Below are 57,145 nucleotides of genomic sequence, written 5' to 3'. Positions count from 1 at the left end.
GGTGTTGTCTCCGGCCGGGGGTTCCACCTTGATCACATCGGCGCCCATATCGGCCATGATCTGGGTGCAGTAGGGACCCATCACCATCGCGGTCAGATCGACGACCCGGACCCCGGCCAGCGGCCCTGTGTGCTGCATATGCCCTACCTTCACCGGGCCGCGCGAAGAAATCGACGGCTATCTGATGAATCTTTGTAAGGATAGTGATATCAAGTACAGGTGCCCATTTTCAATGGCGAGAACGTCGCTTCCGGCGGTGGAGACCCCGAGACCGGCCGCGTGGCGCAGCTGCCGGCGTCCATCGCGGCGCTACTGGAGCCGGCTCTCACCGTGCGTCCGGACGCCCCAGCGATCGAGGCGGCGTCGGGCGTCTGGAGCTACCGCGAACTCGATGAGCACGCCGATGCCGCTGCGGCGGCACTGTGGTCCTTCGGCGTACGCCCCGGCGACCGGGTGGCGGCCTGCCTGCCCAACGACCTCGATATCGTCGCCGCATTCCACGGCGCTCAGCGGATCGGAGCGATCTGGGCGGGTATCGGCGAGGCGATGGCCGGGGCCGAACAACAGTATCTGCACGATCTGATCGAACCGCGGGTCGTTCTGGCGGGCCCCCGCTGCCTACTCGACACACCGGCCCGGGTGGATACCACCCGGTGGGCAGCAGCTCAGGATGCGCCCACCGCACCGCCGGTCGAGACCGTATTCGACGCACCCGCCGGTATCGCATTCACCAGCGGAACCTCCGGGCGACCGAAGGCGGTGGTCCACAGTCAGCGCAATATGCTGCTGCCCGGCGCAGTTCTGGTCGCGACCCGCGACTGGGGCCCGGATCTGCGCAAAGGCGACAGCTTCCCGCTGACCATCCTCAACATGATCGTGTTGTCCACACTGCTCACCGCCCAGGCAGGCGGCTGCGCAGTCATCATGGATCGCCGGGATGCGGCCGGGGTCGCCGAATGGATCGCCGGCCGGAGGGTGACCGTCTGGAACGGGGCGCCCGCCCAGCTCCACGATCTGGCCGCCCGCCCGGAACTGGATCTCGGTTCGCTGCGTGAGGTGTGGAGCGGCGGTAGCGACACCCCGGATCGACTCCGCGAGGCATTCGCCGCCGCGCACGGCCTGGTGCCGCGGGTGACCTACGGCCTCACCGAGGCGCCGACCGTGGTGTCGATCGACCCACCCGGTGCGGAATGGCGACCGCGAACGAGCGGCACGGTGCTGCCGCACTACGACGTCGCGGCCTACGACGACCGCGGAAAACGGCTTGCACCGGGCGAAATAGGCGAACTGCGACTATCGGCCCGAACCGACGGCGCGTGGGCGAACCTGTGGCGCCCGCTGCTCGGGCACTGGGCCGGCGGCAAGATCGAACCACCACCGGCGGGCCCGGTCGCCACCGGCGATATCGGTACGGTCGATTCGGACGGCCGGCTCACCCTGCTGGACCGGAAGAAAATGGTGATCATCCGCGGGAGTGCGAATATCTACCCGCTCGAGGTCGAGCGAGTGCTCGACACTCATCCCGCGGTCGGCAGATCCGCGGTCTGCGGGATACCGCACGAACGACTCGGTCAGCAGGTCGCGGCAGTGATCCAGACGAACGGAGCGGCCGTGGATTTCACCGAACTCGCCGAACACTGCCGGCGCGAACTCGCCGGCTACAAGGTGCCCGAGGTATGGGCCGCGGTCGAGGCCCTGCCCACCAACGCCATGGGCAAGGTGGTGCGGGCACAGCTACCCGACCTGATCTCCCGCGCGGACACGGCATGAGCGGGCCGGACCCGGCGGCGCCACAGCGCCCGACAGCATTTTCGTCCGCGCTCGGCAATCCCGGAATGGGCGAAACAGGGAAGGAGACGACAGCGCGGCGGCGCGAGGCACGGCCCTCACGCAGACCCGGGATACACGGGCAGCCGCAGCCGGGACCGGAAACAGCAGAGCCGGCCGGAGGCACGGGGCCCGCGCCGATACCCGGCGAGCACACCGTGGCCGGCGCGCGAACGGCGGCATTGCGATCCTTCGACCTGAGCGGACGTGTCGCGATCGTCACGGGTGCTTCGTCCGGGCTCGGAGCGGCAGTGAGCCGGGCACTGGCGGCGCTCGGCGCGCGGGTCGCGGTCGTGGCGCGGCGGCGCGATCGGCTCGACGCGCTGGCCGCAGACATCGGAGGGCTCGCGCTGAGCGCAGACCTTTCGGACCCGTCCGCGATCGCCGAGTTCGTCCCGGAGATCGCCGAGAAGCTGGGCCCGCCGGAGATCCTGGTCAACGCCGCGGGCAACCGGTTCGGCACCGAACGTGCCGAATCCGAGCCGCTCGACGATATCCGGCGCACCCTCGACCTCAACCTGGTGGCGCCGCTGCTGCTGGCGCAGCAGGTTTTCCCGTATATGCGGGATCTGGGCCGTGGATCGATAGTGAACATCTCCTCGATCAGCGGCCGGGTGGGTGTGCCGGGTATTCCGCAGGCTTCCTACGCCGCGAGCAAAGCCGGATTATCCGGCCTCACTTCGGAACTCGCCGTCCAGTGGGCACGCCATTCGATCCGGGTGAACACGGTGGCGCCGGGGTTCTTCCGCAGTGAGATCACCGGCAGTTTGTACGACAGCGAGCGGGGCGCCGAGTACCTGCGGCGCAATATTCCGCTGCCCACCGAAGGTACCGCCGAGGACATGGTCGGTGCGGTTGCCTGGCTGGCCGGCGATGCGGGCCGTTATGTCACCGGGCAGACCATCGTCGTCGACGGCGGGTGGACGGCGCGCTGACCCCGCGGGCCGGGTGTTGACAGCGATAATCGCGGCTGGAAATATAATTCTTGAAATTAGAGAATTGAATTCTCAACTGCGAACGGACCGGCACCCGTCCACCGAGCTGTTGCCGTTCGAGATGCTGGAACGGCACGGTATCCCGAACGAATCGAGGAAGGACCACATCACCGATGTTCTCCGCAGTTGTCATCGACAAGGGCGAAAACGGCCCGCAGGTCGAACTCACCGACGTCGACGAGGCCCAGTTGCCCGAGGGCGATGTCGAGATCGAGGTGGGCTATTCCACCCTCAACTACAAGGACGCCCTCGCGATCACCGGCGCCTCCCCCGTGGTGCGCAAATTCCCGATGGTTCCCGGTATCGACCTGGCCGGCACGGTGACCGCGAGCAGCCACGCCCGCTGGTCCGCCGGTGACAAGGTGGTTCTGAACGGCTGGGGCGTCGGCGAAACCCACTGGGGCGGCCTCGCCCAGCGCGCCCGGCTCGACGGCGACTGGCTGATCCCGCTGCCCGCCGAATTCAGCGAGCGTCAGGCCATGGCGATCGGCACCGCCGGCTACACCGCCGCGCTCTGCGTGGACGCGCTGCACAACCACGGCCTCACCCCGGACGCCGGCGAAATCCTGGTCACCGGCGCGACCGGCGGGGTCGGCAGTGTCGCCATCGCCCTGCTCACCAAGGCCGGATTCACCGTCGCCGCCGCCACCGGCAAGGCCGGCGAGCACGCCTACCTGAAGCAGCTCGGCGCCACCACGGTCGTGGACCGCGCCGAACTCGCCGAAAAGGGCAAACCGCTGCAGAAAGAACGCTGGGCCGGTGTCGTCGACACCGCCGGCAGCCACACCCTGGCCAATGCCGCCGCGCAGACCCGCTACGGCGGCGCGGTGGCCGCCTGCGGGCTGGCCCAGGGCATGGATTTCCCGGCGTCCGTCGCCCCGTTCATCCTGCGCGGCGTCTCGCTGCTGGGCGTGGACAGTGTGATGGCGCCCCTCCAGAAACGTCTCGACGCCTGGGGTCGCCTGGCCCGCGATCTGGACCCCGCCGTACTCGACTCGATCGCCCGGGAGATCTCCCTCGGCGAGGCGATCGAGGCGGCCGGTGGTTTCCTCGCGGGTACCGTCCGCGGCCGCATAGTTGTCGATGTGAACCGCTGAGCAGGAGTTTCTCGTGACCGAAAAGGCGACCGAACCGACCGTCGAACTCGACCTGAGCGATGTCGACCATCGTGTCGGCAAACCCATCGGCGGCGGCCAGCTGTGGGATCCGTGCAGCACCTCCGATATCCGCCGCTGGGTGATGGCCATGGACTACCCGAACCCGCTGCACTGGGATCAGGAGTTCGCCCGCGAATCCCGCTACGGCGGACTCGTGGCACCACAGTCGATCGCGGTCGCCCTCGATTACGGTCACGGTGCGGCACCGGCCTGCGTGGGGCGTATCCCGAACAGCCACCTGATCTTCGGCGGGGAGGAATGGTGGTTCTACGGCTGCCCCGTGCGGCCCGGTGACCAGTTGTTCCAGGAACGGCGGTTCCACGACTACAAGGTGGCCGAAACCAAATTCGCCGGGCCCACCATGTTCTCCCGCGGCGATACCGTCCACCGCAACCAGCACGGGGCACTCGTCGCCAAGGAACGGTCCACCGCCATCCGCTACCTCGCCGAGGAAGCCAACAAGCGCGGAATGTACGAGAACCAGCTCGGCGAGATCAAGAAATGGACGGCCGCCGAACTCGCCGAGGTCGACGCGTTGCGTACGGAATGGCTCATGTCGAACCGGCTCGGTGTATCACCGCATTTCGACGAGGTGAAGGTCGGCGACAAACTCCCGCGGCGGGTGATCGGGCCGCACAGTATCGCCGGCTTCACCACCGAGTACCGGGCGTTCCTGTTCAATATCTGGGGTACCTTCCGGTGGACGGCGCCCGCAGGTATCGAGGATCCGTGGGTCTACCAGGATCCGGGCTGGACCGAGGGATTCGGATTCGACGAAGAGGGCGCGAAAATCGACCCCCGGTTACGCGACGGCCTGTATGTCGGGCCCTCCCGCGGCCATATCGACGCCGACAAGGCCAGTGATGTCGGAATGGCCCGGGCCTACGGATACGGGGCCACGATGGGTGCGTGGTGCACGGACTACCTGGCCTACTGGGCCGGTAACGACGGTATGGTCCGGCACACCAAGGCCGATTTCCGCGGGCCGGCGTTCGAGGGCGATGTCACCTATTTCGACGCCGAGATCGTCGACAAGACACCGGAATCGAGCTGGGGTGTGCCGCTCGTCCAGGTGAAGCTGAAACTCACCAACCAGGACGGCGGTGTGCTGGTCTCCTGCACCGCCGAGGTCGAGCTACCGCTGTAGGCGCCGATCCCTCCACAGCACCATCCGTGCGCCGCATGCGGAGCACCATCAGAGAGGACACCGGCATGAGCACCGGGACCCAGCACACTCCCGCCCCGGCGATCGTCGCGGGCCCGCCCCTGGCCGAAGAAGCCGGTCTGGGCACGCTCACCCTGCCGGGATTCCTCCGGGAGGTCACCGGCTCCTACACCGATCGGACCGCGCTGATCTCCCCCGCCGACGGCGTGGAATGGACCTACACGGACCTGTGGGAGCGAGCGAACGAGGTGGCGCGGGCGCTGCGGGCATGCGGGGTCGGCAAGGACAGCCGCGTCGGTGTGCTGATGACCAACCGCGCCGAATGGCTCGCGGCGGTGTTCGGTACCTCTCTCGCGGGCGGGGTCGCGGTGGCGCTGAGTACCTTCTCCACCCGGCCCGAGCTCGACCATCTGCTCCGGATCTCCGGGGTGTCGGTGCTGCTGTTCGAACGCCGGGTCGCGAAAACGGATTTCGGCGAGGTGCTCACCGGACTGGAACCGCAACTCGATACCGCCGAGCCCGGTACCGTGGCCTCGACCGCCTATCCGTTCCTCCGGTACGCCGCGGTCGTGGGTGATCCGCTTCCCGGAACGGCGATCGAGAGCTGGGGTGATTTCCTGGCCCGCGGCGCGGACACCGATCCCGCGCTGATCACCGCGGCGGCCGCGACCGTGCAACCCAGCGATACCGCTGTGCTGTTCTTCTCCTCCGGCACCACCAGCAAGCCGAAGGGTATCCGCAGCGCGCACCGCGGGGTCACGATCCAGCTGTGGCGGTTCCGCCGCATGTTCGGTTTCGGCCCGGACGACGAGGTCCGCTGCTGGACCGCCAACGGCTTCTTCTGGTCCGGCAATTTCGGCCAGGCGCTGGGCGCCACCCTCGCCGCCGGCGGCACGCTGATCCTGCAATCGACATTCGACGCCGAGGAAGCCCTCGAACTGATGCAGTCGCACCGGGTCACGTTCCCGGTGTCCTGGCCGCACCAGCATGCCCAGCTCCGGGGCGCCCCCAACTGGGACACCGTGGACCTGAGCAGCCTGCGTTTCGTCGACCGCGACCTCCCGCTGGCCACCCACCCCACCATCGACACCGACTGGACCGAACCCGGCCACGCCTACGGCAATACCGAAACCTTCACCATCACCACCTGTTTCCCGGCCTGCACGCCCGAGGAGACGATCGCCGGGAGCAGCGGGGTTCCCCTGCCCGGAGTGACCGTGAAGATCACCGATCCGCTGACCGGCACGATCCTGAACAGGGGCGAGAACGGCGAGATCTGCGTCAAGGGTCCCACGCTCATGCTGGGCTACGTCGGCACACCCCTCGACGAAACCCTCGACGAGGACGGCTATTTCCACACCGGCGACGGCGGATACCTCGACGACGCAGGCCGGCTGTACTGGAAGGGCCGGCTCACCGACATCATCAAAACCGGCGGCGCGAACGTCTCCCCGCTCGAGGTCGACGAGGTACTCGCCCAGTACCCCGGTGTGAAGATCGGCCGCACGGTCGGCGTCCCCCACGAGACCCTGGGTGAAATGGTCGTGGCCTGCGTCGTCCCGCACACCGGCCACAACCTGGACGCCGCCGCGATCCGCGACCATCTACGCGTCCAGCTCGCCGGCTACAAGGTCCCCCGCGAAGTCCTGTTCTTCACCGAGGCCGATCTGTCCCTCACCGGCAGCTCGAAGATCAAATCCAGCGATCTCCGTACGCTGGCGGCTCGACGCCTCGGCGACGAGTAGACCGGCCAGGCCGCGCCCTGGGGCGAGCACCCCGGGATGCAGGCAGGCGCCGGGTGGCATCGATATCGCGTCCGGTACCGAGGATGCCATCCAGCGGGAAAGGATCTTGGGATCCGTTCACGCTGCGCCTAGCGTCCCGGTTGTGGCCGCGATCACGTTCCAGCGTGGCCCGTATCCACCCGGAGGAGTCCCTGTGTATCTGATGAAATCCCGCCTGTCCGCGATGATCGGAGCGATCATCGCGGCGGTGGCGATCCTCGTAGCCGGCAGCGGTAGCGCGGTCGCCGCGCCGCAAACCGGTGAAATGTTCCTCACCTTCATCCGCCACGGCGAATCGGCCGGTAACGCTTCCGGCCTGATCGACACATCGACCCCGGGCCCCGGCCTGACCGACAAGGGCTGGGCACAGGCCGCCGCAGCGGCCGAGCTCCTGGCGGACTGCAAATTCGACGGTATCTACGCGTCGAAGATGGTCCGCACCCAGCAGACGGCCGAGCCGACTTCGGACCGGTGTGATCGTCCGGTCACCGTCGAGCCGGGTCTCCACGAGATCGAGGCCGGCATCTACGAGGGCCGGCCGGAGCACGAGGCCGGCCAGGGCTACTTCGAAGCACCGGTCCAGTGGATACAGGGCAACCTGGATGCCCGCATCCCCGGCTCGATCGACGGCCACGAGTTCAAGAAGCGGATGGACGATTCCATCCAGGACATCCAGAACCGCGGCAGCAAGCGTGCGATGATCTTCTCCCACGGCGGTGCCATCATGATCTGGACACTCCTCTCCGTCGCCGACCCGGACCCGAGCAAGCTGCGCAGCGATCCGTTGCAGAACACCGGCCGGGTGGTGGTGAAGGGCACGCCGGAGAAGGGCTGGCGGCTGGTCTCCTGGGACGGCACCCCGGCCGGCTGACCAGAACACCGGTCGACCCCCGGCCGTCTGTGCGCAGTCGCTCGGGGGCCATGGCCGGTAGTCGGCGTGATCCGGGGACCGATGAGCAGAGCACCCGATCCGCCCGGCAGGCGTGACTTCGGCGCGCCGCGTTGTCGTGTCCCGGCCGGGTCACCGATAACGCGCGGCGAGCATGCGGCGGTGGTCGGCGGGTGAGCCGTAGAGGGTGCGGTCGAGAGTGGCACGTTTGAGGTAGCGGTGGATTCCGCTTTCCCAGGTGTAACCGATTCCGCCGTGCAACTGCATCGCCTTACCGGCGATCCGGACCGCTGCCTCGCCGGTGAACGATTTCGCCATGCTCACCGACCGGCTGCTGTCAGGGGACCCGGTGGCCAGGGCGGTCAGGGCGGCGGCGATCAGTCGCCGGCCGACGGCCAGGTCCACGAGCATATCGGCGCAGGCGTGTTTCACGGCTTGGAAGGAACCGATGGGGCGGCCGAATTGTTCGCGGACCCGGGTGTAGTCGACGGTCGCGTCCAGCGCGGCGGCCGCGAGGCCCAGGCTGTCGCAGGCGACCGCGAGGGCGGCACGGTCGTAGAGGTGACGCAGGGGGTCGGCGATGCCGGGCGCGAACCGGATGAAGGACTGCGGTGCCAGAACCACACGGTCGGTGGTGACCTCACCGAGTGAGCGGGTCTCGTCGACGACCGGCCGTCCGGTGATCTCCAGCCCGGCGGTACCGGGTGCCACGAGGGCGGTGCCGAGGGTCCCGTCGGCCGCCCGGGCTGGGATGAGCAGAACCGTGGCCGCGGCGGCGTCGAGCACGAAATCCGCCGATCCCGACAACAGGAGCGCCTTACCGGTTTGGACCAGTTCGAAGGTGGGTACTATGCCTCCGGTGCCGGCACAAGCCGTTTCGCCGCCGGCCGCCGGCACCATATTTCCAGCGAGTACCGCCACGGGGCGCGCAGTTCCTGCGACGGTTTCGCGCAGTACGACGTCGCGGCGGGTATTCGGCTCCAGCAAGCGCAGGGCGCCGATACCCGCCGCGGCGACCGCGGGATACGGGGTGCGGGCCGCGGCGCGGCCGATCTCTTCGAGCAGGATCGCCGTCTCGGTGAATGTTGCGGCGGTCCCGTCGAATTCGGTCGTGACCTCGAGCCCGGTCCACCCGGCACCGGCCAGGACAGACCAATCGACCGCCGCGGCGCCGGCCTTGCCGAGCAGGTCGCGCGCCACAGTGCGCAGGTCGTCGTGGAACTCGCCGAAATCGTCGCTCATCATGCTCTCGCCGGTTCTCTGGGCAGGCCCAGGCCGCGTTCACCGATGATCGTGCGCTGGATCTCGCTGCTGCCGCCGGGGATCGTCCATTCCCAGGAGCCGACGAAATCCAGCACCCAGGCGCCGGACTCCCAGCCACCCGACATCGGTTTGCGCAGCACCGTCTGGCCGGGCAGCCCACTGATTTCGGCACCGAAATCGGTCATCCGCTGCAGGAGTTCGCTGTAGTACAGCTTGACGACGGAGGCGTCGGCGGGTCCGACGGTGCCGGCGTCGTGGCGTTCGACCAGGTCGCGGCAGAGGGCGCGTAGGCCGGTCAGCTCGGTTTCGAGCCGGGCCAGCCGGTCGGTCGTCCGGGGATCGTCGAGGGCGGACCGGCCGAGGGCATCGGTTTTCCGGCATTCATCGATCAGCCGGCGGAACCCCGCGTTACCGAGACGCTCCGCGAGTTCCAGCATGGTGAGGCCACGTTCGGCGCCGAGGGTCTGTTGCGCCAGCTGCCAGCCGCGGTTCTCGGCGCCGAGCAGGTTCACGGCGGGGATCCGCACTTCGTCGAGGAAGATCTCGCAGAAATGCGATTCACCGGTGGCCTGCCGGATGGGCTTTACCTCGATTCCGCGGCTGCGCATATCCATCAGGAAATACGAGATGCCCTGACGTTCGGGGGCCTCCGGATCGGTGCGGGCGAGCAGCAGGCACCAGTCGGCGTATTGGGCGCCGCTGGCCCACACTTTCTGGCCGGTGACCACGTAGTCGTCGCCGTCGCGGCGGGCGGCGGTGCGCAGCGCGGCCAGATCGGAGCCCGCGCCCGGCTCGGAGAACCCCTGCACCCACAGTTCGCCGTCGAGGATCGCGGGCAGATGCCGCTGCCGCTGTTCCGCGGTCCCACCGGCCAGCAGGGTGGCGGCCGCGTGGTGGATGGCGACGAACGCCAGTACCAGCCGGGGCGCGTCGTGCGCGGCGAGTTCCTGGTACAGCACGATCTGTTCGGGGATCGGCATCCCGCCGCCGTATTCGCGTGGCCAGTGCGGGACGGCGTACCCGGCGGCACGCAGCTCCTGGAACCAGCTCTGCTGGAAGCTCACGAACTCGGCGTCGGTGGCACCGGTCTGGGTGGTGCGCCACTCGGCAGGGACGTGCGTGCGGCACCATTCCCGCACTGTCGCACGGAACTCCGCGAGATCGGTCGAACCCTGGACGCCCACGTTATCGCCGCGTCCGTTCGCGCAGGGCTTCGAGGCGTTCCCGGTGTTCCGGGGATTGCATGGTGACCACTTCGGCCGCGAATCCGGCTTGCAGCGGACCGGCCAGGGCCTGCGAAAGGTACATGTTCACCACTTGTTTGGTACTGCTCAGCGCGTTCTGCGGTTGTTTCGCCAAGCGCTCGGCCAGGGCGTGCGCGGCCGTGCGCAGATCGTCGGCGGGCACCATCCGGCTGGCCAGCCCGAATTCCACCGCCGTGGCGGCGTCGATCCGGTCGCCGGTGTAGAGGTATTCGCGGGTGCGCAGGATCGGTGTGAGCAGCGGCCAGAACGCGGCACCGCCGTCGCCGGCCACCAACCCGACCGCCACATGTGGGTCGGCGAGATGGGCGTGATCGGAGATGAGGACGATATCGCAGAGGATCGCGATACTGGCGCCCAACCCGACCGCCGGGCCGTTGACCGCGGCGATCACCGGCAGCGGGCAGCGCAGCAGTTCCTCGATGATTTCCGCGCCCTCGCGGATGCTCTCGTCGCGGGCCACCGGATCGTCGAGGAACGAGGTGATCCATTCCAGGTCGCCACCGGCACTGAAGGCCCGGCCCGCACCGGTCAGGATCACCACCCGCGCTTCGGTATCGGCCGCCAGCTGCCGCCACACCTGGGCCAGCGCCCGATGCAGGTCGGCGTTCACCGCGTTCAGCTCGCCGGGGCGGTTGATGGTGACGGTGCGGATCGGCCCCGCACCGGTGACGGTGAGGACGTCCGGCAGGTCGTATCGCATATACCTCATACCCCCATCGGGTCGGAGAACAGGCCCACCAGCCCGCGTCGGCCGATCCGGCCGGTCAACGCCTGCTCGGTACCGACGGCGGCGAACGGCAGGCGACGCAGCGGAAGACTGTAGCGGGACAGCCACGACAGCGTGGTCTCATCGCAGAACCCGGCCGCCCCATGCAGCTGGTGCGCCACCCGGAACACGATATCGGCTGCCTCGATGGCCGCGAGGCGCAGCGCGAGGGCATCGTCGAGCGCTTCGGGACGCCCGGTTTGAATGCTCCACAGCGCGTACCGGGCCAGCAGGTCGACTCCCCTCCGCTCGACCTCGGCATCGGTGAGCTGGAACTGCACACCCTGGAATTCGGCCAGCGGGCGCCCGAACTGCTCCCGGATCCGCACGTGGGCGCGGGTCAGCTCGAGGGCTCGATCCAGCATGCCCAGCAGAGTCCAGCACGGCAGTGTCAGCGCGAGCGCCAGGTCCGCGGTGCCGTCGCCGTCCGCCGGCCGGATGGTCAACGGGACGACGAATGCCGATTCCCGCGCGGACTGCGCGGACCCGGACGGGGTCGCGGTCCCGCGTGCACCCGCCATGGATACGGTCGCCCAGCGCAGGGCGATACCCGCCACCGCGCCCGCGGGTTCCGGCCCGGCGACGACGATCAGCCCGTCGTAACCCCGGTCGTCCGGCCGGGCCAGCCGCTCCGCCACCGGGTACGGAGCCGCCCAGTACCCGCTGGCGCGGCATACCGCCGCGGCCGCCTCGAGCTCCACCGGGTCACGCCGCGGCGCCAGTTCCCAGGCGCCGAGTTCGGCGAGCACCGGCTCCACCATCTGCCCCCGGCTGTCCGGCGAACGCTCCGCCCGCTGCACGAGTTCATCGCCCCCGGCCGCGGCGAGCGCCCGCACCACCTCGTGCCCGAATTCCTGGGTCTCCGGGGCCGGTTCGAGACGCAGCTCGTGAACGTCCCCGCCTGTGATCACTCCGGACCAGGGGGCGCCGGAGCGCGTATCCCGCTGACTGGGTGTGCTCACGCTGTCCTCCTCCGCCGCACGCGGTACCCCTGCCGGTTGTGGGCAGCACGCATATCATCCTGCGTTGTTCGCATCCGACCGGCCCGTGAACGTTCGTCCGTCCCACCGCGAGCCCGGACCCGGTGCCGACTCGATCGCCCGGATCCGGACCCCGGGTCTCGATCGGCCCTCGCACCGGGTGCCGCCTGCTTGTCGCGACGGGGTGAACCGCTCACGACCGGGCCTGCCCGGTCACCGGCCCGCGGTTGTTCGCGCGGCCGGCCGCCGTCCGGCCGGATCGCCCGGTCTCCGGGCCCGTGAGCAGTTCCCGGGCCAGCAGGATGCGCTGTACCTCGATACTTCCGGAGGCCACGGTGGCGGCATTGGCGTAGCGCCAGTGATCGTGAACGGCGCGCTGGAAACGGCGCCGGCCGTCCGTGTCCGCGGGTACGACGGCGGCCAGTTCCACCAGCACTTCGGCACTTTCCTGATCGAGCCGGGTCACCGCGATCCGATAGGCCGCCGCGTCTCCCGGGGCGACCGTGCCCGAACTCTGCAGCGAGAGCACTTGATAGGCCAGCAGCCGGGCCCGCCGGCAGCGCATCAGCATGCGGGCCCAGCGGCCGCGCAACGTCTCCGGGATATCGTCCCAGAGTTCACCGAGGACGTCGGGCGCGGTGTGCAGCAGCCGTTCGCAGCGGGCGTAGCGGGCGATACCGACCCGCTCGAAGGCCAGCACCTCCTGCACGACCGACCAGCCGTTGTCCACTTCGCCGAGCACATCGGCCTCGGTGGCCCGGACGCCGTCGAAGAATACTTCGTTGAGGTGATGCGGCCCGAGCATCGCGTCGATGGGCCGGACGGTTATTCCCGGATCGGACATCGGCAGCAGAAAAACCGTGAGCCCCTGCTGTTTACGTCCTTCGCTGGAGGTCCGGGCCAATAGAAAACACCATTGCGCCATGGTGGCGTAGGACGTCCAGATCTTCTGCCCAGAGATGGACCAGCCGTCACCGTCGCGCCGAGCGGTGGTGCGTAGCGATGCGAGATCGGATCCGGCCTCGGGCTCACTGAACCCCTGGCACCAGATGACCTCCCCGCGAGCGATCGGCGGCAGGTGTTTGCGCTGTTGTTCGGGCGTTCCGTGCCGCATAATGGTCGGCCCGACCCAGTTGACGCCCATATATTGCGCGCCGCGCGGTTCGTGCTGTGCCCACATCTCCTCACGCACCACGGTCTGTTCCCAGATCGAGGCGCCGCGGCCGCCGAACTCCTCCGGCCAGGCCAGGCACAGTAGACCGCGTTCGGCCAGCATCGCGCAGAACCGCTGAGCGACAGCGAGATCCGCAGGATCTTCGGTGAAGGCACCCAGGTAGCCGGCCGGGACCTCGTCGGCGATCAACCGGCGTAGCTCGCCGCGGAGCTCCCCGGCGGTCGCACCCATCGTGAAGTCCATGGGCGTACATTACGTCAATCCTAACAAGGATTGCAATGTTTACCGGGTTGGGGTCGCACCCTATCGCGACGGGGCCCTCCCGGCCTCAGCGGCGGCCGCGGAGAGGCAGAACGCGGCCGATCGCTCGACCTCCTCCGGCATCGGCTCGGTATTCGACCAGAGGTACTCCGACAACTTGCCGACGATCGCGTAGGCAACCAACCCCGCACAGTGTTCCGGATCCCGCACCCCGAGCTCCACGAACGGCTCGTGCAGCAGGACCGCGAGCCGTTGCGGCGCCGAACCGGCCTGTCCCGACACCAGATCCACGCCGAGCGCACCGGTCTGGCACAGCACCGCCCGGGTATCGGCCGCACTGGCCGGCTCGGCCTGCGCCAGGATCGCCGCCACCCAGCTCCGCACCCGCTGCTCCGGCCCGGACTCCTTCGACATCCGGTGCGCGACATAGTCGGCGAGCCGTTCCGCCCCGTCCGCCAGCACGGCCGCCATCAGCGCGTCCTTCGACCGGAAATGGCGATAGAAGGCGTCGTTGGACAACCCGGCGGCGGCCACGATATCGGCGACTCGCGGGCGCGTATTCGGACCGCCCCGCCGCACCTGCTCGAGCGCGGCATCCAGGAGCCGGCGGATCTCGCCGGCATATTCGGCCTCACGTTCGGCCACCGCCTTCCGGGCGATCCGCCCGACCAGCCCCGACTCCGGAAGAATTGCATTCTTGTCCACAAGAAGGATATTCTCACTCAACGAGAGGAGGCGCAAATGGCATGGGATTTCGAGACCGAACCCGACTTCCAGGCGAAGCTGGACTGGGCCGATACCTTCGTCCGGGACGAGGTGGAGCCACTGGACCTGATCTGGCCGCATCAACAGTTCGTACCGCTCGAGGGGGCCCGCCGAGCAGCGATAGATCCGCTCAAGGAACGTGTGCGGGAACAAGGCCTGTGGGCTACCCATCTGGGTCCGGAACTGGGGGGTCAGGGTTACGGGCAGCTGAAACTGGCGCTGCTCAACGAGATCCTGGGCCGCAGTTCCTGGGCGCCCATCGTTTTCGGCTGCCAGGCCCCCGATACCGGCAACGCCGAGATCATCGCCCACTACGGCACCGAAGCCCAGAAGCAGGAGTATCTGCAGCCGCTGCTCGACGGCGAACTGTTCTCCTGCTATTCGATGACCGAACCGCACGCCGGCGCGGATCCCACACTGTTCCGTACCCGGGCCGAACGCGACGGTGACGGTTGGGTGATCAACGGCCGGAAGTTCTTCTCTTCCAATGCCCGGACTGCCGCGTTCCTGATCGTCATGGCCGTGACGAATCCCGACGTCAGCCCCTACAAGGGAATGTCGATGTTCCTGGTGCCGGCAGACACCCCCGGTATCGAGATCGAACGCAATATCGGTCTGGCCGGTGAACCGATCGACGACGGCTCCCACGCACTCATCCACTACGACAATGTCCGGGTGCCCGCCGAATCCCTGCTCGGCGGCGAAGGCCAGGCGTTCGTGATCGCCCAGACCCGGCTCGGCGGTGGCCGGATCCACCATGCCATGCGCACGATCGGACTCGCGCAGAAGGCCGTCGACATGATGTGCGAACGGGCCCTGAGCCGGGAAACCGCCGGAAGCCGGCTCTCGGACAAACAATTCGTCCAGGGCTATATCGCCGACTCCTACGCCCAGCTGAAACAGTTCCGGTTGCTGGTGCTCCACACAGCCTGGGAGATCGACAAATACAACGACTACAAGAAGGTTCGCAAGGATATCGCCGCGGTGAAGGTCGTGATGCCGGCCGTTCTGCACGATATCGCCTGGCGGGCCATGCAGGTGCACGGCGCCCTGGGCACCACCAACGAGATGCCGTTCTTCACCATGATCCACGGCGCCGGGGTGATGGGACTGGCCGACGGGCCCACCGAGGTCCACAAGATGACCGTCGCCAAACAAGTGCTACGCGACTACCGGCCCAGCGACGACGACTGGCCGACCGAATGGATACCCCGGCGGCTCGAGGCAGCCCGTGCCAAGTACGCCGAATACCTGAACAACGAGGCGGACAATCTGTGATCGACTTCGCGCCACTGGCGAACTGGATGGACGAGTCCGGGCTTCCGGGCAAGGGCGAACCGCTACAGACCCGGTTTCTGTCGGGCGGGACGCAGAACGAGATCTACGAGATCACCCGCGGGGAACACCGGTGCGTACTGCGCATTCCGCCCGGGCACGCACCCGCCGACCGGGACAAGGGGATTCTGCGGGAATGGCGGATCATCGAGGCTCTCGACGGTACCGATGTGCCGCACACACCCGCCGTCGCCGTCTGCACCGATACCGCCGTACTCGGCCGCACCTTCTATCTGATGGGTTTCGTGGACGGCTGGTCCCCGATGGACCATCGCCGGGTCTGGCCGGCGCCCTTCGATACCGATCCCGCCGCCCGCGCGGGCCTGGCGTACCAGCTCGCCGAGGGTATCGCCCTGTTGTCCAATGTGGACTGGCGCGACCGCGGTCTGCACGATCTGGGCCGGCCGGACGGATTCCACGAACGCCAGGTCGCTCGGTGGACCGGCTTCTTCGACCGGATCAAGGGCCGCGAACTCGACGGGATGGGCACCGCGACCCGCTGGCTGCGCGAACACCGCCCGCTGGATTACCGCCCGGGTCTCATGCACGGCGACTATCAGTTCGCCAATGTCATGTACCGCGACGGCGCGCCCGCCCGGCTGGCGGCGATCGTGGACTGGGAGATGGGCACGGTCGGCGATCCGAAACTGGATCTGGCGTGGATGGTGCAGGGCTGGCCCGCGGACACCTCCGCACCGGACGACTCCGGGTATGTGGATATGCGCGATATGCCCTCGCGCGATCAGGTCGTGGCGCATTATGCGGAAGTGTCCGGACGCCAGGTCGATGATCTCGACTACTACCTGGTACTCGCCAAATGGAAGCTCGCCATCGTGCTGGAACAGGGTTTCCAGCGCGCGGGCGATGATGTGAAACTGCAATCCTTCGGCCCGATCGTGCCCGAACTCATGCGGTCGGCCGCCGAACTCGCCGAAACAACGGAGTACAGGTCTTAACTCTTCCCCATGGCTGAAGCCGGGGGATTTCCGGCTCGGACCGCACCACTGACCGCCCCGGAAGGAGGCTCGCAATGTCTCACGTCGTCAGCACTGGCACGGTCGAGTTCTACCGTGGCCGCCGGAATTACAGCAGCGGCGTTCCGGTCGCGGTCTGCGCAGGTCATGGTCGTGTACGCGGGCGCAACCAACACCACCTTTCGCCCCGCCCGCGTGGCATGTTCGATCAGCTCTTGTTTCGCGGCACCGATCGCAGCGTCGGCCGCTTTCCGTGCCATGGTGGAACGGGCGAGGAACTTCGGCTTGAAGTCCTCAACTGCGATGGTCTGATGATCAGCGACGACGCGCCGCGCCCACTGCCGGGCCTCATGCGTGTTCTGCCGAGCGGTTTTCTTGTGCAGCCGTGCGGCCTGGAGTTTCGCCCGCTGGTAGCCCTTCGACGGGGCCTGTCCATAATCGAGCGCCTGCGCAAAGGTACGCAACATTTGCTGCTGTACCACCTGCGAACCGGCCCGCAACCAGGCATTACGGCCGCGTGCTTCGGTGAGCATATTCGACAGTCGCACGAACGTCGGTCTGCCCCCGCTGCACTGCTGATGTACCGCTTCGTTCCCCAGGAACCGGCAGCGATGCCATTCGGTTTCGAGGGCGCGCACCGCTTGCGCGCCGGGGCGCAGCCGGTAGGTGTAGCGAACACAACTTCCCCCATGACCGGCAAGATACAGCATGGACGTATCCCATTCGGGTGCCGATGTCATCAGCGTCGAACAACGTCTCATGCGACCCGCAGTTCGGGATTCACCGTCTGGTCGAGCAGATCAAGGGCCGCACTTCCCGTGTCCTGCGAGCCGAGTGCCCTTCCCTCGAGTCTCGCTTATCCACGCTGTGGACCAACTCGTACTTCGTCGCCACCTTCGGCGGCGCGACCTTGGAGGTAGTGAAACGCTATGTCGAGAACCAGAAGAACGCTGAACTCCGATTCCTCCCCACGGCTGAAGCCGGGGGTTTCCTCGGAGCTCTTTCGATGAACGAGTCAGGCTCGGAAGCGGCTGCAGAGCGTAACCACGGAGGGCCCTCGGTCATGACCGATCGACACAGCATGAGCGATGACGAATTCCTGGTCGAATCCCGCGGTGCGGTAACCGTCCTCACCTTGAACCGGCCGCAGGCCCGTAATGCGCTGAACGGAAACCTCATCGCCGGTATCGGCGCCACCGTGCTGGCCGCCGAGAAGGATCCCGAGATCCGGGCGCTGGTACTCACCGCGGCCGGCGAGAAGGCGTTCTGCTCGGGTATGGATCTGCGGGCGTTCTCCGGCGGTGAAGACATCGGATTCGGTGACACCCCCGAGAACCGCGCCTTCCAGCGCCTCACCCGCGGCAAAGTGGAGGTCCCGGTGATCGGCGCCGCCAACGGCACCGCGGTGGGCGGCGGCCTGGAATTACTGCTGGGCTGCGATCTGATCGTGGCCGCCGAGACCGCGAAATTCGGGCTGCCGGAGGTGCAGCGCGGCTTGTTCCCCGGCGGTGGCGGCACCTATATCGCCGAGCGGATACCCCTCGGAATCGCCCTGCAGCTCACCTTGACCGGCGACTACTTCACCGCTGCCCGCGGATACGAGATCGGCCTGTTCAACGCGGTGACACCGGCGGACCGGGTACTCGACACCGCGATCGGGTTCGCCGAGCGGATCGCCGCCAACGGTCCGTTGGGTGTCGCGGCCTGTAAGGAACTGGTGCGGTTGTCGGTCACCGACCCGGACAAGGCGGCCGACCGGCTGCGGTACTGGCAGGGCGTGGTGTTCGCCAGCGCCGACGCCAAAGAAGGCGCCACCGCCTTCATGGAGAAGCGAGAGCCGGTGTGGCAGGGGAAGTGACCGTCCGGGCGGTGGTCTGTCCCGAATACGGGGCACCCGACGTCCTGCGCATCGAGCAGCGGCCCGTGCCCGTACCCGAGAACGGGCAGGCACGGGTCCGGGTGCGCGCCGCGGCCGTCAATTTCCCGGATGTGCTGTTGATCGGCGGCAAATACCAGATCACCGTGCCGCCACCGTTCGTGCCCGGCAGTGAGTTCGCCGGGGAGATCGTCGAATTGGGTCCCGGTTGTGCGGGCTGCGCCATCGGGGACCGTGTCACCGGTACCGGGCTGTACGGCGCTTTCGCCGACCAGATCGTCTCGCCCGCAGCGAATCTCACACCTGTCCCGGAAGGCGTGGACGATCGCACGGCGGCCGCGTTCGGTGTCGCCTACCGCACCGCCTATCACTGCCTGCGTTCGGTGGCCCGGGTCCGCCCGGGTGAAACTGTGATCGTGCTCGGCGCGGGCGGCGGGGTGGGGCTGGCGGCCGTGCAGCTCGCGGTCGCGCTCGGCGCGGAAGTGGTCGCGGTGGCGTCCTCGGCCGCCAAACTGGCCACCGCCCACTCCTACGGAGCCACCCGCCTGATCGACCACCGCGACGGCAGACTGCGCGAACAGCTCCGTACCGCCGTACCGGAAGGTGCCGCCGCGGTCCTCGACCCGGTCGGCGGCGACCTGTCCGAACCCGCCCTGCGTTCGCTGCGCCGGGGCGGACGATTCGTCACCATCGGCTACGCATCCGGTACCGTCCCCCGAATCCCACTGAATCTGGTGCTGGTCAAAGGGTTACAGGTCCTGGGGTTCCAATTCCAGGACATCGAGCCCGACGAGTTCGGTAGAAACGAAAAGGAACTCACCGACCTGCTCGTCTCCGGCCACGTTTCCCCCCATATCGGCGCCGTTTTCCCCCTCGAACAGGCGGCCGCGGCCCTCGACGAGGTCGCGGCCGGCCGCGCGGTCGGCAAGATCCTCCTCGACCTGACATGACCACCTGCCTGCAGAGGAAGCCCGGGCAGCGGCGGAATTCGAAGCTGTGTTCGGCCGCGGCGGAAAGATCGGCCCTGAACAAGTCCGATGTCGTGGGTGTCGCCGGGGACCGATGAGTTCGGCTTCGTCGTATCGTCCGTACGAGAGGAGGGCCGACCTTCCGAACCGGCGCCACGCAGGCCTCGGCGTCCGCCGGACCGATGGTGCGGGGCGCTGGAGTGGAGATGGGCAAGGTCGCCTGGGGATTCACCTGTTCGATCGATGGTTTCATCGCCGGACCCGGACACGATATGAGCTGGTTCTCGACAGCGGAACCGTCCGCCGCCGGTACCACAGAACAACTGGCCGCCCAGGTCGGCGTGATCATCTCCGGGCGAGCCGGCTACGACGCCGCGATCGCCCAGCGCGACGAACGCGACGAGCTGACCTCCTCGGCCTACGGCGGCGCATGGTCCGGGACCGAGTTCATCCTCACCCACCGGCCGGACGAGCTCGCCGGCGATCCGTCCGTCGTGGCACTGAACTGCGATATCGAGGAAGCCATCCGCCGCGCTCGGGAAATCGCCGGCGACCGGGATATCCAGATCATCAGCGCCGATATCGCCCGCCAGGCTCTCGAACACGATCTCATCGACGAGTTGCAGGTTTTCGTCGCCCCGGTGTTCCTCGGCGACGGCATCCGGATCTTCGATGTCCCCGGCGGGCGGCGGCTCGACTGGGAACTGGTCGAAATCTACGACCACAGCCCACGCAGCTTCGGCCGCGCCTACCGCCCGAAACGGCGCTGATCCGCCGCGGGAATCAGATCAGCTCGGCCAGGCGATCGAGGCGGCGCAGGCTTTCGGGTTCGGGTTCGGTGGGCAGGTTGAACAGTGCCTCGTCCACCCCGGCCTCCGCCAGTTCGGCGACAATATCCGGTTCGGGTGGGACGCCGAACATCGTGACCTGCAGGGGCCGGTTCGCGCGCTCGCGCAGCTCGGTGATCCGGGCCGGCAGTTCGTCGGTGCCGCGGCCGTAGAGCGGCATCCAGCCGTCGCCGAAGTCCAGGACACGGTCGAAGGTGGTCGGGCCGGCTCCACCGATGAGCACCGGCGGATGGGGTGCGCGGACCGGTTTGGGGTAGCAGAACACGGGGTCGAAATCGACGAACTCGCCGTGGAATTCCGCTTCGTCCTGGGTCCAGAGTGCCTTCATCGCCAGGACACGCTCCCGCAGCAGCCGCATCCGGGTTTTCGGGTCGGTGCCGTGGTTGCGCATTTCCTCGCGATTCCAGCCGGCGCCGACACCGAGGACGGCCCGCCCGTTCGAAACCCGGTCCAGGGTGGCGACCTCTTTGGCCAGGTGGATCGGGTCACGTTGAACGACGAGCGCGATACCGGTCCCGACGCGCAGCCGTTCGGTGACCGCCGCGGCCGCGGCCAGCGCGACGAACGGGTCGAAGGTCCGGTAATAGTGGCGGGGCAGTTCCGCGCCACCGGGCCACGGGGAGGTCCGCTCCACCGGGATATGCGAATGCTCGGCCAGGAAAAGCGAACCCAGTCCACGTTCTTCCAGCGCCCGGCCCAGCGCGGCAGGCCCGATGCCGTCGTCGGTCACGAAAGTCGAAACGCCGTATTCCACGACCTGCCTCCTCTACCGGGCCGGGCACAGTGCCTCGGTGCCGGCTGTCCATCTCGTCGATTCCGGTCACCCGGCGCCGGTATCGCGCACCGGGCAACCGTGCACGACCCTATCGTTGCGGCAGGGCTCCGGAGGACCCCGAGGTGCGGTCGGCGCGCCCGGATCCGGCGAACAGGACAGCGGCGATCGACGCGGGAATGTTCATGAGGAACCCGTACAGGGCGGCCGGGACTGCCATCGCTTCGTTGTCCAGGACGGTGGTCGCGACGGTGATCGCCAGCGCGGCATTGTGCACGCCGATCTCCATCCCGGCGGCAATGGCGTCGGCTCGTTGGACACCGAGGGCCCGGGGCACCAGATAGCCGATGAGCAGGCTGCAGGTACTGAGCAGGAGAGCTATCAGGCCCAGTTCGCCGAGGTGTCCGGCGACGGTGTCGAGTTCGGAGAACAAGGCGGCGAGTACCACGAAGACCAGCACCACCGCCGCGGCGGCCTTCACCTTGGGCTGCATGCGCCGGGACCAGTCCGGGTAGCGCCGACGCACCCACATACCCACCGTCACCGGAACCAGGACCAGCACGAACACCTGAACGAACTTCGCGGGGTGGAAGACGACCGCCGCGCTGTCGTCCAGGAATACCGCGTAGGAGACGGCGACGACCACCGGCAGGGTGAACACCGCCAGCACCGAATTGATTGCCGTCAGCGTGATGTTGAGGGCCACGTTTCCGCCGGCGATATGGCTGAACAGATTCGCCGATGTTCCGCCGGGCGAGGCGACCAGCAGCATCATCCCGACCGCGAGCACTCCGTCCAATCCGAACAAGTGCACCAGGCCGAAACAGATCAGCGGCAGCACGACCACTTGGCAGAGCAGCGCGATCACCGCGGTCCTCGGATGTTTCACCACCCGGGTGAAATCATCGATCGTCAGTGTCAGCCCGAGGCCGAACATCACGATCCCGAGTGCGAGCGGCAATGCTACCGCGAAAAGCGTCGAACCCATCTGCCATCCTTCCGGCGGCCGAATCATCCCGGCTCCGCCGGCAGTGTCCGACCTGCGCTGTGCGCCGAGCCGATACCCCGGGGTCGAGGGTTCATCCGCTGGGCGCCTTACATCTTGGTGCCGACTTGAATCTTGTCCCTGTCGTTCTCCCGTGCAAGCCGGGGAACCGGGGCCGACAGGAATCGGCGGGGCGCTGTCGTCGTGACGGCGCGGCGTTGTTAGAGTCCGCCCTGTACACGTTCTCAGGGCGGGGTGGAATTCCCCACCGGCGGTAATGGCATCCGGGCCGATCCGGAGGCACGAGCCCGCGAGCGCCACCCTCCGGGGTGGGTCGAGCAGATTCCGGTGCGATCCCGGAGCCGACGGTCACAGTCCGGATGAAAGAGAACGCGGCAGCGGAGTGCCCCCGCGCGGGCCGCTCCTGTTCGCGTTGCCATGCCCTGGGTGACATAGCGAAGAGGAGTAAATATGTCGCCCACCTCGAACCGCATCGCTCTCGTCGCCGCCCGCTGGCACGCCGATATCGTCGACCGGGCGGTGGAGTCCTGCCGGGACCGGCTCGCGGAGCACGGGTTCACCGACGTCGACGTGATCGAGGTTCCCGGGGCGTTCGAGATTCCGCTGCGCATCAAACGACTGGCCGCCACCGGCCGGTACGCCGCGCTCGCCGGTTGCGCGCTGGTGGTCGACGGCGGTATCTACCGGCACGATTTCGTGGCCTCGACCGTGGTGGACGCGCTCATGCGGATCCAGCTCGAGGCCGATGTCCCAGTGTTCTCGGCGGTGCTCACTCCGCACCACTTCCACGAGCACAGTGAGCATCTGACGTACTTCACGCGGCATTTCGAAACCAAGGGCACAGAACTGGCCGACGCCATCGCGGCCACGGTTCAGCTCGCGGTGCCGGCGCCGTCGAAGTAGGCCGCGGTCAGCTTCTCCCGGTCGGTGAGCAGCTGTCCGGCGGGACCGGACAGCACCACCCGGCCGTGGTTGAGCACGACCGCGCGGTCGGATACGGCGAGCGCAAGATCCACATGCTGTTCCACCAGCAGGACCGCGATACCTTCCGCGCGGGCCATCTCGCGGAGCGCGGGCAGGATGTTCTGGACGACCATCGGCGCCAACCCGAGACTCATCTCGTCGACCAGAAGAGCCTTCGGACGCGCGACCAGCGCCGCGGCGATGGCCAGCATCTGTTGTTCGCCGCCGGACAGCAGCCCGGCCTTCCGCCCCCGCAGATCCTGCAGAGCGGGGAAGCGGGCGAGTACCGTCTTCTCCCGGTCCGGGTCGAGTTTCGGGGTGGCGAGGCGCAGATGCTCCTGGACGGTCAACGGCGGGAAGAGTCCGCGGTCGTCGGGGACGAGGCGCATTCCTCGCCGGGCCGTCCGATACGGCCGCCGATGGTCGACCGGAGCATCGAGGACCGATGCCCGGCCGCCCATCAGGGGTAGCAGTCCGGCGAGCGCGAGCAGTGTCGTGGTCTTCCCGGCGCCGTTCGGGCCGAGCAGGGTCAGCACCTCACCGGCGGATACCCTGAGATCGACTCCGTCGACCGCGGGGATTCCGTTGTAGCCGGCGACGAGTCCATCGGCGACCAGCACAGTCTCAGACATCCGCCTGCTCCTTCGGCGCGCCCAGATAGGCGGCGATCACGGCCGGATCCACTCGCGCCTCGGCCGGTGTTCCCGAGAAGATGATGCGGCCGAATTCCATCACGTAGAGCCGGTCGCATACTCCGAGCACCAGCGATATGTCGTGGTCGATCAGCAGCACTCCCGGGCCACTCTCGGCGACGCCGCGGATCCGTTCCGCGAAATCGCGACTCTCCTGGCTGTCGAGTCCGGCGGCGGGTTCGTCCAGCAGCAGGATGCGGCAGTTGCCCACGAGGGCCCGAGCGACCCCGGCCAGCTTCTGCCGGCCCAGCGTCAGGTCGCGGGCCGGGGTGGCGCCCGCATCCGCCAGCCCGACCGCGTGGAGCGCCTCGGTGACGGCGGGGTCGGCCCGGTGGCGGCGCCGCCCGAACAGGTCTGTGAGCACGGTCGAGAAGCCGCCGGGGCGCAATGCGGCCGTGACATTTTCGGCGACGCTGAGGTTGCCGAACAGCTCCCCCGATTGCCAGGTCCGGGCCAGTCCCACACGACGTCTCCGATGCGGGGCGAGGTGGGTGATATCGGCTCCGTCGAGAGTCACGCTGCCGGCGGACGCGGTGAATCCCGTGATCGCATCGACGAACGAGGTCTTGCCGGCACCGTTGGGCCCGATGAGCCCGACGATCTCCCGGGGTTGCACTGTCAGGGAGACATTGTGGTTCGCCACCACTCCCCCGTACCGAACGGTCAAGTTCTCCGTCGACAGTCCCGCCCCGCTCCGATCCGTCATGCTCGAGCCACCGCCTCTCCGGCCTTCTCCGCGGTCTGCTGGCCGGCCGTCCCCTGGACAGGTCTGCGGCGAGCCCGCAACCGATCGGCGATCCGACCGGCTTCGCCGGCCATTCCGACCGGGTTGAGCACGGCGGTCACGATCAGCGCGATACCGGAGATCAGCGCGTAGTAGTCACCGAGCTCGAGCACCTCGTGCACGAGCACGTAGAGAATTCCGAGTGGTCCGAGCACACCGGCGATGGCGGCTCCGCTGAACGATGTGATGCCACCGAGGTAGGCGACCGCGAGCACCTGGAGACCGACGAACACCGTGAACGATTCGGCGGACAGTTGGCCGGCGCTGTAGCCGATCAGGCATCCGGCGAGGCCGGCGATGAATGCCGACAGTCCGAACCCGAGCAGTTTCGTCCGCCGCACATCGATACCCACCGACGCGGCGGCACGCTCGTTCGCCCGCACCGCGAGGAATGTACGGCCGGTATCGCCGGAAGCGATCCGGAGGAACGCCCAGACGACCAGGGCCGCGATCGCGAGCACCATCAGGGAGAAGGGCAGCCGGGCGATCTCGCTCCCCTCGCGGACACCGAGATTCAGCCCGAACAGGGCCGGGTTCGCGATCGGATTGCCCGAGGCCGGCGTCAAACTGTAGTTGTTGAACACGAATCGCTCGATGGCCAGCGCCGCGGCGATGGTCACGATGGCGAGTTGCGCGCCGCGGATCCGGAACGCGGGCAACGCGACCAGCATCCCGAGCAGCGCCGCGACCAGGGCGCTGAACAGCACCGCGAGCACCATGGGCATATTCCAGTCGGTGGTGAGTTTCGACAGGGTGAAGCCCGCCGCGCCGGCGAATGCGGTCTGTGCCAGTGAGATCTGGCCGAGATAGCCGGTGATCACCACGTACGACAGGGCGAGCAGCATCAGGATCATGGAGTAGGTGAGACCGAAGCGGTAGGTGCTCGAGGCCACCGCCAGCAGGCCCCCCGTCACCACGAGCAGGACGAGGGCCGGAATCGGCCGGAACGCGGAAATTGCGACGTCCGGCAACTTGATCGTCTGCAGTGCGCCACGGGACGGCAACCGACGTCCGAAAACGAGCAGGATCACGATGACCACCACGAACGGCACCACTTGGTCCAACCCCGAGGCCGCCCACACCGGCCACCATTCCTTGCCGGTGAACAGATTCACCAACGACTGGAAAGCGCCGAGAACCAGTGCGGCGACCGCGATCACCCCGACCGATTCCATCCGGGCGACGAGCAGCACCGCCAGCGCCGGCACGACGAGGAGGGTGTAGTTCAGCGGGTTGAGGCCGGTCAGACTCGAGCCGAGCATCACCCCCAGCGTGCCGACCACCGCGGCCCCGACCGTCGCGAGCGCGGCCAGCCTGTCCGGTGCGAAGCCGAGCAGGGTCGCACCGCGTTCGTTCGCGGCGGCCGCGCGGGTCGCGGCACCCAGCCGGGTGAACCGGAAATATGCCCAGATCAGCACCGACGTCAGCACCATCAGCGCCGCCATGATCAGCTCGGCGGAGGAGAGCCGGGTTCCGAAGAGCTGCACCGAACCCGAGGGGACCAGTTCGTCGACGGGAATATTGTTCGGCCCGAACCGGATCACCACCAGCGCCTGCATGGTGAGCATCAACGCGACGGAGACGACCACCTGCGCCAGCGCCGGGGCGTGCCGTACCGGGCGGAAGACCAGATAGTGCGTGATCAACCCGACCGCGACGGCCGAGACCAGTCCGAGCGATACGGCCACCCACGTCGCCGGTGGTTCCGGGAATCGCACGCTGCCGATCGGCAGCACCAATGTGCCGTCCGCGCAGAGTTGAGCGAACACATACGCACCCCACATCGCGGTGGCGCCCTGCGCGAAGTTGATGATGCCGGTCGCCCGGTAGACCAGCAGCAGGCCGTTCGCCAGGCCGATGTAGACGGCACCGAGACCGAGACCGAGCACTACGAACTGCAGATAGGTATCCATCGCCGATGCTCCGTTACCGCCGGTGATCAGGGTTGCGGTAAGGCGGACAGGTCCAGATCGACATAGCCGCCCTCGTGCACCGGGGCGAGGCTGCCGTCGTCCTGGACCTCGAAGAAGATCGCCTGGGCGTTGCAGGTGGTCGCGACATCGGGCCACTGTTCACCGTCGCAGGTGACGGTCGGCCCCGCGAACGATTCGAAATCGGTGACCTTCGTCAACGCCGCCGTGACCGATTGTGCCGTGATCTCGCCGGCCGGAGCCGCGTTCAGGATATCCGCGATGTTCACCAGCGCGGCGAAGGTGTACAGCGAGCGGGACGAGAGTTCGTCACCGTGCCCGACGGCCTGCATGGATTTCTCGAAAACGTCCAACTGTTCCTGGACCCTCGGCGGCGCGGAGTCCTTCGCGAGCGGCACCCACAGACGCGGCTGGGTCACGATACCCGCGCCCTGCGCACCCATGCGCTCGATGAACTGGGAGCACGACCCCGCCAGGATCATGCCTTCGAATCCCTGCCGCCGCAGGGCGGTGAACAGATCGGTGCAGGCATCCTCGGGCAGCGCGATCACTCCGGCGACGTCGGGCTTGTCCGAGATCTGGGTGGCGGCGATGACATTGAGGTTCGCGCCCGCGGCGGGCGGGTACTGCACCTTGACGTCGATCCCCAGGTTGTCGGCGATGGGCCTGATCAGGTCGTCCACATACGCATGACTGGTCGGTGATTCGTTGACCGCCAGCGACGCCGATTTCTTACCCTTCGAATCGAACAGCGTCATACTGCTCAACGAGGCGAACGATACCGGGCCGGTGAAATAGAAGGCCTTGCCGTAACCGGCCTGGTCGGCCAGGAAGGACCCGGCCAGGGTGCCGACGATCGGGATATCCGCGGACCCGAGGATCGGTACCGCCGCCCCCATACTCTGGTCCACCGCGTCGATGACCAGCGGAACCTGCTTCGAGACGAACCCGTTCGCGCAGTTGATCGAAGTCTCCGGGCTACCGTCGCCGCTGCACACATCCACCTCGAGGGGACGGCCGTGCACGCCGCCCAGTACCTCGTTGATGTAGTACTCGGCCGCCTCGATGCCGAATCCGGTCTGCGGATACGCCGTGGCACCCTTCAGCGGCGCCTGCGCACCGACAACGATCGGGTCACCGGTGGCCTTCGTCCCACTGAGCCCGGTCCCGCCACCGGAGCCACCGCATGCCGAAAGAACGAGTACCGCGGCAATTCCCAGCGCGCCCATCGGAAAGATCTTCTTCACGTCTGCCATCCATCATCGACATTGCCGCGTTTCCGATTACCGGACGTTGCCCAGTGCGTGAACCTACCTCCCGATCGCCGCCGGACCGGCCGAATCACGAACCGAAAGACAGACCGATCCTCTCGGGGAACGACAGCGGAAAACACCTGGCCGGCAAGCCTTTCCGCCTACGACAGGCCCGGCTTCCAGCGTGACCCACATTACATCAATCCTAACAAGGATAACAAGGATTGCTGGCCGGTTTCTCGCGCGACGACGACAGACACCGCCCTGATCGATCCACCGTCGGCGCGATTTCTCCCGGAGGGGATCGGACCCGTGGTGGACAGGCGGGCGGAGCCGGGCGAGCTGCGGGGCCGGCCTGCGGTACCCCGGCACCGGCAACGCGGCACCCCACTCACCTCACCGTCGATCGTGCTCGGCGCGCGTAGGGTCGCGCCATGGCGACTGTTGCTCAACATATGATCTCTGCGTTGCAGGTCAGCGGGGTCAGCCGCGTGTACGGGCTGCCGGTGACAGCCTGAACGGGTTCACCGATGCCATCCGGCGATCGAAGGGCATCACCTGGGAGCATGTGCGGCACGAGGAAGCCGCCGCGTTCGCCGCGACAGCCGATGCCGCGCTGACCGGCCGGCTCGCCGTATGCGCCGGTAGCTGCGGGCCCGGCAATCTCCACCTCGTCAACGGCCTCTACGACGCGCAGCGGACCCGGGTTCCGGTACTGGCCGTCGCCGCGCATATCCCGATCGCCGAGATCGGGTCCGGATACTTCCAGGAGACCCATCCCGAGGAGTTGTTCCGCGAGTGCAGCGTGTACTGCGAGCTCGTCAGCAATCCGCACTCGGCCGCGCGGATCGTGGAGATGGCGATGCGGGCGGCCGTGGAAGAACAGGGCGTCGCCGTCGTGGTTATCCCGGGTGAGGTGTTCCAGAGCCGGCTGCCCGACCAGCGGTGGGGCGCCAGCGCGATCCTGCCGTCCCGGTCGGTGCGACGGCCGGACGACACCACACTGCGCCGGGCGGCCGACGTCCTGAACGCCGGCTCGCGGGTGACGATCCTCGGTGGGGCCGGCACGAGCGGCGCCCACGCCGAGGTCATGCGGTTGGCCGCTACTCTGCAGTCCCCGATCGTGCACGCGTTCCGCGGTAAGGAATACCTGGAATACGACAACCCGTACGACGTCGGCATGACCGGATTGCTCGGATACGCCTCGGGATACAAGGCGATCGAAGAAGCCGATGTACTGCTGATGCTGGGTACCGATTTCCCGTATACACAGTTCTATCCGGAGGACGCCGCGGTCATCCAGGTCGATATCCGCGGCAGCCATCTCGGGCGGCGCACTCCGATCGATGTGGGCATGGTGGGCAGCGTGCGGGATACGGCCGAAGCGCTGCTGCCACTCCTCGCGCAGAAAGCCGACCGAACGCACCTGGACCGGTCGCTGCGCCACTACCGGCGCACCCGCAGATCACTCGACGAACTCGCGGTCAACGATCGGGACCGCACCCCCATCCGGCCGGAATACGTTGCCGGGGCGGTGAACCGGTCGGCCGCCGACGACGCGGTGTTCACCTTCGACGTGGGGTCGCCGACGATCTGGGCGGCGCGCTATCTGACCATGAACGGCCGGCGGCGGCTGACCGGTTCGTTCACCCACGGCACGATGGCCTGTGCCCTGCCGCATGCGATCGGCGCGCAGACGGCCTACCCCGGACGCCAAGTGGTCGCCCTCGCCGGAGACGGCGGTTTGACCATGCTGTTCGGCGAGCTGCTCACCCTGGTGCAGAACAACCTGCCGGTCAAGGTGATCGTGTTCAACAACTCCTCACTGAACTTCGTGGAGCTCGAGATGAAGGCGGCCGGAGTGGTGAACTTCGGTACCGGCCTGCACAATCCCGACTTCGGTGCCGTCGCCCGGGCAATGGGGATCTGGGGCCGCCGCGTGGAGCAGCCCGGCGATGTGGAGCCGACGATCGCGGACGCCTTGGCCCACGACGGCCCCGCCCTCGTCGACGTCGTCGTGGCACGGCAGGAGTTGACGATTCCGCCGGCCGTCTCGGCGGAGCAGGCCAAGGGCTTCACCCTCTACGCCATTCGCACCATCCTCGCCGGACGGGGCGACGAACTGCTCGACCTGGTCACCACCAACGTTGCCCGGCGAATTCTGGACTAGGCGGGCACATCGGCAGGTCGGCGAGGGGCCGGCCTGCCGGACGCCGGGATCGTGCCGATACGTGCTCCGGGAATTTCTGCCCGCCGACCCGGTTGATCCCGGAGTCGGTCGGATGCCGGATACCCGCGGACCGACCGGCCCGATCGGAAGGCACAGAATGCCCGAGCACCTGGTGCTGCATCCCGGTGCACAGCTGCACGGCTTCGAGGTGCCGCCCACGCTGCCGTTCCTCGACCCGCTCGAAACGCTCGCTTACGTAGCGGCGGCGACCGATCGTCTACTGCTGGGGACCGGCGTCCTGCTAGTGCCCTACCGGAACCCTGTCGTACTGGCCAAACAGCTGGCGACCATCGACGTCCTGTCCAAGGGGCGGATGCGTCTGCTGACCGTGGGACTGGGCGCTGTCCCGGCCGAGGCCGCGGCCACCGGGGTCGACTTCCGGACCCGGGGCCGCCGGGCCGACGAGGCCATCGATATTCTGCGGCTGCTGTGGTCCGGCGACGAGAACGGTGTGTCCTTCCACGGTGAGTTCTTCGCCTTCGACAACCTCGTCCAGTTCCCGAAGCCGTACAGCGACACCACCCTTCCGATTCATATCGGCGGCTCCAGCAAGCCGGCCGCCCGCCGCGCCGGACAGCGCGGCGACGGATACTTCGCCGGCGGTGCCCTGCTCCCGGACGAGCGCATGGCCCAATGGGAGCTGGCGCGGAAAACCGCCACCGATACCGGCCGGGATCCGGACCACCTCGAGTACACCCGCTGGAGCGGATTCGATATGACCGACGAGCGACTCGCGGCCTTCACCGCGCAGGGTGTGGACCGGGTGGTGATGAGCGCCGGCTCCGCCGACCCGGCCGAACAGCGCGACGAACTGTCACAGTTCGCCGAACGGTTCATCACTGCCGAACGGTGAGCGGCCGCGCCGAGCCCCGGCCGGAACCAGTCCGGGAACCTCGGCGCACTACCGCTCGGCGCGACAACTGTCGCCTCGGCACTCCACCCGGTCAGACCGCGCGGACGAGAGCCTGGCGCCCGCGCAGGTCGGCGAGCAGGATCTCGCCGCTGTGGAAGATCTCGAGGTCTTCGTCCGCCTGCTCCGGAATCCCCGCCGCGCCGAGCGCGCAGCGTTTGAACGCCCGGGCGGCGGTGCTCAGCCGGTGATGTGCCGAGAACACCCGGCAGGCGAGTTCGCCGGGCAGGTCGTCACCCCAGACCGCCAGTTCGGACAGCCCCTTGTCGAGACAGTCGATGGCCCCTTTGCGGACCCATTCGTTGGAGGCGAACACGTCGGGGGCCAGCAGCACGCTCTCCGGCCAGGTGGCGTGTACCGGCGAGGCGAGGGCGGTGGTCAGGTCCAGGACGGTGGCGCCGAGGATCTCCAGGGGGCGGACGTCGTCGTGTTCGGTGAGTACGGCGACCACTTCCCAGCCGCCCATCATCCGGTCGAAGATGAAACCGCCCGCGTACCGCACCGCGTCCACGGTGTTCGGTGCGACGATCGCCAGCCGGTGCCGCAGCGGGTGGCGGCGGGCGTGCGCCCGTACGAGGTCTACCGGATGTAGGCCCGCGCGGATGCCGCACTCGGTGTCGAAGAGGCAATCAGCCTGCTCATCCCGTGAACCGATCACCGGGTACTCCGTTCGATAAACCAACTGCTGAAACAGTAGGGTCGAACGCTGGCCTGTGACGTGCATCTCACCGAAATACCCAGTGTGCTATACATCACAAACCGAGGTCTTTGGCAATGATAACTTTCATGACCTCGCTGGTACCCGCGTAGATACGGGCCACCCGGGCATCGGTGTAGAGCCGGGCGATCGGATATTCCATCATGTAGCCGTAGCCGCCGAACAATTGCAGGCAGCGATCCACGACACGGGCCTGCGTTTCGGTGGCGAACAGTTTCACGCGGGCGGCGTCCGCACCGGAGAGCTGTCCGTCCACCAGATCCAGCACGGCCCGGTCCACCATGGTCTGCGCGGCCTCGACCTCCGCCGACATGGCGGCGAGCTCGAACTTGGTGTTCTGGAACGAGGCCACGGGTGTTCCGAAAGCCTTGCGTTCTTGCACATATTCGATCGTCGCGGTCACCGCGGCCCGGGCCTGCGCCACCGAACCCACCGCCACCGTCATCCGCTCCTGCGGCAGATTGTGGCCCAGATACCCGAAGGCGACGCCTTCCTCTCCCAGCCGGTTGGCCACCGGCACCCGCACATCGGTGAACGACAGTTCCACCGTGTCCTGGACTTTGCAGCCCATTTTGTCCAGCACCCGGCCGCGGGTGAAACCGGGCATCCCGCCCTCGACGACGAGCAGGGTGAGCCCGGCGCGCCGGTTGGCGGGGTCGGTTCCGGTCCGCGCGACCACGATCACCAGATCGGCGAGCAGCCCGCCGGTGATGAAGGTTTTCGCGCCGTTGAGGATGTAGTCGTCGCCGTCGCGGACCGCGGTGGTGCGGATACCGGCCAGATCGGAGCCGGTACCGGGTTCGGTCATGGCGATGGCGGTGAGCAGGCTGCCGTCGGCCAGGCCGGGGAACCAGCGGGCCCGCTGCTCGCGGTCGGCGTACTCGAGGAAGTACGGCAGGATCACATCCAGCTGCGTGCGGACGGTACTGAGGGTGACCAGCGCGCGCTGGGCCTCCTCTTGTAGTACCACGTTGTACCGGTAGTCCCGGGTGCCCATACCGCCGTATTCTTCGGGTATCGCGGTGCCGAGCAGCCCGAGCCCGCCGAGCCGGCGGAACACCTCGCGCGGCATCTGCCCCTGCTTCTCCCAGTCGGGATAGTTCGGGACGACTTCCTTTTCGATGAACTCCCGGGCGAGGTCGCGGAAGGCCTCGTGGTCGGGGGTGAACAGATCGCGGCGCATTGTCTTCCTAAGAGATCAGTTCGACGACGGTGGCATTGGCGGTGCCGCCGCCTTCGCACATGGTTTGCAGTCCGTAGCGAATTCCGTTGTCGCACATGTGGTGCAGCATCCGGGTCATCAGCACGGCACCCGAGGCGCCGAGCGGATGGCCCAGTGCGATCGCGCCGCCCAGCGGATTGACCAGCTTCGGATCGGCCCCCGTTTCGGCGAGCCAGGCCAGCGGAACAGGTGCGAAAGCTTCGTTCACTTCGAAAACCCCGATATCGGCGAGCGACAGGCCTGCCTTGCGCAGCACCTTCTCGGTGGCCGGAATGGGGCCGGTGAGCATGAGCACCGGATCGGAACCGGCCACCGCGCCGGCCCGGTAGCGGGCCAGCGGGCGCAGGCCCAACTGGGCGGCCAGATCGGCGGTGGTGATCAGCAGAGCGGCGGCGCCGTCGGAGATCTGGGAGGAGTTGCCGGCGTGGATCACACCGTCGTCCTGGAAGGCCGGTTTCAGGTTCGCCAGTTTCTCCACGCTGGTGCCGCGCCGGATCCCTTCGTCGGCGGTGACCACACCGCCCTCGGTGAATTCACCGGCCGGGGCCGTGACCTCGACGATCTGTTCGTCGAATGCCGAACGGTCCTGAGCCGTGGCGGCCAGTTCGTGCGATCGCGCCGAGTATTCGTCGAGAACAGACCGGCCGAAACCCCATTTCGCGGAGATCAGTTCGGCCGATATGCCCTGGTTGAAGGAGAAATCGTTGTAACGCGACAGGACGGCCGGGCCGTACGGCTGCCCGGTGGCGCGAGCGGCGCCGAGCGGGACCCGGCTCATCACCTCGACTCCCCCGGCCACGACCACATCCTGCTGACCCGACATCACCGCCTGCGCCGCGAAGTCCAATGCCTGCTGACTCGACCCGCAGGCCCGGTTCACCGTCGTGCCGGGAATGGATTCGGGCCACCCTGCCGCCAGAACGGCGTACCGGCCGATATTGCTGGACTGGTCACCGACCTGGGACACACAACCCCACACCACATCGTCGATGAGCTGCGGACTCACACCGGTGCGCTCGATCAGTTCACGCAACACCACCGCGGACAGGTCCGCGGCATGCATCGCGGAGAGACCGCCCTTCCGTTTACCGACAGGCGTACGCACCGCACCGGCAATCACTACTTCCCGCATGTACCCACTCCGTTCCGAGACGTCCCCGCCGTTGCTGTCCGTACCGGCGCGCCTGCGCGGCGCCCCTTGTCGATCGGCTCGTTCACCGTTGCCCCACATCATCGCGATCCGGCGGCCCCCACACCCGCGCCCTTCTCCGGCGGGACAGGTCACCTGCCATTCGCGGATCCCGCGCTCTTCTGAGTGCTGGTGCCGACGCCCCTTCCCGGGTGCCGCAACACGGGCACCTACCCCAACCGAGCACCCGATACGAGACTCGGTCCCGCAACGATTGCGCGGCAACCCGCGGCTCACCCTCCGAACCGGCGCGCGCGGGCCACGGCACAACCGGGTCACTGCTCATTCTTTCGGCCCCTGACTGCCTGCGTTGCCGCCGCGGGTGCGCTGTTCCCCGGCGGGCGGCAGGGACCATTCGCCGGTGAAACGGGGGGCGCGTTTCGTGGCGAAGGCCGCATAGGCTTCGGGGGCGTCGGCGGTGGCGAAATTGACGCCCTGAGCCCGGGCTTCACCGGCCAGGGCTTCGCGGAGCGTCGCATCGGCACCTTCGTTGAGCAGTGCCTTGGTCTGGGCGAGCGCCACCGGGGGCCCGGCCGCCAGCCGGGCGGCGAGATCATCGGTGAACTCGTCGATCTCGTCGGCGGCGACGACCCAGGTGACCAGCCCGAGCGCTTCGGCGCCCGCTGCGTCGAGAGTTTCGGCCAGCAGGGCGAGCCGTTTCGCCTGCTGTAACCCGACCAGTTTCGGCAGCAGCCAGGAGCCACCCAGGTCGAGCGAGAGGCCCCGCCGGGCGAAGATCTGCGCGAAGGTCGCGTCCGGAGTGGCCACCACGAGATCGCAGCCCAGCGCCAGATTCCAGCCGGCCCCGACCGCCACCCCGGTCACCTTGGCGACGGCCGGGACCGGCAATTCGTGCAGTTGCAAGGCCAGATCGCTGAAGATCCGCATCTTGTCCATCGGGTGCCGGGCGTCGGGCACCGAGATATCCGCACCGGAGCAGAAGGCACCCCCGGCGCCGGTGAGCACCACGGCACGCACCGATCGGTCCGTGCCGGTATCGCGCAGAACATCCGCCAGATCGCGCCACAGTGCCCAGGTCATCGCGTTCTTACGGTGCGGACGGTTGAGGGTGATGGTCCGTACGCCGGCGTTGTCGGCGACGAGTAGTTCCGCCGCCGCACCGTTGCCCGCGGCGTTCACGGCCGGTTCCGTTCGGCTACCGGTGCGGTGTATTCGGGGCCGATCACCTTCGCCGCCCGCAGATCGGCGATTTCCGACGGCGTCCGGCCCAATTCCCGCAGTACCGAGTCGGTGTGTTCGCCGAGTCCCGGTACCGCGCCCATCGGCGGTTCGAAACCGTCGATCACCGCCGGTGGCAGCAACGCCGGGATCGGTCCGCTGGGGCTGTCGATATCGCGCCAGCGATCGCGGGCCGCGAGTTGGGGGTGGCCGAGGACGTCGGTGGTGGTGTTGTACCGGGAGTTGCCGATTCCGGCGTCGTCGGCAGCTTTCTGAACCTCGGCGAGAGTGTGTCCGGCGCACCAGGCGCCGATCGCTTCGTCGAGGTCCCGGCGATTGCGCACCCGGTCGGAATTCGTGCCGAACCGCGGATCCTCGGCCAGATCGGCCCGGCCGAGTATCTCCCGCGCCAGGCGCTGCCATTCGCGGTCGTTGGTGGTGCCCAGGACGACAGTCTGCCCGTCGCCGGTGGCGTAGGCGCCGTAGGGCGCGACCGCGGGCGAGCTCATACCGAGCGGCTGCTGTTCGACACCGGAATGCCGGGTGTAGTTCAGGTGATAGCCCATCATTTCGGCCATGGTGTCGAAAAGGCTGAGACCGATGGCGCCACCGGCCGGCCCGGTGTCCCGGTAGCGACCGCACAGGGTGGCCAGGATCGACAGTGCCGCGTACAGTCCCGTGGTCACATCGGCCACCGCCGGACCCGGTTTCGCCGGTTCCCCGGGCCGGCCGGTCACCGCGCACACCCCGGACTCGGCCTGGACGAGCAGATCGTAGGCGCGTTTGTGCGAGAGCGGTCCACCGGCGCCGAAACCATCGATTTCCAGGGCGATCAGCCGGGGATACCGCTCGGCGAGCGCGGCCGGGGACAGTCCGAGGCGCGCGGAGGCACCGGGGGCGAGATTCGATACCAGCACATCGGCGCGGGCGAGCAACTCGTGCAGGATCTGCAGGCCGCGTTCGGATTTGAGGTCCAGGGTCACCGATTCCTTGCCCCGGTTCACCCAGACGAAATGCGCGGCCTGCCCGGCCACCACATCGTCGTAGTGCCGGGCGAAATCGCCGCCCACCGGGTTCTCCACCTTGATCACCCGGGCCCCGAAGTCGGCGAGGGTCCGGGTACACATGGGCGCCGAAACGGCCTGTTCCAGCGCCACCACCAGCACCCCGGCCAGCGGACCGGCGGCCGGCATCACATCACCATGCCGCCGTCGACCGGCAGCACCTGGCCGGTGACGAAGGAGGCGGCGTCGGAGGCCAGGAACACGAACGCCCCGGCCACTTCGTCGGGTTCGGCCCAGCGGCGCAGCGGGATCCGGTTGATCATCTGCTCCGCAAATTTCTCGTCGGTGCGGATGGTTTCGGTCATCGGGGTGGCCGCCAGCGGGGCCAGCGCGTTCACCAGAATGTTCTTGCGGGCGAGTTCGCGGGCCAGCGATTTGGTGACCCCGATGATCCCGGCTTTGGCGGCGGAATAGTTCACCTGCCCCAGCGTTCCGGTGAGACCCGCCGACGAGGTGACATTGATGATGCGCCCGGTGCCGTCCGTCGCGAGATACGGCAGTGCGGCCTGGCTGCAGTTGAAGGTTCCCAGTACATGGACATCGAAGATCTTGCGCATCGATTCCGGGGTGGTTTTCGGGAACATGGCCGGTGCGGTGATCCCGGCATTGTTCACCACGATATGGATTTTCCCGCCGCCCAGTCCGGCCGCCTGCTCGGCGGCCGCCACCGCTGATTCCGGGTCCGCGACATTCAGCGCGCAGGCCCGGGCGGTACCACCGTCCGCGGTGATCTTCTCCGCGACTGTCCCCGCCGCAGCACCGTCGAGATCGGTGACCAGCACCGCCGCGCCGTGCGCGGCCAGCGCCCGCGCCACGGCCGAACCGATACCGCCGGCGGCACCGGTGACCAGGGCCGCGCGGCCGGTCAGATCGAATAGTCCGTTCTTCGCTGCCATCAGTAACTCCTCGGCATTCCCAACACGTGTGACCCCAGATAGTTGAGGATCATTTCCTGACTGATCGGCGCGATCCGCATCACGCGTGACTCCCGGAAATACCGGGAGATGTGATACTCCTCCGAATACCCCATTCCGCCGTGTGTCTGCATCGCCCGGTCGGCGGCTTCGAAACCGGCTTCCGCGCACAGATATTTGGCGGTATTGGCCTCCCGGCCACAGGGCTTGCCCTGGTCGTACAACCAGGTCGCTTTCCGCAGCACCAGTTCGGCCGCGTCCAGCCGGGCCAGCGAATCGGCAAGCGGGAACTGGATTCCCTGGTTCTTGCCGATGGGCCGCCCGAAAACTTCCCGCTCGTTGGCGTAGCGCACCGCGCGATCCAACGCGACCCGGCCGATCCCGAGCGCTTCGGCCGCGATCAGCATCCGCTCCGGATTCAGGCCGTCGAGCAGGTATTCGAACCCGCGGCCCTCCTCGCCGACCCGGTCCTCCACCGGAATCCGCAGATCGTCGATGAACAGTTCGTTCGACGAGACCGCATTGCGGCCCATCTTCGGAATCGGCCGGATATCGACGTGATCGCGGTCGAGATCGGTGAGGAACAGCGTCATACCGCCGGTCTTCTTCTCGACCTCGTCGTACTTCTGGGTGCGAGTCAGCAGCAGGATCTTCTCCGACTCCAGCGCTTTGGAGATCCACACCTTGCGGCCGTTGACCACGTAGTGGTCGCCGTCGCGGCGGGCGAAGGTGGTGATCCGGCTGGTGTCCAGGCCGGCGCCCGGTTCGGTGACGCCGAAGCAGACGTGCAGGTCACCGCGCGCAACCCGGGGCAGCGTGCGCTGTTTCAGTTCCTCCGAACCGTGCACGATCACCGGTTGCATACCGAACAGGGACAGGTGGATCGCGGTGGCGGCATTCATCGCGCCCCCCGACCGGGAGACCTGTTCGGCCAGGATCGAGGCCTCGGTGATCCCGAGCCCGTGGCCGCCGTACTCCTCGGGGATGCAGATACCCAGCCAGCCGCCGTCGGCGATGGCCCGATAGAACTCGGTGGGGAATTGGTGCTCCCGGTCCTTCTCCATCCAGTACTGATCGTCGAATTTCCGGGCCAGTTCGGCCACCGAATCCCGGATCAGCCGCTGATCCTCGGTCAGCTCGAAACTCATTCCGCCGGACACATCAACTCCTCTCGTCGTCGCCGCCGCGCGGCCGGGGCGGTTTCCCCGCTGCCGCTGCCGAACGGCTCACCGTTGTGGCACACCGACCTCCCCGAGTTCCTGATCCGACCCGCCGGGCAGGCGGCCGGCGAGCTGGGCCAGGTCGTAGGACTGCCGCGCCATCCAGTACCGCAGCACCCCGGTCAGCGAGTAGCGCAGAAAAAGCGCCGCCCCCACGATGCTCAGCGCCACGCCCGCCAGCGCGATGATGATCGCGTCACGCTGGACCAGCGCGTCGGAGGTGTTGTTGGACATCAGATAGCCCAGCACGATCACCACCGGGCCGAGGATCAGCAGGGCGACACCGACCCGCAGCCACAGGCCACCGCGGCCGGCGGCAGGATCGGGGATCTTGAGCTCCGCGAGTTCGGCGACGAAACGGTCCGCGCGAGTGGATTCGGTCATGAGGGACTTCCTAGATAGAGAGTGGCCAATTGGTTGCGGAGCTCGAGATCGGGCGGGCCCCGGTGTTCGACGCGGCCGCGTACCAGCACCGCGGCGGTATCGGCGATATCGAGTACCGCGGCGGCGAACTGTTCGACGATCAGTACCGCCACACCTTGACGGGCGATTTCGGCGACCTGTTCGTAGAGCCGCTCCACCACCAGCGGTGCGAGTCCCATGGACAATTCGTCGAGTAGCAGCACAGCCGGGTCGGTCGCCAGGCCGCGGGCCAGTGCCAGCATCTGCTGTTCGCCGCCGGAGAGCGTGCCCGCGGTCTGCCCGGCCCGCTGCGCCAGGATCGGGAACCGCGCGAACGCGATATCCTCGATCTCCCCGACCGGGCGGCCGGTGAACGACATCATCAGCAGGTTGTCGCGGACGGTGAGGTTGGGGAAGATCCCCCGGCCCTCGGGGATCAGGCAGACACCCGCGCGGGCGAGATCGCGCGGATCGACTCCGTTGACGGTGCGCCCGCCGAGCCGCAGTTCACCGTCGGCGATCGGATGTACCCCGGCCGCCACCTTCAATGTGGTGGTCTTACCGGCGCCGTTGGGTCCCAGCAGCGCGACCACTTCGCCCGCCCGCACACTCAGGTCCACACCGTGCAGGACGGTGATGGCGTCGTAGGCGGCGCGGATTCCGGTCAGTTCCAGCAGTGCGGTCACGAGTCCCCCAGATAGGCCGCCAGGACCTGTTCGTCCCGACGGATCACCTCGGGCGGTCCGTCGGCGATCACACTGCCGAGGTCGAGGACGTAGACCTGATCGCAGACGCTCATCACCAGGCCCATATCGTGTTCGACCAGCACCACCGCGGTGCCGTCCCCGGCCACCGAGCGCAGCAGTTCGGCGAAGCGATCCGTTTCGGCGCTGTCCTGCCCGGCGGCGGGCTCGTCGAGCAGCAGCAGCGTGGGCCGCACCGCGAGCGCGCGGCCGACCTCGACCAGCCGGGCCAGCCCGGTGGGCAGCGAATCGGCCAGATCCCCGGCGCGTTCACCGAGGTCCAGCCGGTCGATGATCTCGTCGACGACCTTGTCCGCCCGGCGGCGCCGCGGGCCGAGTTCCGCGGCGACCAGCAGGTTGTCCCGGACCGAGAGGCGGCCGAAGAGTTCGAGCCGCTGGAAGGTCCGCGCCATGCCGCGCCGGGCCCGGCGTGCCGGGTCGAGGCGGGTGATATCGCGGCCGGCCAGCCGGACCCGGCCACCCGCGGGCCGCCGCAATCCGCAGATCACGTCGAACAGGGTGCTCTTCCCGGCACCGTTCGGCCCGATCAATCCCGTGACCTCACCCGCCCGAGCCTGTAATCCGGCGCCGTCGAGGGCGCGGCGGCCGCCGAAGGAGACGGTGATATCGCTAACGTCCAGCAGCGATGGCATGATCGAGCACCTCCTTGTCCGCCGGCCGCCACGGCCGTTTCACGCCCCACCATTCGACGGGCACATCGGGTTCGCCCGCGGCGGCGCGCTGTTCCCGGTTGTTCGCCCATATCCGGATCGCGAACACCGCCAGGACCGAGCCCCAGAAGAACATCCAGCCGTCGATCACACCGGCCAGCCGCACCAGCCACAGCGCCACCGGTACGGCGACCATCAGCACCAGCGTCCCCCGATTGCGGATCGCCGCCTCGAATCCCTCCCGGATGCGGGCGACCGCCCCGTGGCTCACCACACCACCACCGAAGGCGATACCGGCCAGCGCCGGGAGCACGTGGACGAGGTTCTCGGTCGAGGGGAACAGCACCGGGATCGCCAGCATCGGCCCGTAGAGCGCGACACCCACGAACAGCCCGTTACCGAGGGCACCGAGCCCGGCGAAGACAGCCACCAGGAAGATCGGCAGACCGGCCACGAAATTGAACTGTTCGGGGGTGATCGAGCCCATCTGCATCCCGAACAGCGCGCCACCGAGTCCGGCCAGTCCGGCGCTCAGCGCGAAAACCGCCACCTTGGCCCGCAGCAGGTTTCCGCCGAGGGTGGCGTAGGCGGCTTCGCTGTCGCGTAACGCGATGAGCCGGCGGCCGAACCGCCCGCGCCGCAATGCCGCGACGCCGAGCGTGGCCACCGCCAGGCAGACCGCCGCGAAAACGGTGATGCTCTCGGCGGTGTCGAGCCGCAGCCCGAACAGGTTCGGTCCGTACACCTCGACCGAACCCTGATCGAAGAACGAGATCTGCACGCCCGCGATCTCGAACGACGGCAGGGTGAAGATCCACCGATCGAGTACCACTGCGAAGGCCGCCGTTCCCAGCGCCAGATACACACCGGACAGGCGCAGCGCGGGCAGCGCGATCAAGGTACCGGCCAGCGCCGCGATCACCACGGCCGCGAGCAGACCCCACAGTTCACCGTCGGGTGCGAGTTGCCCGTAGGCGATCGCCCCGATCCCCGCCATGCTCAGCTGGCACAACGAGATCTGCCCGGCGTACCCGGACAGCGGCACGAACGACAGCGCGATGACACCGAAGGCGAACATCGGCCCGTAGGCGATGAGATCGCTCTCCCCGAGCGTGGTCGCGACCATCAGGCCGAGTATCACGATCACCACCGCGAAGAACACCGCACCGCCGCGCGAGGGTGTGGGCACCGGGCTGAGTTTGCGGTCGCGACCGCGCAACCGCCCGTGCGGGAACAACAGCAGCGCCGCGAACAGCAGCAGTGCCGGCGCGGCCAGCCGCAGGCCCGGCAGGTATTCGTTCTGCGGCAGATACCCGGTCAGGTAGCTCTCCATCAGACCGACCACGACCGCGCCGAGAAAGGTCATCGGCAGGCTGCGCAACCGCCCGAAGATCGCCGCGGTGTAGGCACTGACGATCAGCAGCGACAGCGTCGCGGCATCCAGCGAGACCGTGGGTGCGATGAGAATGCCGCCCACCGCGGCCAATTCGATACCCAGGATCCAGGCGACCCGATTGGCGCGCACCGGATCGGCACCGGTCAGCCCGGCGAGAGCCCGGTCGTCGACGGTGGCCCGCATCTCCGCACCCGTACGGGTGTTGAACAGCAGCACCCGCAGCGCCACCGCGACCGCGATCGCCACCAGCATGGTCAGGGCCTGATGCCAGGTGACGGTGGCGGCACCCAGCCGGATCGGTTCGGCATCGGCGAAGAAGGTGGGCAGCGTGCGTGCCTGCATCGGATCCCAGATCCAGCGAGCGGTGGCGATGAGACCGCTGAGCAGCGCGACCGTCATGACCAGTTTTTCCGCGTCACCCAATCCCTGCACGGCCCGCAGCGCCCGTTCGACGAGCAGGCCGGACAGCGGCGCCAGCACGAGCAGCACGATCGCCAGTGCGACGGGTACCGGCACACCCCAGCCGGCGGTGAGCTGCCAGTAGGAGAAGGCCGCCATCATCCCGGCCGCGCCGTGCGCGAAATTGAAGATTCCGGTGGTCGTATGGGTGAGCACCAGACCGCTGCCGATGACGGCGTAGACGGCCGCGGTGCTCAGCCCGACGATCCCGAAGGCGAGGAATTGATCCATGGCCGGTTACTCGACGTCCGCCATGGTCTTGCCCACATCGGCCAGCGTCAGCGGCTCACCGTAGTCACCGGTGTAACGGTAGGGCGGAGTACCACAGCGGAACAAGCCGTCGTTCGCGCCGAATTCGGCCGGCTGCCAGCCCTCGGGGGTGGCCCGCATGGCGTTGAAGCACGACGGTGCCGGGTCCTCCGCCGACAGATCGTTCGGACTGTGCAATCCGCCGCCGGTCCACTCGGTTTCCTTCTTCGCCGTTTCCACCACGCAGGTCCTGGTGAGCTCGGATCCGCACGCACTCGCCGCTTTGGCGAACAGCAGCCAGGCCGAGAACGCACGGGTGGCGGGCAGGGAGATCTCCGCATCCGGGGCGTACTGCTCGTACAGGTCCTGCAACTGTTGCATGGCCGGGGATTCGGCGGCCAGCTGCAGTGGCACCACACCGCCGAGGTCCACGATGTTGTTCTGGAAACCCGCCGAACGGCCCAGGAGTTCGATGTAGTCGGGTTGGAACGCGTTGTTGGTGGGGTCGATCCAGTCCAGCTTGTAGTCCATCGAGGTCAGCTTCTCCTCGAGCTTGGCCAGCGGGCCGTCCTCGCCGAGCCAGATCAGTCCGCGGACTCCGCTGTTCTTGATGGCCTGCGCGTACGGCGTCCAATCGGTGACGCCGCCCACCGGGTACAACTCGTTGTAGATGACCTTCGCGCCCATGGCCTCCAGTGATTCGACGGCCTTGGCGCCGAGGACCTTGGTCACCGGAGAGTCGCCGTTGATGATTCCGATGGCGCCGGCCGACTGCGGGTACGCCTCCTTGGTGAGCCACTGGCGCGAGGCGTTGTAGGGGTCGTAGTGGGCGTAGGTGCTCTGCGAGGCGATCACCTGCAGATCGGTGCCGAGATTCTGCTGCTGGGATACCTGCGCGGGAAAGTCCGGGAGGGTGCATTCCAGCCGTTCCTTCACCCCGAGCCCGTCGAGCCCGGAGCCACCGCCGACCAGCGCGAAATCGGTACGACAGGCTTCCACCATCTTCTGGCGTACGGCCATCAGCTTGGAATCGTGGACCTCGGTGGTGAGGGTGCGCCCGTTGATACCGCCGGCCGCGTTGCACCAGGAGGTGAAGACCTTGGCGGCGTCGACGAATTCGGGGTTCTTGGAGTAGCCGACATCGCTGAACACACCGACGGTGATCTCGCTGTCGGTGACGCCCTGAGTGGGGGCACCGGAGGCGTCCCCGTCCTGGCAGACCCCGCTCAGATCGCCGAAATCGGCGACCACGGTATCGCCGGAGGACGAGTTCTCGGTTTCGCTGCCGCTGCGGCCCGAGCAGCCGGCGGCAGCCAGTAACGCCACGGCGAGCAGGGCGGCGGCTATTCGCTTCGGTCTCACGATTGTCCTTTCTGCGCTGACCCCCATCGGTCAGCCGATCGTGATCGGGCGAGGAAAAGCGGGCCCGCCCATACACCGAGTTCGCGTTCGGACACTCCGGCCGATCGACCATGTACCCAGCTCTCGGTGAATGAAAACTAGCTTCTCACTTATCGAGAATCAATATCCTGTTTTTGGGTACGCATCCATGCAGGCAACCGCATCCCATCCCGACACCACCGGCCGCGGAGGCCGCGGCGGCAGGCTCACCACCTGTAAATACACCTTCGCGTTGACTATCCGGCCGCCTCATGGAAACCTGTTATCCGAAAGCGAGAATACCATTCTCATCGAGAGGAGGCGCGATGCGAGTACCGCCGTTGCCCGCGGACCGGTGGGACGAGGACGTCGACGAGGCGCTGCGGGTCATGCTGCCGCGCCGGCTGCGCAACCCGGAGAAGGCGAGCAACGCCCTGTCGACACTCGTCCGGCACCCCGCGCTGACCAAGGCGTTCCTCACCCTGAACGTCCACCTGCTGTTCCGGTCGTCGCTACCGGCCCGGCTGCGCGAAATCGCCATCCTGCGCGTCGCGCACCTGCGGGACTGCGTCTACGAGTGGAACCACCATCGCGAAGCCGCGCTCGCGGAGGGGATCACCGCCGACGAGATCGCCGGGGTCGCCCGGGGCGAGGCCACCGACGTGGTCGACCAGCTGATCCTGCGCACTGTCGACGAGCTCGACGAGAAATCGAACCTGTCCGACGCCACCTGGGACGGACTGTGTGCCCATCTCGACGAGCAACAGCGGATGGATCTGATCTTCACCATCGGCACCTACAACACGCTTGCCGCAGCCTTCAACACCTTCGGCATCCGATCCGAGTACGAGAGGTAATCCCTTGGCACACTTCAACAAACCGGCAGCGGGTAGCTGGACCGAACACTACCCCGATCTGGGTACCGAGCCGGTCGACTACTCCGATTCCATCGATCCGCAGTTCTACGAAGACGAGCGCGAAGCCATCTTCAAGCGGACCTGGCTCAATGTCGGCCGGGTGGAACGGCTGCCGCGTAAGGGCAGCTACTTCACCAAGGAACTCTCCGCCGCCGGCACCTCGCTGATCATCGTCCGCGGTAACGACGACCAGATCCACGCCTACCACAACGTCTGCCGCCACCGCGGCAACAAACTCGTCTGGGACGATTACCCGAACGAGGAGACCTCGGGCTTCTGCAAACAGTTCACCTGCAAATACCACGCCTGGCGCTACAGCCTCGAGGGCGAGCTGACCTTCGTCCAGCAGGAGAAGGAATTCTTCGGCCTCGACCGCGCCGACTACGGACTCAAGGATGTGCGCTGCGAGGTGTGGGAAGGGTTCATCTTCATCAACCTCGACCACGACGCGGAACCCCTGACCACTTTCCTGGGCCCGATGATCAAGGGCTTGGAAGGTTATCCGTTCCACGAGATGACCGAGGTGTTCAGTTACAAGGCCGAGGTCGGCAGCAACTGGAAACTGTTCATCGACGCGTTCGCCGAGTTCTATCATGCGCCGATCCTGCATATGAAGCAGGCGGTCAAGGACGAGGCCGACAAGCTGGCCGGTTACGGCTACGAGGCGCTGCACTACGAACTGCAGCCGCCGCATTCGATGATCTCCTCGTGGGGCGGGATGGCTCCGCCCAAGGACCTGAACATGGTCAAACCGATCGAGCGCGTCCTGCGCAGCGGCCTGTTCGGCCCCTGGGACCGCCCCGATATCGAGGGCCTGGACCCGCTGCCCGTGGGGATCAATCCCGCCGGCCACCGGGCCTGGGGTGTGGACGAGTTCGAGATCTGGCCGAACTTCTCGCTGCTGTTCTGGGCACCGGGCTGGTATCTGACCTACCACTACTGGCCGACCGCGGTGAACCGGCACACCTTCGAGGCCAATCTGTATTTCGTGCCCGCAAAGACGGCGCGGGAGCGGCTGGCCCAGGAGCTGGCCGGGGTGACCTTCAAGGAGTACGCGCTGCAGGACGCGAACACCCTCGAGGCCACCCAGACGATGATCGCGACCCGCACGGTGACCGATTTCCCGCTCAACGACCAGGAGATCCTCCTGCGCCACCTGCACAAGACCGCCCAGAAGAAAGTCGAGGAATACCGCAATGGCAACCGCTGACAACGAGTCGAAGGCACTGCCCGCCGAATTCGCCGATCTGGCACAGTTCGCGGACTGGATCCTGCCCACCGAACCCGAACGGTACGCCAAACGGCTGGCCTCCACGATGCCGGAGATGCAGGCCTTCTACGACGCCGGGATGGCACGCCTCGAGGATGCCATCGCCTACTGCGACCGGTTCGACCTCGACGATCTGCCCGACGAAGCCCGGAACCTGTTCCATCTGATGCAATCGCTGGTGATGGCCTCGTTCCCGGTGGAGGTCTGGAAGCAGCCGCGGGTGCCCGACAGCGGCGCGGCCTATCTGGATATCGTGCGCGAACCGGTGGTGTAGCCATGCTGACACTGCGGGCCGCCGGGCTGCTCGATGTGGACTCCGGCGAAATCATCCGGCCCGGCGTCCTGCGTGTCGACGGGGACCGGATCGTCGGCATCGGCGGGGAACCGGAAGGGGAGGTCATCGATCTCGGTGATCTCGTCCTCCTGCCGGGGTTGATGGATATGGAGGTCAACCTCCTGATGGGCGGCCGGGGCGAAACCGGGCTGAGCTCCTCGGTCCAGGACGACCCGCCGCTGCGGATGCTGCGCGCGGTCGGTAATGCCCGGCGCACCCTGCGCGCCGGGTTCACCACCGTGCGCAACCTGGGCCTGTTCGTCAAAACCGGCGGATATCTGCTGGATGTCGCGCTCGGTAAGGCCATCGACGCCGGCTGGATCGACGGGCCCCGTATCGTGCCGGCGGGTCATGCCATCACCCCCACCGGCGGACATCTCGATCCCACCATGTTCTCGGCCTTCGCCCCCGATGTGCTGAAGCTGACCCTCGAAGAAGGCATCGCCAACGGTGTCGACGAGGTACGCAAAGCGGTGCGATACCAGATCAAACACGGCGCCCAGCTGATCAAGGTCTGCGTATCCGGTGGCGTCATGTCGCTGACAGGGGCGCCGGGCGCACAACACTATTCGACCGAGGAACTGCGGGCGATCGTCGACGAGGCGCATCGCCGAGGCCTGCGGGTGGCCGCGCACACCCACGGCGCGGAGGCGGTGAAGGAGGCGGTCGGAGCCGGAATCGACTGTATCGAACACGGTTTCCTGATCGACGACGAAGCCATCGACCTCATGGTTCGGGAAGGCACCTATATGGTGCCGACCACGCGCCTGGCGGATGCCATGGATGTCTCCAAGGCGGCACCGGAACTGCAGGCCAAGGCAGCCGAGATGTTCCCGCGTGCCCGGACCTCGGTGAAGGCCGCCTTCGACGCGGGCGTGAAGATCGCCGTCGGCACCGACGCACCGGCGATCCCGCACGGCCGCAATGCCGACGAACTGGTGGCCCTGGTCGAGCGGGGACTCGACCCACTGTCGGTGCTGCGCGCGGCGACTGTCGTCGCCGCCGAGCTCATCCAGGTCACCGACCGCGGCCGGCTCGCCGAGGGACTGCTCGCCGATGTGATCGGGGTGCCCGGCGATCCCCTGGCCGATATCACCGTCACCCAGCAGGTGCGGTTCGTGATGAAAGGCGGAAAGGTCTATGGCGGCAATCGATGACCTGATCGAAATCCAGCAGTTGCTCGCCCGCTACACGGTGACCATCACCAAGGGCGATATCGACGGACTGATCGGCGTATTCACCCCCGACGGCAGCTACAGCGCGTTCGGCGACACCTACACCCTCGACGTGTTCCCCGAACTCGTCGATGCCGCGCCGAAGGGCCTGTTCCTCACGGGCACCCCGCTGATCGAACTGGACGGCGATACCGGAACCGGTACACAGCCCCTGTGTTTCGTGGAGCAGTCGACCCACGATATGCGGATCGGGTACTACACCGATACCTACCGCCGCACCGACAAGGGCTGGCGCCTGGCCACCCGCGCGATGACGTTCATCCGGCGCAGCGGTATCCACGACTCCGGGATCCCACACGCCTTCGAGCGGCCGTCGGCATGAGCGAGTCAGGCCCGGAGGCGGCAGCTGACATCGGGGAGTTCCGGTCGCGGGTGCGCACCTGGCTTGACGAGAACGACCTCTCACCCGGACCCGAACCCGGTTTCGACGCGCAGGTCGCGCAGCTGGGCCGGGTCCGGCGGGCGCTGTTCGACGCCGGCTGGATGCGCTACGGGTGGCCGGAGTCCGTGGGCGGTCTGGGGGGACCGGCGCTGCTGCGGGCGGTGCTCGGCGAGGAGGTCGCGACCCGCGGTCTGGCCGAACCGGGGATCTATTCCATGGTGGAGGTGCTGGCCCCCACGATGATTTCCTACGCCCGCCCGGAGTTGGCCGCCGAGATGGTGCCCCGGCTGCTGGACGGCAGCGAACAGTGGTGCCAGGGTTTCTCCGAACCGGGTTCCGGTTCGGATCTGGCCTCCTTGCGCACCCGTGCCGAACAGCGCGGCGACCGGTGGGTGATCAACGGGCAGAAGGTGTGGACCAGCCTCGCGCAGTTCGCGTCGCGCTGTGTGCTGCTGACCCGCACCGGCCCGGGTCACGACGGGATCACCGCGTTCTTCGTCGATATGGACACCCCGGGGATCACCGTCCGGCCGCTGCGCACCATGCACGGGGTCGACGAATTCGCCGAGGTGTACTTCGACGACGTGGTGGTCGACGAGGCACGTATGCTGGGCCGGCCCGGTGACGGCTGGCGGGTCGCGATGGATCTGCTGCCCTACGAGCGGTCCACCTGCTTCTGGCATCGGATCGCGCATCTGTTCACCCGGCTCGACCGCGTCCTCGACCAGACCGCCGACGCCGACGATACCGATCTCGGTGCCGCCTACCTGGCGTTGCACACCGTGCGCTGCCGTTCCCGCATCACCCAGCGGCGCCTGGCCGGTGGCGCCGCATTGGGCCCGGACACTTCGATCGACAAAGTACTGCTGGCCACCGCCGAACAGCAGCTCTTCGATACCGCCCGCGACCTGCTGCCCGGCGAGATCGAACTCGCCGATTCCGAATGGCGCTCGGAATTCCTGTATTCCCGCGCGGCGACCATCTACGGCGGTACCGCCGAGATCCAGCGCAATATCATCGCCCGCCGCCTGCTCGACCTGGGAAAGGAGTGAGCGGTGGACGCCGCCGAACAGACTCTGCTCACCGATACGCTGCGCAAGACGATGGCCACGGCCGCCGGCGCCGAACTCTATCCCGCGCTGCGTGAGCTCGGCTGGTACGAGCTGCTCACCGACAGCGCCGATATCGCGGTCCCGCTGGTCTTCCGGTTGCTCGGCGAGACCGGTACCCACGCACCGTTGATCAACGATGTGCTGGCGTACGCGGCAGGCCGCCCGCTCGGTGAACCGATACCGCTGCCGTTCGCCGGCGGCCGCTGGGTGCTCTGGACCGAAGAGACCGGTTCGGGCTCGGCCGCGGTCCCGCCGGAGCCACGGTACGGCGCCGAGCCGAGCGTTCTCCTCGATCCCGAACTACCATTGTCCGTCCTCGTCGATACCTCCGAATCGACTGCCGCCGAGTCGGTTCCACTCGCCCAGGCGCGCCGCGCCCTGGGCTGGTGGCTGACCGGCTCAGCGCGGGCCATGCTCGCACTTGCTCGCCGTCACGCGCTCGAACGGGTGCAGTTCGGCAAACCCGTCGCGGGTTTCCAGGCGGTCCGGCACCGGCTGGCCGAAACCCTGGTCGCCATCGAGGGAGCCGAGGCCGCCCTCGCGGTCGGCCCGTCCGATGCGCACCATCCGGCCCACCCGGCGGCCGCTGTACCGCAGGACTACGATTCCCTCGCCGCCGCGCTCGCCAAGGCCGCCGCCGGCCGCGCGGCACTCGTGACCGCGCGGCACTGTCAGCAGGTGCTGGGCGGAATCGGTTTCACGGCCGAGCACGAATTCCACCGCCACTATCGGCGGGCCCTCGTGCTGGACGGATTACTCGGGAGTTCACGCGACCTCACCCGCGAGGCCGGCGCGACACTGCGCGAGCTGGGCTACGCTCCGCGGCTGGCACATCTGTAGAGATCGCCGTATCGGACGTTTCCACACATCCCACCGGTGCAGGGATCACCGTGGCACCACAGGCTTTACCGCACACGGTGGCGCTCGGCGCCGTCATGCGAAAGTCCGCGTTCGTCTCCGGCCGCGGCGGTGACAACCCGCGGCAGCCGTGCGGTTATCCGGCGGTGCGGTATCTCGGCAGTCGAGCCGATCGTGCACGCACCGCCGCCCCGGACGGGTGATATGCCGGTGGACCGCGGGTTTCTCTTACGCGCAGGCCTGTGACATCCCCCCGGAAATCGCGACCAGCCCGCACATGGTGGTGGCGGAGATCTTCCAGCCGTTCGCTTCCCGCACCGCATGACCGATCTGGTTGCTCACCACCGGATTACCGGAAATATTGAGGGTGAACCGCAATTCGGCGTGGGCCGGGTCGAGTACGACCACATCGGCGACCTCGATCGTGGTGAGCGCCGTGCGGATATGGTTCGCCATTCCGGAGATTTCGGTTTCGAAGTCGGTTCCGCGTTCCACCAATGCCATCCGATCCTCGGTGGCGGTGGCGGGGGCGAAAAACGCTTCGTACACCCCGGTGATCGCCGCGGCGGCGACGGCCGGCGAGTCCGAGGTGGCAACGCCCGCGCCCGGATTCGCCGCCCCGGGGCTTCCGGCGGCGACCTCGGTGGCGGGCGCCTCGGTCGTCGGCAGTACATAACAGTTCTCGGGCCCGAAGAAATTGCCGCAGGCGGTGATCGCGCTCAGCGAGAGCGCGACTCCGCAGGCAGCGGCAGTTCGCGCTACCCGGTGTCTTCGTGACATCGGTTCGTCTTTCTGGAGAGTGATGATCGACGTCTGCGAAAACCACGTTCCACGGCCGCCGCGGGGAGTTTAGCCCGGCACCACCTCGGGAAATGACGAATCCGGCAAATTTGCCGCATAGACTTCCGGTTAATTCATGAGGCCGGTGCCGGAGTCCGGCGGACCGGAGCGGGAGTCGTATCGATACTGCGCAACCGATACGACGTTCCTCCTCCGGCCCACCGCGAAAGCGCGACCCCGCAACGCCGACTGTCCCGAGCCGAAACAGGCTCCGGCGCAGCGCCGTCCGTGGTCGGTGACGAGATCAGCCGCAGGCGGGGACGACTTCGCCCGTGCCCTGGACCGCGAGCAGCGCACAGAAGGTCATCGCGGCGACCTTCCAGGTATGACCCTCTTTGATCGCCTGCCCGGACTGGTCCGGCAGCACCGGATTACCGCCCAGCAGCAGGGTATAGGTCACGTCTGCCGTCGTATCGTCCACGACCTCTACGGCGGATACGGTCACGCTCGTCCCCTGGGCGCGCGGGTCGGCGGCCATTCCCTGGAGCATGGGTTCGAATTCGCCGCCCTTCTCGACCAGCCCGGCCCGGGTCGCGGGGGCGGCTTTGCCGTCGAAGAAGGTGACGAAAGCGTCGGTGATCGCTTTCTCGGTCTCCGGCACGGCCGCGGCGGGGGCGGCGGAGCTGGTGGCGGCCGGGGCGGAGGTGGACGCGGCCGCGTCTTCTCCGGAATCACCACAGCCGACAACGGCCGTGGCGGTCAGCGCCACCAGGCCGAAGAGAGTGGTGGCACGCCGGATTCTGCTGTAACGCATGGCGGAAACCTTTCCGATGGACTTCGGGAATCGTCGTCCATCCGGGAAATTCGAAAACGGGGTTCCGGGCGGTCGTCATTCGGTTACGCTGCCCGTGTCGAAAGAATCCCTGACCGCCGGTTCCGCCTCGGCGTCACTTCTTCGATACGGGGGATCGGCACCGCGGCGAACGGTGCCGATCCCCCGTTTCGTTACTTCATATTCGTCTTCATCTGGTCGAGATCCACCAGAATCGGATAGCCGCTCACACTGAGAGCGTTTCCATGCCCGGTGGAATGGATATCGAATACCGATTGGATCGCGGCGTAGAAACCCTGGACATCCATGGTCTGATTCACCGCACGCTTGGCCTGGCGTAATCCGAACGGCGGCATCTGCGCGATCTGCCCGGCCAGTTCCGCGGTCTTGGCCGGCAACTCCTCGAGTGGCACGACCATATTCACCATCCCGGCCTGTTCGGCCTCTTCCGCGGTGACCGGACGGCCGGTGAACAGGATCTCCTTGGCCTTACGGTGACCGAGTTCCCAAGTGTGACCGTGATATTCGACGCCGCCGATACCCATCATCGCCACCGGATCGGAGAACAGCGCGTTGTCCGCAGCGACGATGAGGTCACACGGCCAGCACAGCATGAGCCCGCCGGCGATACAGCGGCCCTGCACAGCCGCAATGGAGGGTTTGGGCACATTGCGCCACCGCAGTGTGTATTCCAGATACCGGCGGCTCTCGGTCTGATAAATCCAATCGAGAGTTATCTTTTCCGGTTTGGGCCAGCTGTCGTCTTTGAGGTCGTGCCCGGCCGAGAAATGTTTCCCGGCCGCATTCAAAACGATCACCACGGCATCGTCGTCGGTGGCGGCTCGCGTCCACGCGGCATCCAATTCGTCCAGCAGCGCGGAATTCTGGGCATTCGCCGCTTCGGGCCGGTTCAGCGTGATCGTCGCGACCTTATCGGCGACAGAATAGTCGATATAAGACAAAACAGTGCTCCTCGGTTCCGGGGAACACCGGGCCCGACCCGGTGCTCGTATTCCGTTTGCTGCGCCACCCGGCCGTTCGCTGTGGTGCCACCTGGCCGCGCGCCGGCGATCTGCATCCGGGCGCGCACACCCATGATGTCGCCGGATCAGCGATGGGCGGCGAGATATTCGTGGGCCACCACCGCCCGGTGCCCGGCCGCGCCGCCGAACAGCAGTTCGCCGGCCTTGGCCCGTTTGATCGCGAACTGCAGATCGTTCTCCCAGGTGAATCCCATGGCTCCGAACAGCTGCACCCCGTGCCGGAAAACCACCGACTGGCACTCCCCCGCCGACGCCTTGGCCATCGCCGCCGCCAGTGTGCGGCGCGGGTCGTTCTCCGCCAGGCACAGGGCGGCGAAATACCCGAGGGCACGCGCCCGTTCGATGGCCAGATGCATATCGGCGGCCTTGTGCTGGACCGCCTGGAACGCCCCGATGGCGGTATCGAACTGGCGGCGCGTACGCACATGGTCGAGCACCAGGTCGAGAATCCGCTGACAGGCGCCCACCGTCGTCAGCGCGAGACCGGTCAGGGCCAGTTGCCTGGCACGGTCGGGGTCGGCGTCGGTGCGGTCGGCATCGGTGACCCGCACATCATCGAAGGTGACCTCCGCGACATGCAGCACCGGATCGAAGACATCGATCCGCCGGGTGGTGACCGCATGTGCGGGCACGACGAAGACCCCGGCCGTGGTGACCACCGCGATCCGGTCGCAGCGGTCGCCGTCGAGAACTTGACCGGCGGTACCGCGTAGCAGCCACTCTGCACCGTCGCGGACCGCGGTGACACCGTCGAAGACAGCGGCGCCGGTTCCTTCCGCGGTACCGAAAGCACCTGCCAGCGGCGCGAACTGGGTCATCGTGGCAAGATAGGGCGTCGGGTCGGTGGCCCGGCCCAGCCCCTCGAGCACGATCCCGAGCTCCACGGTCGCCTCCGGCTCCACGAGTTCGGTCCAGCCGAGTTCGACATAGGTTTTCCACAACCGGCTCGGATCGGCCCCCGCGTCCACGATCTCCCTGATCACCGAGGGGGGGCATTCCTTGGCGGTGACCTCCCGGACCGTATCGCGCAGCAGCCTCTGGTCGGCATCGAACTCGAAGAGCATCCGGGCTGCCTCCTGTTGGGCGGGGTTGCGTTACGTTCAGGAGAATAGCATTCTCTTGAGATGAAATTAATAGTCTCCCCAAGGGCGCGAACACCGGACGTGCCTGCCCGGACATGGGACGTTCTCCGGTACAGTGCACCCATGTTCTCCTCATATGGGATCGATGGGATCGGATGGGCCGGCCGGTGACCGCCCCCAGCGAAGAGCCCGCGTGGAAGCAGCGTGCGGTAGAGCGCTCGATCCGCACCGCGAAACTGCGGGCCGAACAGCGCGTGCAGCGATTTCTCGATGCCGCCCAGGCGATCATCACCGAAAAGGGCACCACCGATTTCACGGTCCAAGAGGTCGTGGATCGGTCGAAACAGTCGTTGCGCAGCTTCTACCTGCAGTTCGACGGTAAGCACGAACTACTGCTGGCACTGTTCGAGGATGCCCTGAGCCGCACCGCGGACCAGATCCGGGCCGCCGCCGCGGGCAAGGACAATGCCCTGGACCGGCTACAGCTGGCCGTGGAACTCCTCTACGAACTGTGCCGCCCGGACCCGACCGCGCAGCGCCCGCTGTTCACCGATTTCGCCCCGCAACTGCTGGTCAGCCATCCAGCACAGGTGAAGGTCGCGCATACGCCACTGCTGGCACTGTTCACCGAGCTCATGATCGACGCCGAGAAGGACGGGCTGCTGCGTGAAGAGCTCAATCCGCGCCGGATGGCCGCCATGGTGATGCAGACGGTGATGTTCACGGCCCAGTCCAACGGCGGAATCGACGACGAGACGGCCTATCCGATCTCGGCCGAGGAGATCTGGGAATTCTGCGCGAAGGGGTTCGCCCGCGGAATCTAGAGGAGAATAGCGTTCTCCAAATCAGAGATACGGGTTTACACTCACTGTATGCCCGATCTCTGGACCGATCTCCTCGCCTGTATGGATCTGCGCCTGCGTCCCACCGCACCGCAGGCCGACGACGACACCGAGGCGCCCGCCCCTGATCCGCAGGCCACCCTCTCGGTATTCGAGGGTCCCAATCAGCAGCTGGAATACCATCGGCTCTTCGGTGGGCAGCTGCTGGCCCAGTTCCTGCGCGCCGCGGTCTTCGCCTGCCCGGACAAGACGGTGAAATCCGTACACGTCATCTTCGCCCGCGAGGGCAAGAGCGACGCCCCGGTCTACTACGTGGTGCAGCCGCAGCATCGCGGGCGTTCCTTCGCCACCCTCACCGTCGTCGCCCGGCAGAAGGGTGATGTCATTGCCACCGCCCTGCTGTCGATGACCGCGCTCGAGGACGGGCGGGAGAACCAGGAAATCGGCGCGGTACCAACGGTTCCGGGCCCCGAGCACACCGTCGATATCGGCCTGATCCCCTGGGAGACCCGGTCCCTCACCGACCTCGGCGACAAGGCCGCCGGCCCGGCCGTATACGACCTGTGGATGCGCACACCCGAGGTCGGCGCCGAACTCGCTCCCGGCCTGGTGTCCTACGCCACCGATCTCAATGTCATCGGCACCGTGCTGCGCCCGATCGAAGGTTTCGACCACAGCGGTAACGGCACCGAATTCACCTCCGCCACCACCTCGCACACGCTGTGGTTCCACCGCCCCTTCCGTAGCGACGACTGGTTGCTGTTGCGGCACGAGGGCCTGGTCATGGCGCATGGCCGTGCCTACGGTCGCGGTGATGTCCTCACCGCGGACGGCACCCTGGTGGCCTCGTTCGCGCAGGAAGCCCTGCTGCGTTTCCGGCCCTGAATCCGCCGGCCCGCCCGACCGATAGGCAATCGATGCAACCCTCTCCCCTGGCCACCCCGGCCGCGCACCCGGCCGCACCGTTACGGGTCGCCCAATGGTCCACCGGCACCATCGGCTCGCGCGCCCTGCGCGCACTCGTCGACCACCCGGAATTGGTACTGGCGGGGGTGTATTCGCACACCCCCGCCAAACAGGGTCGCGATGCGGCCGAATTGTGCGGATCGCCGGCCCCGACCGGGGTCCCGGCGACCGGCGATATCGGCGAAATCCTCCGCGGTACGCCGGACTGCGTGCTCTATATGCCGCAGACCTGCGATATCGACGAAGTCTGCCGGATCCTCGCCGCCGGTACGAATATCGTGACGACCGCCGGTGTCTTCCACCATCCCGGCAGTATGGATCCCGGCGTCCGGGCGCAGGTGGAGGCGGCGTGCGCGGCCGGTGGCACTTCGATCCACAGCACGGGCAGCAGCCCCGGCTTCATCACCGAGGCCGTTCCCCTCGTACTGGCTTCGATCCAACGGCACCTCGACAAGCTCTCCATCCAGGAGTATGCCGATCTGTCCCAGCGCAACTCGCCGGCGATCCTGTTCGATGTCATGGGATTCGGCGCGCCGCCGGGAGATTTCGCCCAGGTACGGCTGGACCATCTGCGCAACAGCTTCGGTCCGTCACTACGGCTGCTCGCCGACGGAATCGGGCTACCGCTCGACGAGGTGACCGCCACGGGTGAGGTCGCCACCGCGGCGCGCACCTTCGATATCGCGGCCGGCACGATTCCGCAGGGAACCGTTGCCGCACAGCGCATAACGATCTCCGGAATACACAAAGGCCGGCCCGTCCTGCGCTTCCAGGCGATCTGGCATTGCGGCGCCCAGGCCGAGACCGGCTGGGAGATCCGCCCCACCGGCTGGCATCTCAGCGTCGAAGGCGATGCCCCGCTCGAGATCGATATGGTTTTCCCGTTCCCGCTCGACCGGATGGCCGAGCACTCTCCCGCCTACACCGCGAACCGTGCCGTCAACGCCGTCCGCTACGTCTGCGCGGCCGCCCCCGGTATCCGCACCGTCCTCGACCTGCCCCCGATCACCGCAACCCTGGGACGAGCATGAACGACCACGAAGCGATCCGCGCCCTCAAAGCCCGCTATTTCCGGCTGATGGACACCAAGGACTGGGCCGGTTTCCGGGAGCTGTTCTGCGACGACGTCGTCATCGACGTATCCGGCTCGGGTGGCGAAGTGATCACCGGCGCCGACGAATTCCTGGCCTTCCTCACTCCCCGGATCGGCGAGGCGATCACGATCCATCACGGCCACACCCCGGAGATCGAACTGCTCTCCGATACCGAGGCCACCGGGATCTGGGCCATGGAAGACCGGCTCACCTTTCCCGACGGCACCCGGCTCCACGGCTTCGGGCACTACCACGAAACCTACGTCAAGTCCGACGGCCGGTGGCGTATCCGCTCGCAGCGCCTGACCCGCCTGCATATGGACTTCACGCCCGGCCAGGAGGGCACGGCAGGCGGCACCGCCGAATGAAGTCTGTGAGGCGCTGATCCGGTTCGGGAGCGCCGCCTGCGGAATCCGCGGTCTCGGGCCGTGCACCGGCTCGACTCCGGTGCGGTCCGGGATGAATCCCGCCCGGTTCGATGTTGATCGAACCGGATCGTACGCGGGAGAGGATTTTCCGGATGCACACCGATATACCTCGATTCGAGGGCAAAGTCGCCTTGATCACCGGCGGTAGCAGCGGGATCGGCGCGGCCACTGCGCAGCGGCTGCTCGACGAGGGCGCGCAGGTGGTGATCACCGGCCGCGATACCGACCGGCTCGATACCGCCGTGCGGGAGCTGGACGGCGGGGCCCCCCGAATCGCGGGCGGGGCCGGGGACCGCGGGATAGGCGGCCGCGGGTGCCACCAGCGCGGCGG

55 protein-coding genes, 3 pseudogenes and 1 riboswitch (1 of these 59 cut by a window edge) are annotated in these 57,145 nt (G+C 67.4%); of the genes and pseudogenes, 28 read left to right on the top strand and 30 right to left on the bottom strand.

Going from position 1 to position 57,145, the window contains the following annotated elements; translation table 11 throughout:
- Positions 1-138, bottom strand: a pseudogene (locus QH195_RS05545) (CaiB/BaiF CoA transferase family protein); its annotated part reaches 984 nt to the left of the window's first position; the annotation flags it as partial.
- Positions 139-219: 81 nt separating this feature from the next.
- Here QH195_RS05545 and QH195_RS05540 point away from each other — a divergent pair.
- The 6 genes from QH195_RS05540 (at position 220) to QH195_RS05515 (ending at position 7,799) form a co-directional block, all read left to right on the top strand.
- Positions 220-1,770, top strand: a complete 1,551-nt coding sequence (locus QH195_RS05540) for a class I adenylate-forming enzyme family protein (RefSeq protein ID WP_280434543.1) — start codon at positions 220-222, stop codon at positions 1,768-1,770.
- 215 nt (positions 1,771-1,985) lie between these two features.
- Positions 1,986-2,762, top strand: a complete 777-nt coding sequence (locus tag QH195_RS05535; RefSeq protein ID WP_280434542.1) for an SDR family NAD(P)-dependent oxidoreductase — start codon at positions 1,986-1,988, stop codon at positions 2,760-2,762.
- Between the two features lie 173 nt (positions 2,763-2,935).
- Positions 2,936-3,919 carry an MDR family oxidoreductase gene (locus QH195_RS05530; protein WP_280434541.1) on the top strand — a complete coding sequence of 328 codons (984 nt, stop codon included), beginning with the start codon at positions 2,936-2,938 and terminating at the stop codon, positions 3,917-3,919.
- A 13-nt stretch (positions 3,920-3,932) separates the two neighbouring features.
- The gene (locus QH195_RS05525; RefSeq protein WP_280434540.1) at positions 3,933-5,126 is read left to right on the top strand and encodes an FAS1-like dehydratase domain-containing protein; all 1,194 of its coding nucleotides are present in this window, start codon (positions 3,933-3,935) and stop codon (positions 5,124-5,126) included.
- Between the two features lie 65 nt (positions 5,127-5,191).
- Complete coding sequence (locus tag QH195_RS05520; RefSeq protein ID WP_280434539.1) at positions 5,192-6,889, top strand: class I adenylate-forming enzyme family protein; 1,698 nt, start codon at positions 5,192-5,194, stop codon at positions 6,887-6,889.
- Positions 6,890-7,091: 202 nt separating this feature from the next.
- Entirely contained in the window at positions 7,092-7,799 is a 708-nt protein-coding gene (locus tag QH195_RS05515; RefSeq protein WP_280434554.1) for a histidine phosphatase family protein, read from the top strand.
- Between the two features lie 150 nt (positions 7,800-7,949).
- Here the strand turns inward: QH195_RS05515 and QH195_RS05510 are convergent, their stop codons facing one another.
- The 6 genes from QH195_RS05510 to QH195_RS05485 all read right to left on the bottom strand — a co-directional run bounded on the left by QH195_RS05510 (position 7,950) and on the right by QH195_RS05485 (position 14,231).
- Positions 7,950-9,059 (bottom strand): acyl-CoA dehydrogenase family protein, encoded by a 1,110-nt coding sequence (locus QH195_RS05510; RefSeq protein WP_348537343.1) that lies wholly within the window; start codon positions 9,057-9,059, stop codon positions 7,950-7,952.
- Complete coding sequence (locus QH195_RS05505; RefSeq protein ID WP_280434537.1) at positions 9,059-10,264, bottom strand: acyl-CoA dehydrogenase family protein; 1,206 nt, start codon at positions 10,262-10,264, stop codon at positions 9,059-9,061. The genes QH195_RS05510 and QH195_RS05505 overlap by 1 nt, the downstream gene beginning before the upstream one ends.
- 1 nt (position 10,265) lies before the next feature.
- Positions 10,266-11,045 (bottom strand): enoyl-CoA hydratase/isomerase family protein, encoded by a 780-nt coding sequence (locus tag QH195_RS05500; RefSeq protein WP_280434553.1) that lies wholly within the window; start codon positions 11,043-11,045, stop codon positions 10,266-10,268.
- A 5-nt stretch (positions 11,046-11,050) separates the two neighbouring features.
- A complete protein-coding gene (locus QH195_RS05495; protein ID WP_280434552.1) occupies positions 11,051-11,995 on the bottom strand; it encodes an acyl-CoA dehydrogenase family protein in 945 nt (314 codons plus the stop codon).
- A gap of 289 nt (positions 11,996-12,284) precedes the next feature.
- Complete coding sequence (locus QH195_RS05490) at positions 12,285-13,508, bottom strand: acyl-CoA dehydrogenase family protein (protein WP_280426289.1); 1,224 nt, start codon at positions 13,506-13,508, stop codon at positions 12,285-12,287.
- Between the two features lie 60 nt (positions 13,509-13,568).
- A complete protein-coding gene (locus QH195_RS05485; protein ID WP_280426288.1) occupies positions 13,569-14,231 on the bottom strand; it encodes a TetR/AcrR family transcriptional regulator in 663 nt (220 codons plus the stop codon).
- A 36-nt stretch (positions 14,232-14,267) separates the two neighbouring features.
- On the opposite strand from QH195_RS05485, the gene QH195_RS05480 reads away from it, so the two are divergent.
- Complete coding sequence (locus QH195_RS05480; RefSeq protein WP_280426287.1) at positions 14,268-15,569, top strand: acyl-CoA dehydrogenase family protein; 1,302 nt, start codon at positions 14,268-14,270, stop codon at positions 15,567-15,569.
- 26 nt (positions 15,570-15,595) lie between these two features.
- Complete coding sequence (locus tag QH195_RS05475) at positions 15,596-16,582, top strand: phosphotransferase family protein (RefSeq protein WP_280434551.1); 987 nt, start codon at positions 15,596-15,598, stop codon at positions 16,580-16,582.
- On the opposite strand, the gene QH195_RS05470 is transcribed toward QH195_RS05475, so the two are convergent.
- The gene (locus tag QH195_RS05470; RefSeq protein WP_280434536.1) at positions 16,579-17,310 is read right to left on the bottom strand and encodes a hypothetical protein; all 732 of its coding nucleotides are present in this window, start codon (positions 17,308-17,310) and stop codon (positions 16,579-16,581) included. The genes QH195_RS05475 and QH195_RS05470 overlap by 4 nt on opposite strands.
- A 44-nt stretch (positions 17,311-17,354) precedes the next feature.
- On the opposite strand from QH195_RS05470, the pseudogene tnpA reads away from it, so the two are divergent.
- The 4 genes and pseudogenes from tnpA to QH195_RS05450 all read left to right on the top strand — a co-directional run.
- A pseudogene (tnpA, locus tag QH195_RS05465) lies at positions 17,355-17,546 on the top strand (IS200/IS605 family transposase); the annotation flags it as partial.
- 117 nt (positions 17,547-17,663) lie between these two features.
- Positions 17,664-18,458 (top strand): enoyl-CoA hydratase-related protein, encoded by a 795-nt coding sequence (locus QH195_RS05460; RefSeq protein WP_280426301.1) that lies wholly within the window; start codon positions 17,664-17,666, stop codon positions 18,456-18,458.
- Positions 18,443-19,426, top strand: a complete 984-nt coding sequence (locus tag QH195_RS05455) for an NADPH:quinone oxidoreductase family protein (protein ID WP_280434535.1) — start codon at positions 18,443-18,445, stop codon at positions 19,424-19,426. Before QH195_RS05460 ends, QH195_RS05455 begins: the two co-directional genes overlap by 16 nt.
- A 224-nt stretch (positions 19,427-19,650) precedes the next feature.
- The gene (locus QH195_RS05450; protein ID WP_280434534.1) at positions 19,651-20,214 is read left to right on the top strand and encodes a dihydrofolate reductase family protein; all 564 of its coding nucleotides are present in this window, start codon (positions 19,651-19,653) and stop codon (positions 20,212-20,214) included.
- A 13-nt stretch (positions 20,215-20,227) separates the two neighbouring features.
- On the opposite strand, the gene QH195_RS05445 is transcribed toward QH195_RS05450, so the two are convergent.
- Both QH195_RS05445 and QH195_RS05440 read right to left on the bottom strand, forming a co-directional pair.
- Entirely contained in the window at positions 20,228-21,046 is an 819-nt protein-coding gene (locus QH195_RS05445) for an LLM class F420-dependent oxidoreductase (RefSeq protein WP_280434533.1), read from the bottom strand.
- A 109-nt stretch (positions 21,047-21,155) separates the two neighbouring features.
- Positions 21,156-22,052, bottom strand: a complete 897-nt coding sequence (locus QH195_RS05440) for a bile acid:sodium symporter family protein (protein ID WP_280434532.1) — start codon at positions 22,050-22,052, stop codon at positions 21,156-21,158.
- Positions 22,053-22,286: 234 nt separating this feature from the next.
- A riboswitch (FMN riboswitch) is annotated at positions 22,287-22,445 on the top strand.
- 75 nt (positions 22,446-22,520) lie between these two features.
- Here QH195_RS05440 and QH195_RS05435 point away from each other — a divergent pair.
- Positions 22,521-22,973 (top strand): 6,7-dimethyl-8-ribityllumazine synthase, encoded by a 453-nt coding sequence (locus tag QH195_RS05435; RefSeq protein WP_280434531.1) that lies wholly within the window; start codon positions 22,521-22,523, stop codon positions 22,971-22,973.
- Here QH195_RS05435 and QH195_RS05430 read toward each other — a convergent pair.
- From QH195_RS05430 to QH195_RS05415, 4 genes are read right to left on the bottom strand one after another with little or no spacing between them, the layout of a single operon-like run.
- Positions 22,943-23,665, bottom strand: a complete 723-nt coding sequence (locus QH195_RS05430; protein WP_280434530.1) for an ABC transporter ATP-binding protein — start codon at positions 23,663-23,665, stop codon at positions 22,943-22,945. The genes QH195_RS05435 and QH195_RS05430 overlap by 31 nt on opposite strands.
- Entirely contained in the window at positions 23,658-24,431 is a 774-nt protein-coding gene (locus tag QH195_RS05425; protein ID WP_280434529.1) for an ABC transporter ATP-binding protein, read from the bottom strand. The genes QH195_RS05430 and QH195_RS05425 overlap by 8 nt, the downstream gene beginning before the upstream one ends.
- Positions 24,428-26,422 (bottom strand): ABC transporter permease, encoded by a 1,995-nt coding sequence (locus QH195_RS05420; protein WP_280434528.1) that lies wholly within the window; start codon positions 26,420-26,422, stop codon positions 24,428-24,430. The genes QH195_RS05425 and QH195_RS05420 overlap by 4 nt, the downstream gene beginning before the upstream one ends.
- Before the next feature lie 26 nt (positions 26,423-26,448).
- Complete coding sequence (locus QH195_RS05415) at positions 26,449-27,687, bottom strand: ABC transporter substrate-binding protein (RefSeq protein WP_280434527.1); 1,239 nt, start codon at positions 27,685-27,687, stop codon at positions 26,449-26,451.
- A gap of 440 nt (positions 27,688-28,127) precedes the next feature.
- On the opposite strand from QH195_RS05415, the pseudogene poxB reads away from it, so the two are divergent.
- Positions 28,128-29,863, top strand: a pseudogene (gene poxB / locus QH195_RS05410) (ubiquinone-dependent pyruvate dehydrogenase).
- A 157-nt stretch (positions 29,864-30,020) separates the two neighbouring features.
- Entirely contained in the window at positions 30,021-30,776 is a 756-nt protein-coding gene (locus QH195_RS05405) for a TIGR03619 family F420-dependent LLM class oxidoreductase (protein ID WP_280434526.1), read from the top strand.
- Positions 30,777-30,867: 91 nt separating this feature from the next.
- Here the strand turns inward: QH195_RS05405 and QH195_RS05400 are convergent, their stop codons facing one another.
- The 12 genes from QH195_RS05400 to QH195_RS05345 all read right to left on the bottom strand — a co-directional run bounded on the left by QH195_RS05400 (position 30,868) and on the right by QH195_RS05345 (position 43,624).
- Positions 30,868-31,491 (bottom strand): hypothetical protein, encoded by a 624-nt coding sequence (locus QH195_RS05400; RefSeq protein ID WP_280434525.1) that lies wholly within the window; start codon positions 31,489-31,491, stop codon positions 30,868-30,870.
- A 94-nt stretch (positions 31,492-31,585) separates the two neighbouring features.
- Positions 31,586-32,734 (bottom strand): acyl-CoA dehydrogenase family protein, encoded by a 1,149-nt coding sequence (locus tag QH195_RS05395; protein ID WP_280426270.1) that lies wholly within the window; start codon positions 32,732-32,734, stop codon positions 31,586-31,588.
- A gap of 7 nt (positions 32,735-32,741) precedes the next feature.
- Positions 32,742-33,905: a thiolase family protein gene (locus tag QH195_RS05390; RefSeq protein WP_280434524.1), complete on the bottom strand. Its 1,164-nt coding sequence runs from the start codon at positions 33,903-33,905 to the stop codon at positions 32,742-32,744.
- A 339-nt stretch (positions 33,906-34,244) separates the two neighbouring features.
- Positions 34,245-35,102, bottom strand: a complete 858-nt coding sequence (locus QH195_RS05385; RefSeq protein ID WP_280434523.1) for an enoyl-CoA hydratase/isomerase family protein — start codon at positions 35,100-35,102, stop codon at positions 34,245-34,247.
- Positions 35,099-36,334, bottom strand: a complete 1,236-nt coding sequence (locus QH195_RS05380; RefSeq protein WP_280434522.1) for a CaiB/BaiF CoA transferase family protein — start codon at positions 36,332-36,334, stop codon at positions 35,099-35,101. Before QH195_RS05380 ends, QH195_RS05385 begins: the two co-directional genes overlap by 4 nt.
- Positions 36,334-37,101 carry an SDR family NAD(P)-dependent oxidoreductase gene (locus QH195_RS05375; RefSeq protein WP_280426266.1) on the bottom strand — a complete coding sequence of 256 codons (768 nt, stop codon included), beginning with the start codon at positions 37,099-37,101 and terminating at the stop codon, positions 36,334-36,336. Before QH195_RS05375 ends, QH195_RS05380 begins: the two co-directional genes overlap by 1 nt.
- Positions 37,101-38,267: an acyl-CoA dehydrogenase family protein gene (locus QH195_RS05370; protein ID WP_280426299.1), complete on the bottom strand. Its 1,167-nt coding sequence runs from the start codon at positions 38,265-38,267 to the stop codon at positions 37,101-37,103. The genes QH195_RS05375 and QH195_RS05370 overlap by 1 nt, the downstream gene beginning before the upstream one ends.
- A gap of 78 nt (positions 38,268-38,345) precedes the next feature.
- Positions 38,346-38,723 (bottom strand): hypothetical protein, encoded by a 378-nt coding sequence (locus QH195_RS05365; protein ID WP_280434521.1) that lies wholly within the window; start codon positions 38,721-38,723, stop codon positions 38,346-38,348.
- The gene (locus tag QH195_RS05360) at positions 38,720-39,427 is read right to left on the bottom strand and encodes an ABC transporter ATP-binding protein (RefSeq protein WP_280434520.1); all 708 of its coding nucleotides are present in this window, start codon (positions 39,425-39,427) and stop codon (positions 38,720-38,722) included. The genes QH195_RS05365 and QH195_RS05360 overlap by 4 nt, the downstream gene beginning before the upstream one ends.
- A complete protein-coding gene (locus QH195_RS05355) occupies positions 39,424-40,137 on the bottom strand; it encodes an ABC transporter ATP-binding protein (RefSeq protein WP_280434519.1) in 714 nt (237 codons plus the stop codon). Before QH195_RS05355 ends, QH195_RS05360 begins: the two co-directional genes overlap by 4 nt.
- Complete coding sequence (locus QH195_RS05350; RefSeq protein WP_280426262.1) at positions 40,115-42,241, bottom strand: ABC transporter permease; 2,127 nt, start codon at positions 42,239-42,241, stop codon at positions 40,115-40,117. Before QH195_RS05350 ends, QH195_RS05355 begins: the two co-directional genes overlap by 23 nt.
- Before the next feature lie 6 nt (positions 42,242-42,247).
- Positions 42,248-43,624 (bottom strand): ABC transporter substrate-binding protein, encoded by a 1,377-nt coding sequence (locus tag QH195_RS05345; protein ID WP_280426298.1) that lies wholly within the window; start codon positions 43,622-43,624, stop codon positions 42,248-42,250.
- A 341-nt stretch (positions 43,625-43,965) separates the two neighbouring features.
- Here QH195_RS05345 and QH195_RS05340 point away from each other — a divergent pair, with 341 nt between their 5' ends.
- From QH195_RS05340 to QH195_RS05305, 8 genes are read left to right on the top strand one after another with little or no spacing between them, the layout of a single operon-like run.
- Positions 43,966-44,496, top strand: a complete 531-nt coding sequence (locus tag QH195_RS05340; RefSeq protein WP_280426261.1) for a carboxymuconolactone decarboxylase family protein — start codon at positions 43,966-43,968, stop codon at positions 44,494-44,496.
- Positions 44,497-44,500: 4 nt separating this feature from the next.
- Positions 44,501-45,766: an aromatic ring-hydroxylating oxygenase subunit alpha gene (locus QH195_RS05335; protein ID WP_280426260.1), complete on the top strand. Its 1,266-nt coding sequence runs from the start codon at positions 44,501-44,503 to the stop codon at positions 45,764-45,766.
- Positions 45,753-46,100, top strand: a complete 348-nt coding sequence (locus QH195_RS05330) for a hypothetical protein (protein ID WP_280434518.1) — start codon at positions 45,753-45,755, stop codon at positions 46,098-46,100. Before QH195_RS05335 ends, QH195_RS05330 begins: the two co-directional genes overlap by 14 nt.
- Positions 46,101-46,102: 2 nt before the next feature.
- Positions 46,103-47,317 carry a metal-dependent hydrolase family protein gene (locus QH195_RS05325; protein WP_280434517.1) on the top strand — a complete coding sequence of 405 codons (1,215 nt, stop codon included), beginning with the start codon at positions 46,103-46,105 and terminating at the stop codon, positions 47,315-47,317.
- On the top strand, positions 47,301-47,717 hold the full coding sequence (locus QH195_RS05320) for a nuclear transport factor 2 family protein (protein ID WP_280434516.1): 417 nt from the start codon (positions 47,301-47,303) through the stop codon (positions 47,715-47,717). Before QH195_RS05325 ends, QH195_RS05320 begins: the two co-directional genes overlap by 17 nt.
- Positions 47,714-48,829, top strand: a complete 1,116-nt coding sequence (locus tag QH195_RS05315; protein ID WP_280434515.1) for an acyl-CoA dehydrogenase family protein — start codon at positions 47,714-47,716, stop codon at positions 48,827-48,829. The genes QH195_RS05320 and QH195_RS05315 overlap by 4 nt, the downstream gene beginning before the upstream one ends.
- 51 nt (positions 48,830-48,880) lie before the next feature.
- Positions 48,881-49,729 (top strand): acyl-CoA dehydrogenase family protein, encoded by an 849-nt coding sequence (locus QH195_RS05310; RefSeq protein WP_280434550.1) that lies wholly within the window; start codon positions 48,881-48,883, stop codon positions 49,727-49,729.
- Between the two features lie 50 nt (positions 49,730-49,779).
- The gene (locus QH195_RS05305; RefSeq protein WP_280434514.1) at positions 49,780-49,950 is read left to right on the top strand and encodes a hypothetical protein; all 171 of its coding nucleotides are present in this window, start codon (positions 49,780-49,782) and stop codon (positions 49,948-49,950) included.
- 25 nt (positions 49,951-49,975) lie between these two features.
- On the opposite strand, the gene QH195_RS05300 is transcribed toward QH195_RS05305, so the two are convergent.
- From QH195_RS05300 to QH195_RS05285, 4 genes are all read right to left on the bottom strand, one after another.
- Positions 49,976-50,527 carry a hypothetical protein gene (locus QH195_RS05300; RefSeq protein ID WP_280426255.1) on the bottom strand — a complete coding sequence of 184 codons (552 nt, stop codon included), beginning with the start codon at positions 50,525-50,527 and terminating at the stop codon, positions 49,976-49,978.
- A 304-nt stretch (positions 50,528-50,831) separates the two neighbouring features.
- The gene (locus QH195_RS05295) at positions 50,832-51,341 is read right to left on the bottom strand and encodes a hypothetical protein (protein ID WP_280434513.1); all 510 of its coding nucleotides are present in this window, start codon (positions 51,339-51,341) and stop codon (positions 50,832-50,834) included.
- Positions 51,342-51,532: 191 nt separating this feature from the next.
- A complete protein-coding gene (locus tag QH195_RS05290) occupies positions 51,533-52,321 on the bottom strand; it encodes an enoyl-CoA hydratase (protein WP_280426253.1) in 789 nt (262 codons plus the stop codon).
- 146 nt (positions 52,322-52,467) lie between these two features.
- Entirely contained in the window at positions 52,468-53,466 is a 999-nt protein-coding gene (locus QH195_RS05285) for an acyl-CoA dehydrogenase family protein (protein WP_280434512.1), read from the bottom strand.
- A gap of 185 nt (positions 53,467-53,651) precedes the next feature.
- On the opposite strand from QH195_RS05285, the gene QH195_RS05280 reads away from it, so the two are divergent.
- From QH195_RS05280 to QH195_RS05260, 5 genes are all read left to right on the top strand, one after another.
- Positions 53,652-54,308 (top strand): TetR/AcrR family transcriptional regulator, encoded by a 657-nt coding sequence (locus QH195_RS05280; protein ID WP_280426251.1) that lies wholly within the window; start codon positions 53,652-53,654, stop codon positions 54,306-54,308.
- A gap of 48 nt (positions 54,309-54,356) precedes the next feature.
- Positions 54,357-55,211 (top strand): acyl-CoA thioesterase, encoded by an 855-nt coding sequence (locus tag QH195_RS05275; protein WP_280426250.1) that lies wholly within the window; start codon positions 54,357-54,359, stop codon positions 55,209-55,211.
- A 32-nt stretch (positions 55,212-55,243) separates the two neighbouring features.
- Positions 55,244-56,323, top strand: coding sequence for an NAD(P)H-dependent amine dehydrogenase family protein (locus QH195_RS05270; protein ID WP_280434511.1), 1,080 nt, complete (start codon positions 55,244-55,246; stop codon positions 56,321-56,323).
- Positions 56,320-56,754, top strand: coding sequence for a nuclear transport factor 2 family protein (locus QH195_RS05265; RefSeq protein ID WP_280426248.1), 435 nt, complete (start codon positions 56,320-56,322; stop codon positions 56,752-56,754). Before QH195_RS05270 ends, QH195_RS05265 begins: the two co-directional genes overlap by 4 nt.
- A 152-nt stretch (positions 56,755-56,906) precedes the next feature.
- On the top strand, positions 56,907-57,145 hold a 239-nt coding region (locus tag QH195_RS05260; protein ID WP_280434510.1), incomplete at its 3' end, for an SDR family NAD(P)-dependent oxidoreductase.

Origin of the sequence: Nocardia carnea, assembly GCF_029868855.1 — a bacterium.
Lineage (GTDB): Bacteria > Actinomycetota > Actinomycetes > Mycobacteriales > Mycobacteriaceae > Nocardia > Nocardia carnea_A.
This window is presented reverse-complemented; position numbering and strand designations above follow the sequence as displayed.

Bases quoted from the DNA above. Each gene is read 5' to 3' on its own strand.
- QH195_RS05530 (WP_280434541.1), top strand. From the start codon at position 2,936: ATGTTCTCCGCAGTTGTCATCGACAAGGGCGAAAACGGCCCGCAGGTC.
- QH195_RS05520 (WP_280434539.1), top strand. From the start codon at position 5,192: ATGAGCACCGGGACCCAGCACACTCCCGCCCCGGCGATCGTCGCGGGC.
- QH195_RS05515 (WP_280434554.1), top strand. From the start codon at position 7,092: ATGAAATCCCGCCTGTCCGCGATGATCGGAGCGATCATCGCGGCGGTG.
- QH195_RS05510 (WP_348537343.1), bottom strand. From the start codon at position 9,059: ATGAGCGACGATTTCGGCGAGTTCCACGACGACCTGCGCACTGTGGCG.
- QH195_RS05500 (WP_280434553.1), bottom strand. From the start codon at position 11,045: ATGCGATACGACCTGCCGGACGTCCTCACCGTCACCGGTGCGGGGCCG.
- QH195_RS05490 (WP_280426289.1), bottom strand. From the start codon at position 13,508: ATGGACTTCACGATGGGTGCGACCGCCGGGGAGCTCCGCGGCGAGCTA.
- QH195_RS05480 (WP_280426287.1), top strand. From the start codon at position 14,268: ATGGCATGGGATTTCGAGACCGAACCCGACTTCCAGGCGAAGCTGGAC.
- QH195_RS05475 (WP_280434551.1), top strand. From the start codon at position 15,596: ATGGACGAGTCCGGGCTTCCGGGCAAGGGCGAACCGCTACAGACCCGG.
- QH195_RS05470 (WP_280434536.1), bottom strand. From the start codon at position 17,310: ATGCTGTATCTTGCCGGTCATGGGGGAAGTTGTGTTCGCTACACCTAC.
- QH195_RS05460 (WP_280426301.1), top strand. From the start codon at position 17,664: ATGACCGATCGACACAGCATGAGCGATGACGAATTCCTGGTCGAATCC.
- QH195_RS05450 (WP_280434534.1), top strand. From the start codon at position 19,651: ATGGGCAAGGTCGCCTGGGGATTCACCTGTTCGATCGATGGTTTCATC.
- QH195_RS05440 (WP_280434532.1), bottom strand. From the start codon at position 22,052: ATGGGTTCGACGCTTTTCGCGGTAGCATTGCCGCTCGCACTCGGGATC.
- QH195_RS05435 (WP_280434531.1), top strand. From the start codon at position 22,521: ATGTCGCCCACCTCGAACCGCATCGCTCTCGTCGCCGCCCGCTGGCAC.
- QH195_RS05430 (WP_280434530.1), bottom strand. From the start codon at position 23,665: ATGTCTGAGACTGTGCTGGTCGCCGATGGACTCGTCGCCGGCTACAAC.
- QH195_RS05425 (WP_280434529.1), bottom strand. From the start codon at position 24,431: ATGACGGATCGGAGCGGGGCGGGACTGTCGACGGAGAACTTGACCGTT.
- QH195_RS05420 (WP_280434528.1), bottom strand. From the start codon at position 26,422: ATGGATACCTATCTGCAGTTCGTAGTGCTCGGTCTCGGTCTCGGTGCC.
- QH195_RS05405 (WP_280434526.1), top strand. From the start codon at position 30,021: ATGCCCGAGCACCTGGTGCTGCATCCCGGTGCACAGCTGCACGGCTTC.
- QH195_RS05395 (WP_280426270.1), bottom strand. From the start codon at position 32,734: ATGCGCCGCGATCTGTTCACCCCCGACCACGAGGCCTTCCGCGACCTC.
- QH195_RS05390 (WP_280434524.1), bottom strand. From the start codon at position 33,905: ATGCGGGAAGTAGTGATTGCCGGTGCGGTGCGTACGCCTGTCGGTAAA.
- QH195_RS05380 (WP_280434522.1), bottom strand. From the start codon at position 36,334: ATGCCGGCCGCCGGTCCGCTGGCCGGGGTGCTGGTGGTGGCGCTGGAA.
- QH195_RS05375 (WP_280426266.1), bottom strand. From the start codon at position 37,101: ATGGCAGCGAAGAACGGACTATTCGATCTGACCGGCCGCGCGGCCCTG.
- QH195_RS05370 (WP_280426299.1), bottom strand. From the start codon at position 38,267: ATGAGTTTCGAGCTGACCGAGGATCAGCGGCTGATCCGGGATTCGGTG.
- QH195_RS05365 (WP_280434521.1), bottom strand. From the start codon at position 38,723: ATGACCGAATCCACTCGCGCGGACCGTTTCGTCGCCGAACTCGCGGAG.
- QH195_RS05355 (WP_280434519.1), bottom strand. From the start codon at position 40,137: ATGCCATCGCTGCTGGACGTTAGCGATATCACCGTCTCCTTCGGCGGC.
- QH195_RS05350 (WP_280426262.1), bottom strand. From the start codon at position 42,241: ATGGATCAATTCCTCGCCTTCGGGATCGTCGGGCTGAGCACCGCGGCC.
- QH195_RS05340 (WP_280426261.1), top strand. From the start codon at position 43,966: ATGCGAGTACCGCCGTTGCCCGCGGACCGGTGGGACGAGGACGTCGAC.
- QH195_RS05330 (WP_280434518.1), top strand. From the start codon at position 45,753: ATGGCAACCGCTGACAACGAGTCGAAGGCACTGCCCGCCGAATTCGCC.
- QH195_RS05325 (WP_280434517.1), top strand. From the start codon at position 46,103: ATGCTGACACTGCGGGCCGCCGGGCTGCTCGATGTGGACTCCGGCGAA.
- QH195_RS05320 (WP_280434516.1), top strand. From the start codon at position 47,301: ATGGCGGCAATCGATGACCTGATCGAAATCCAGCAGTTGCTCGCCCGC.
- QH195_RS05315 (WP_280434515.1), top strand. From the start codon at position 47,714: ATGAGCGAGTCAGGCCCGGAGGCGGCAGCTGACATCGGGGAGTTCCGG.
- QH195_RS05310 (WP_280434550.1), top strand. From the start codon at position 48,881: ATGGCCACGGCCGCCGGCGCCGAACTCTATCCCGCGCTGCGTGAGCTC.
- QH195_RS05300 (WP_280426255.1), bottom strand. From the start codon at position 50,527: ATGTCACGAAGACACCGGGTAGCGCGAACTGCCGCTGCCTGCGGAGTC.
- QH195_RS05295 (WP_280434513.1), bottom strand. From the start codon at position 51,341: ATGCGTTACAGCAGAATCCGGCGTGCCACCACTCTCTTCGGCCTGGTG.
- QH195_RS05285 (WP_280434512.1), bottom strand. From the start codon at position 53,466: ATGCTCTTCGAGTTCGATGCCGACCAGAGGCTGCTGCGCGATACGGTC.
- QH195_RS05275 (WP_280426250.1), top strand. From the start codon at position 54,357: ATGCCCGATCTCTGGACCGATCTCCTCGCCTGTATGGATCTGCGCCTG.
- QH195_RS05270 (WP_280434511.1), top strand. From the start codon at position 55,244: ATGCAACCCTCTCCCCTGGCCACCCCGGCCGCGCACCCGGCCGCACCG.
- QH195_RS05265 (WP_280426248.1), top strand. From the start codon at position 56,320: ATGAACGACCACGAAGCGATCCGCGCCCTCAAAGCCCGCTATTTCCGG.